Origin of the sequence: Aneurinibacillus danicus (assembly GCF_007991215.1) — a bacterium.
GTDB lineage: Bacteria > Bacillota > Bacilli > Aneurinibacillales > Aneurinibacillaceae > Aneurinibacillus > Aneurinibacillus danicus.
In genome coordinates this window covers 1-57,671 of record NZ_BJXX01000015.1, presented here as the reverse complement: position 1 = coordinate 57,671, position 57,671 = coordinate 1, and the positions used below count along the sequence as shown (strand labels likewise).

Sequence of the window (57,671 nt, the reverse complement as noted above, 5' to 3'; positions counted from 1 at the left end):
ATCATCTCACACGAAGAATTGGAAAAACGGATAGAAGAGGTTCAGCTCTTGCAAGAGAAAGAGCGGGAGCGTTACGCGCTAGTAAAAGATACATCAACGGGGGAGCACTATGTCCGCTATACGCAGCATCACCTTAATCTAATGGAAGGTGGTATTGAAGAGGTATTCGATCACCTCTTGCCGCTTGATACGGATGATGTATTGGCGGTTGTCTTCGGCGAACAGGATTATACGTACCCGGCGCAGTGGACAAAGACATATCTGCGCGGCAGCAATTCGGACCCGTATCTATGGTTTGATCCTTCCGATTTACCGGGGGACTTGGATGACGATGCGGCAGGACGGGAGATTTCCGAGATGTTGGATGCGTTTAAACAGGAGAAAAAATTTGACGACGAGTCCATTCAGAGGCTGTTTAAACAAATCGATGACATGCTTGGCGATAAGAAATGAGGAGAGGATTTCAATGATAAAAAAGGCGAACGCCTTTTTCTTCCCCAGGATCTCATTTCCACTTTCTCTCCTTCTTTCCTCACGATTTTCACAGAAAAAGAGGAAGATTCCCCCAGGGGAATCTTCCTCTTTTGATAATTATACGCTTGCTTTTGCTTCTGCAGCGATTTGACGAAGAACCGTCTGCAGGATACCGCCATTGCGGTAGTATTTAATATCAACTGCGCTGTCCAGACGGACGCAAACGTCAAATTCGAACTTCGTGCCATCCTGGCGAGTTGCTTGTACTTTGATCGTTTGACCCGGTTTAATATCGTCGTGCAGGTCAGGAATATCGAAAGTTTCGCTACCGGTGATGCCCAGGGTTTCTGCATTGGCACCATTTTCGAACTGCAGCGGCAGTACGCCCATGCCTACCAGGTTGCTGCGGTGGATACGCTCGAAACTTTCTGCGATAACCGCTTTGACACCCAGCAGGAATGTACCTTTAGCTGCCCAGTCACGGGAACTTCCTGTACCGTATTCTTTACCGGCGATGACAACCAGCGGAGTGCCGGTTTCTTGATATTTCATGGACGCATCGTAGATTGGCATTACCTCACCGGTCGGCAGGTAGGTTGTTACGCCGCCTTCCGTACCAGGAGCCATTTTGTTACGGATACGAATATTTGCGAACGTTCCGCGCATCATAACTTCGTGATTACCACGACGGGAACCGTAAGAGTTAAAGTCTTTACGCTCTACGCCACGCTCAGACAGATAAATTCCCGCAGGGCTGGTCGGTGTGATGCTTCCTGCCGGGGAGATGTGGTCTGTCGTTACAGAGTCACCAAGCACAGCCAGTGCTCTCGCGCCTTTGATGCCCTGGATGCTGCCTGCTTCGGCGCTGAGACCGGAGAAGAACGGCGGATGTGCGATGTATGTGGAGTTTTCATCCCACTCATACAGCTGTCCTTCCGGGAAGTCAATCGCATTCCAGCGCGGATTTGCTGTAAATACATTGCCGTATTCTTCTTCGTACATTTCAGGACGAACAGCATTAAGAACCGCTTGTTTGATTTCTTCATTCGTCGGCCAGATATCTTTCAAGTATACCGGCTTGCCATCTTTGCCTGTACCAAGCGGTTCCGTTGTCAGATCGATACCTACGTTTCCAGCGAGGGCATAAGCTACAACCAGCGGCGGAGAAGCAAGGTAGTTTGCTTTTACCTGCGGATGTACACGTCCTTCGAAGTTACGGTTACCGGACAGAACGGACGCTACTGTCAGGTCGTTTTCTGCGATCGCATTGCTTACTTCATCCGGCAGCGGACCGCTGTTACCGATACAAGTTGCACAGCCGTAACCTGCGATGTAGAAGCCTAATTGCTCAAGCGGTTTTAACAGGTCAGCTCTCTCGAGGTATTGCGTAACAACGCGGGAGCCTGGAGTTAAGCTGGATTTTACGTATTCCGGCTTCACAAGGCCTTTTTCAACGGCTTTCTTCGCCACAAGGCCGGCAGCCAGCATTACGCTCGGGTTGGACGTGTTCGTACAGCTTGTGATAGCCGCGATGACAACTGCGCCTGTACCCAGTTCAGACGTTTTGCCGTTTTTATGCGTAATTGCTACTTTCTTATCAATTTGTTCTTCGCTTAAACCGAAACCGCCTTTGTCGATCGGCGTGCGCAGCGCATCGTTGAAAGCGTCTTTCATTGCAGTCAGCTCGATGCGGTCCTGCGGGCGCTTCGGACCTGCCAGTGTCGGAACGACAGAGCCTAAGTCAAGCTCCAGCGTTTCGGAGAATTCCGGATCCGGAGTGTCATCCGTACGGAAGAGACCTTGCTCCTGGAAGTAGGCTTTAACAAGCGCCACTTGTTCTTCGCTGCGTCCTGTAGAACGGAGGAATGTCAGAGTCTCTTCGTCAACCGGGAAGAAGCCCATTGTCGCACCGTATTCAGGCGCCATGTTTGCGACCGTTGCGCGGTCTTGCAGATTGATGTTGCTGAGGCCCGGTCCGTAGAACTCTACGAACTTGCCGACTACGCCCTTCTTGCGCAGGATGTTTGTAACTGTAAGTGCCAGGTCGGTTGCTGTCGCGCCTTCCGGCAGCGTGCCTGTCAGCTTGAAGCCGACAACTTCAGGCGTTACGAAATACAGCGGTTGGCCAAGCATGCCCGCTTCCGCTTCGATACCGCCAACGCCCCAGCCTACAACGCCAAGACCGTTGATCATTGTAGTATGGGAGTCTGTACCTACGAGAGAATCCGGGAATACTTCAAGCTCGCCGTCAACTTCTTTTGTAGCCGCTACAGACGCCAGGTACTCCAGGTTTACCTGGTGAACGATACCGGTTGCCGGCGGAACAGCGCGGAAGTTATTGAACGCGGACTGTGCCCAGCGCAGGAAACGATAACGTTCGCCGTTGCGTTCGAACTCAAGCTTCATATTGTTTTCCAGTGCATCCGGGTTGCCGAAATCATCTACCATGACGGAGTGGTCGATAACGAGGTCAACCGGAACGAGCGGGTTGATACGCTCAGGGTTGCCGCCCATTTCTTTCATAGCCAGACGCATGGCAGCGAGGTCAACAACTGCCGGTACGCCTGTGAAGTCCTGCAGCACAATACGAGCCGGAGTGAACGGTATTTCTTGATTCGGATCGCGCTCTTCGGTCCAGGTTGCCAATTTTTTTACATGGTCTTCCGTAATCGCTACGCCATCAAACTGACGCACCGCTGCTTCGAGCAGAACTTTAATGGAAAAAGGAAGTTTAGAAATCGGACCGAGTCCTTTGTCTTCCAAAGCTTTAAGGGAATAGTAGGCATACGTCTTGTCACCTACTTGCAAAGATGAACGTACAGAGTAAGCATCTTTATTTGCCAAGTTGATAGCCTCCTTTGTGTTTCAATAACGGTTTCACCAAATGAAACTGTGTTTCTCTTTCCGATAACATTATACTGCTTTTTTCATGTAACGTACATAGATTTTTAAACTTTTTTTTGAAATTAGATGAGAGTTTACGAGTGAAACGACAATAAGGTATAATGTCAAATATTGCAACATGGTTTCGTTGAATGAAACTAATGGAAAGAGGAAGGTGAGTAAGCGGGATGGACGCTTCCGATAATAAGATGACCGTCCGCGCGGTAGATCGCGCCATGGACATTCTGCTGTGCTTTATTGATCAGAAAGAGCTGACTCTTACCGAGATTTCCCATAAAATAGGCCTGAATAAAAGTACCGTATACCGGCTGTTGGGTTCATTGGAGAACAAAGGGTTTCTAACACGCAATCCCGATACGGAGAAATACCAGCTTGGTTTCCGCATCTGGCAGCTATCCGCCAGCCTGCCGCAAGGCGATGATCCGGCGACCATTCTTCTTCCAGAAATGATTCGCTTGCGGGATCAGGTGGGCGAGACGATTAGTTTGTATGTGCGCAATGAAAATGAACGCATTCGCGTACAGGCGGTGGAAAGCAATGAGACGATTCGCAGAGTAGCCCCGATTGGCGCCCATCTTCCGCTGTCGGTAGGCGCTTCAAGCAAGGTGCTGGTTGCTTATGCGCCGCCGGATGTGCAGAAGCAGATTCTATCGGATCCGACCTGGCCTTCTTCTATTGATAAGCAGGTGTATATGAAGCAGTTAGAAGAAATTAAAAAGAACGGCTACGCGACCAGTTCCGAAGAACGGGAGCAGGGGGCGGCTGCAGTAGCCGTACCCCTGTTCAACCGAAGAGGGCAACTGGTGGCCGCACTGTCCGTATCCGGACCTTCCAATCGCCTGACGCTTGCGCAGATGAAAGAAAATCTGCCTTATGTCATGGCGGCGGCCAAGCGAATGGGAAGCATGTTAAAATAAAAAAGGAGAAAGAGAGAAAAGAGGAAATGGAGAATTTGAAGAAAAAGGCGGATGCCTTTTTCTTTCCTTAACTCTCTAAAACTCTCTAACCTCCCTGATTTCTGATATCGAAAGGAGGGTGGATATGGAACAGACGTATGCGTTAGCACTATCGCCGATGCAGATAGAGGTACTGCTGGATACAGTTCGGGGATTTGTCGACAATAAGAAGCTCCTGCATATACCGACAGTGAATGGAGAAGTGGTGGGCCTGCCATTAACGGAAGAAGCGCTGACATGGATGCTTGATACATGCGGGCAGGAGAACGAAAAGAAGGACATTGTCGTGCAATTAAGGTCTACAGCGGACGGGAAAACGGAAGTTGTCGTTACCTGTGCGCCGAACGGGGAGACATTTACGTACGAAGTGCAGTTAACAGAATTCGATGAGCAGTAAGTAAACAACTAAGAAGAGACTTTATAGTGAAGAAGGTAACTGAGTATGTGGCTGTTTGCGGCTTTAACCACGGCGGTGGGCTTTGGGGTCAATAATACGATCTTCAAGTGGAGCACCTCACGCGGGTTATCCAAGATGAATATCCAATTTTTCTTTTATTTTGTGGCATTCTTGATTATCTTAAGTTCCGGTGTAGCGTCAGGGTCTCTGCATCCGAACATGACATCCCTCCTGCTTGGAAGCATCATCGGTGTATTAAACGCGAATGGAAACATTCAAATGGCGCGTGCATTTGAGAAAGGACCGGCCAGTCTAACGTCTCCGCTGATTGCGGCGAACGCTATTTTTCCGGTGCTGGCAGCCGGCGCTATTTTCCATGAACAAATCCCGTTTTTGCACTGGCTGGGCGTTTTGTGTATGATGGGGTCTGCCGTGGTGATCCAATATACGCCGGGCGCCAAAGGTAGCACGGATTATTTGCCGTGGATCGGACGTGTCATGTTTGCGTTTGTTTCGTTCGGATTGCTTGGTATATTAATGAAGCAGTCTTCCTATCTACATATCAGTTCAATGGACATGCTGGTGGCAATGTATGGCGGCGGTAGTCTGTATCTGGCTGTTTGGTTAGGACGTGAGCGAATTCAGATTCGGGAAGCGAAAATCGGCGCGTTGCTGGGCATAGTAAGCGTCGTCAGTTTCAGTTGCTATTTTTATGCGCTTAAAACCGGCATCGCCAGCATTGTCTTTCCGGTCGTTAGTTTAAACTGTCTTGTGGTTATCTTGACCGGCTGTTATTTATTTAAAGAAAGATTAAAACCATATCAGGTGTGCGGAATTTTTACCGCGCTGCTGGGGTTAGTTCTTACAAAAATATGAAAAGTTACATGGATCGCCCTTGCAGGGAAGGGTGATTTTTATTTTTTTGTGAAAATCGTGAAGAAAGAAGATCCAGGGGAGAAAAAGGCGTTCGCCTTTTTCTCCATTGAAATCACCCTCTCGTTCTCTTCTCTCTTTTCCTTCGTACCATTCATGGCAGGGCTTGCAGCTAATCGGCCATGGTGGTTTCGTATACAAGGGTTTACCATAATAGTATACTGTAAATTAAAGACGGAAAATTCAGTTAATGAATATTGGTATGGGTACTACTATCTAAATTTAGTTTTCCTGTATGTTTTTTGTAATGAAACTAAATTCCTGTGTTAAAATTCGAAAAGAGTACCAAATGTCTATAGGAAAAGACCAAGAAAGTAGGGTTTACGCGTGAAAAAGGTACACATCAATTCTGTAAAGCCGGGAGATAAAATAGCGAAAACGATCCTTTCGGAAACGGGACACATCCTGCTCGGGGCAGGCCTGGAATTGAGCCAGCGGTATATTGACCGCTTGAAAAGTATGGGCATTGACATGGTATATATTGAAGATAAAAACACGGATGATATCATACCTGAAGATGTGATTAGCGATACAACGCGGCGCAAAGCGGTGGAAACGGTCTATAAGACTATGACCAGCCTGATGGATCAACCGAAAGTGAAAGGCAGGGCTTCAGTCCCTGATATAGGGAAAACATTTCGGGATGTATTTGGTACTATATTAGGGGATTTAAGCGGTCGAAAAGAAGTCCTTATCAATTTGGCTAACCTTCATTCACTTGACGGATATTTGTTCCACCATTCCGTAAATGTGGCGGTGCTTGCGGGAGTTATCGGGCTGGCCAAAGGATATAACCGCAACCAGCTAGCTGACTTAGGTGTAGGAGCGCTGCTGTTTGACATCGGGATGACCATGCTGCCTAAAGAGTTGTGGAACAAGAAGACGACGCTGAATCCGGAAGAGCGGGCGAGGGTGGAAAATCATACGGAAGACGGATTTAATATTTTGCGCTACCAGTATGATGTATCGCTTCTATCTGCCCACTGTGCTCTGCAGCATCATGAACGGTATAACGGTTCCGGCTATCCGCGCAAGCTTCAGAAAAACCAGATTCATGAATATGCCCAGATCGTCGGCATGGCCGATGTCTATGATGCTTTAACCTCGCACCGTTCTTATCGCCAGCATTACAGTCCGAACGAAGCGACAGAGTATTTATTCGCGGCGGGAAATTCATTGTTCGATCTGGAATTGGTTCGTTTATTCGTTAAGCATATTGCCGTTTATCCGGTAGCTTCTACAGTTGTTTTAAACACAGGACAAATCGGCGTCGTATCGCGCGTTGACCCGGCGGCTGTGCACAGACCAACCGTGCGTATCGTACAGGAGCGGGATGGCACGCCTCTAGCCTCACCGTATGAAATCGATTTACGCAATCACACCAGCATTGTGATTACCCGGACGCTTTGACACGGAGGAGGGCATATAAATTTTCTATTGACTCTTTTCTAACATTGTTTAATAATGAGAAAAATGAAAACTATAATTCGTTTCTTATCAAGAGCAGGCTGAGGGACTGGCCCAATGACGCCCGGCAACCGGTATGTAGAATACACGGTGCCAATTCCAGCAGGATTTATTTCCTGAAAGATAAGGGTACGTGTGCTTTGACGGACATCAGAGACCTTCCTTCTTTCGGGAGGTCTTTTTTATTTTACTTTGCACGGAAGAGAGGGCGATTGCCATGAGTGAAACAGCGGTGAAAAAGCTGTCGATAGAGCACCAATTGACAAACAAAATTTTGATTATTGACGGGGCGATGGGTACCATGCTCCAGCAGGCAAATCTCGGTCCGGAAGACTTCGGCGGTGAAGAGTATGAAGGTTGTAACGAAATGCTGAACCTTACCCGCCCGGATGTAATTCGCGGTATTCATGAGACGTATCTGGAGGCGGGAGCGGACATTGTCGAGACCAATACATTTGGTGCAACGTCCATTGTCCTGGCCGAATATAATCTACAGAACCGCGCGCGGGAGATTAATCTGGCTGCGGCACGACTGGCACGCGAAGCGGTAGAGAAATATTCGACTCCCGAATGGCCCAGATATGCCGCCGGCTCTATCGGCCCGACGACTAAAACGCTGTCCGTTACCGGTGGTGTTACATTTGAGGAATTGGTCGACGCCTATTACGAGCAGGCTTTGGCATTGATTGAAGGCGGGGTTGATGTACTGCTGCTGGAGACAGTACAGGATACGCTTAACGTAAAAGCGGGCGGCATCGGCATCCAGCGTGCCTTTGAAACCCTGGGTTATAAGATCCCGGTCATGATCTCGGGAACGATTGAGCCGATGGGAACGACCTTGGCCGGTCAGAATATTGAAGCATTTTACATCTCTCTTGAGCACCTGCAGCCGGTGTCTATTGGTTTAAACTGTGCGACGGGTCCGGAGTTTATGCGGGATCATATCCGAACGTTGTCCGGTATGGCAAACTGTGCGGTTAGCTGCTATCCGAACGCCGGACTGCCTGATGAAGACGGTCACTACCATGAGTCACCGCAGGCACTGGCGGCCAAACTGGCCGGGTTCGCCGAGCAGGGGTGGATTAATGTGGCGGGCGGCTGCTGCGGTACGACACCGGAGCATATCCGGGCTATCGCGGAAGCGCTCAAAGATTATCAGCCGCGTAAGCCGCAGGGACTCCATACACATGTGGTATCTGGCATTGAACCCGTCTACCTTGAACAGGACAACCGGCCTTTATTTGTAGGGGAGCGTACGAATGTTATCGGTTCAAAGAAATTCCGTGATCTCATCAAGGAGGGCAAGTACGAAGAGGCTTCAGAAATTGCGCGTGCTCAGGTGAAGCGGGGCGCTCATGTTATCGATATCTGTCTTGCCGATCCGGACCGGGATGAAGCGGCGGATATGGAGGCATTCCTAAAGTTTGTCGTACGTAAGGTAAAAGTGCCGCTTATGATTGACTCTACCGACCCGAACGTTATTGCGCTTGCGCTGAAGTACTCGCAGGGCAAGGCGATTATTAACTCAATCAATCTCGAAGACGGGGAAGAACGTTTTGCGGAAGTGGCTCCGCTCTTACGGAAGTTCGGTGGTGCGGTCGTTGTCGGCACAATTGACGAGAAGGGAATGGCTGTGACCCGCGGGCGCAAACTTGAGGTGGCTGAGCGATCCTATCGCCTGCTTGTGGGTAAGTACGGACTTTCGCCGCGGGATTTAATCTTCGATCCGCTCGTTTTCCCGGTAGGTACGGGGGACGAAGCATACATCGGTTCCGCGAAAGAGACGGTGGAAGGCATTCGGTTGATTAAAGAGAAATTTCCGGAATGTCAGACCATTCTTGGCGTCAGCAACGTATCATTCGGTTTGCCGCCTGCGGGCAGAGAAGTTCTGAATGCCGTGTACTTATACCACTGTACGAAAGCGGGACTTGATTACGCCATTGTCAACACGGAGAAGCTGCAGCGTTTCGCGTCTATTCCAGAAGAGGAACGTCAATTGGCGGAAGCGCTGCTGTTTGATACGACTGACGAGACGCTGGCAAGGTTTACAGCATTCTATCGCGAGAAAAAGGTGGAGAAGGTCGAAGAAATTACAAATCTAAGCTTAGAAGAGCGCCTGGCCCATTACGTGGTGGAAGGGACAAAAGAAGGGCTAATTCCGGATCTGGAAGAAGCGCTGAGCAAATATGCGCCGCTTGATATCATCAACGGACCGTTGATGAACGGTATGGACGAAGTGGGCCGCCTGTTTAATGATAACCAGCTGATTGTTGCGGAAGTGCTGCAAAGTGCGGAAGTAATGAAAGCCGCAGTCGCTTATCTGGAGCCGTTCATGGAGAAAACGCAGGCATCCACTAAAGGCACGGTCATGCTCGCCACTGTAAAAGGCGATGTGCATGACATCGGCAAAAACCTGGTGGAGATTATCTTTGGGAATAACGGCTACAAGATTGTTAATCTGGGGATTAAAGTGCCGCCGGAGCAGTTGATTGAAGCCTGCCGTAAAGAGATGCCGGATATAATCGGACTTTCAGGTCTGCTTGTCAAATCAGCACAGCAAATGGTGACAACAGTACAGGATTTGAGAGCGGCTGGTATCGACGTACCGATTCTCGTGGGCGGCGCAGCATTGACACGTAAGTTTACCGAGAATCGTATTGCTCCGGAATATAACGGACTCGTGCTATATTCCAAAGACGCCATGAGCGGACTGGACATCGCCAATAAGCTGGTGAATCCGAAAATGCGGGCCGAGCTGGAAGAGTCCGCGGCCCGGGCGAAGGAAGAAGCGCAGGTTACAGCAGCTTCCGAAGCGAAGGAAACAGAAGCGGCACCAGCCGTGCCGCAGCGTTCTTCGGTACGTATGGATGTTCCGGTATTCCTGCCACCGGATTTTGACCGTCACATTCTACGCGATTACCCGCTTACGCATCTGCACCCGTATCTGAATCTGCGTATGCTGCTGGGCAAGCACTTAGGCGTACGCGGCAATGTGGACGCACTGCTTTCGGAGGGTGACCCGAAGACGGTTGAACTGAAGGAAATCGTGGAGGAGTTGCTGGCGGAAGCGGAAGAAACCGGTCTGCTGACCGCGCATGGTATGTACCGTTTCTTCCCGGCGCAATCCAGGGGAAACGAAATTTATATCTATGATCCGAACGATCATAGCGTCATACTCAAAACATTCTCTTTCCCGCGGCAAAAAGAAGCGCCATATCTCTGCCTGGCCGATTTTGTAAAACCGGTGGAAAGCGGAGTTATGGATTATGTCGCATTCCTTGTAGTCACCGCAGGCAAGGGCGTGCGGGAGAAAGCGGAAGAATGGAAGGAGAAGGGCGACTATCTCCGTTCGCATGTGCTGCAGGCGCTGGCGCTTGAACTGGCCGAGGCGTTCGCCGAGCGGACGCACCATATTCTGCGCGATACATGGGGCTTCCCGGATCCGGCGGAGATGACGATGCAGCAGCGTTTCGGAGCTCGTTACCAGGGCATCCGCGTCTCGTTTGGCTATCCGGCTTGCCCGGATTTGGAGGATCAGAAACTGCTGTTTGATTTGCTGAAGCCGGAAGATATCGGTGTGCACCTAACCGATGGCTGCATGATGGAACCGGAGGCGTCCGTTTCGGCCATGGTATTCTCCCATCCTGAAGCGCGCTATTTCAATGCCGGTGAATAAAACGAGGAAGGGAGAGGAAGCCCATGCCAAAAGAAAATCTAAAAACATATCTGAATAACCACCTGTTGATTGGCGATGGCGCAATGGCCACCTGGCTCTATCAGCTGGGTGTTCCGATCGGCATCTGTTACGAAGAGTTAAGCCTATCGGACCCGGAGATTATCCGAACAGTTCACCGTTCCTATTACGAAGCGGGCGCACGCTTTATTCAGACCAATACGTACGGCGCTCATCGGGATGCCCTGGCCCGCCACGGTCTGCAGGATAAAGTGGAGCGGATGAATCGGGCCGCAGCCAAAGTCGCACGGGAAGCGGTCGGTGATGACGCATATGTGGTTGGCGGTATCGGGTCGATTATTGCTGGAAGGGTGCGGGATGCCCGGCAGATGGATACTTATGGAGAACAGTACGAGGAGCAGGCTTCCGCGCTGCTGGCGGGCGGAGTGGATGCCATTCTCCTGGAGACATTCCTTGACCTGGACGAATTGCTGCTGGCTCTCGATGTCATTCGTCCGTTGACGAAGCTGCCGATTATTGCCCAGCTTGCCACGATAGAGGTGGGCCGGACGCGGGACGGATATACGCTGACCCGCGCATTCTCTGAATTAAAGAAAGCGGGCGCAGATGTAGTTGGTCTGAACTGTCGAATGGGTCCGGCAGAAATTCTTCGCTCGATTGAGAATACGGTCGTACCGGAAGATACGCCTTTGTCTGTATTTCCCAATGCGGGACGGCTTGCGATGTCAGACGGCGAGTACTCCTACGCATCGGTTCCCCAGTACTTCGGGGAAAGCGCGCTGCGTTTCCGGGCTCAGGGAGCGAGACTTATCGGCGGCTGCTGCGGCACAACCCCCGAGCATATCCGCATGATGGCACAGGTGTTGGCAGAGCGTGATCCGCTGCCCCGGGTTAATCCGGTTATTACAGTGGAAGAAGGGGAAAGAACGCCAATTCGCATTGTCTCCCCGGAGCGCTCCAAAGGAATTGTAGATACGGTAAGACAGCGGCATACGGTCATTGTTGAGCTGGACCCACCGCGCGATTTGGATACGGAGAAGTTTCTGAAGGGAGCGGCAGCATTGAAGGAAGCGGGCGCCGATGCGATCACGCTGGCCGATAATTCACTGGCAACGACACGCATGAGCAACATGGCGCTCGGATCGATTATAAAGACGAAATTCGGTGCCGAACCGCTGTTGCACATCGCCTGTCGTGACCGCAACCTGATCGGCCAACAATCGCACCTGATGGGGCTGTATGCACTTGGCATCAACCAGGTGTTGGTCATTACAGGCGATCCGGCCCGTTTCGGAGATTTGCCCGGTGCAAGCTCTGTGTTCGATGTATCCTCATTTGACTTAATCCGCATGATTAAACAGCTGAATGAAGGATTTACCTTCTCGGGCAAGCCGCTCAAGCAGCGGGGGGATTTCGTAGTTGGCGCTGCGTTCAATCCGCATGTGCGCCAGTTCGATGCCGCACTGCGGCGCCTTGAGAAGAAGGTAGAAGCGGGAGCGGACTACATTATGACGCAGCCGGTATATGACCGGGAAATGATTGAGCGGATTTATGAAGGCACAAAACATCTGGACATCCCGATTTTTATCGGCATTATGCCGCTGACGAGCTCGCGCAACGCGGAGTTTCTTCACAACGAAGTACCCGGCATCAAGTTGTCGGACGAAGCGCGTGCCCGCATGCATGCACATGAGCCGGGCGAAGAAGCCCGCCGTGAAGGCGTGGCGATTGCCCGAGAGCTGGTGGATATGGCCATGGAATACTTTAACGGCATTTATTTGATTACTCCGTTTTTCTATTATGAGATGACGGCGGAATTGACCCGATATGTACATGACCGATCCGCTGCGGCGCTGCAGGTGCAGAAATAAACGGAAACGGAGGCACAGCAATAGGCTGGCCTCTGTTTTCTGTGAAAATCAGGAGGAAAGAAGGAGAGGGGAGAGGAAATGAGATCCAGGGAAGAAAAAGGCCTTCGCCTTTTTCCACATTGGAATCATTGTCTCGTTCTCTTCTCTTTTTTCCTTCATACCACAAAAATTGTATTTACTATAGTGTTTACAATTATAAATATATTATGTAAAAAAAGCAAAGTGCGCTCTTTAGGATGTCCTGGCCTTTTTTAGGGGGAAGTGAAAAACTGTAAGAGTCTAGTTAATAACATTTAATTTGCGTAAAAACCTCATGTATAAAGGAAAAATCACTACTTCGCTCCTAAGTAACGAAGTAGTGATTTATACTACGAGTAATTTTTACTGAAGTTTATTTGTAAAAATGAAGTTCCACGTATCCCCTGTACTAATCTCTTTTACCGTACATTTTGTATTAACACCAAAGAAACCACGTTTGGCTGTTCCAACCGGACTCCAGGATGACGGTGGAAGAATATCGAACGTATTACTTGTGGTATTATATGTGTAATACTGATTTTTAATAAAAGAATCAGGAGAGTAACCAACAGCCACCTAACTCTACCTGTCGATTAGAAATAGAAATATTAGAATCACTAATAACCCAGCTCCCACTAGCCCCTTGGTGTTTTATGCATGATATACCGTTTATCGTTACATTTGACCAATAAAAAGTAGAAGACGATTTAACACTTACACTTACATCAGAGCCGGAATCAGATCTATTGCCATCATAAGTTCTAGAAACAGATGCAATTACGGTCGTAGCATATTGTGTTTCTGTTTCACCATTTGCAAGTTTAATTTCTTTTAGTTTCTGTGTTGTCTTGTATAACCTGACATCCCTTTGCTTTCCTTCTTTATTTTTTAGAATTTGAGAAACTGCCCCATTGCCTTCCTTATCACTTTCAATATCACTAACTCCATTTTTTGCTCTTTCAAATAGCTTGTCTACGTTCTTTATTTCCTGGGATTGATAAAGCAGCTTGGATTCTTTTACCGACACATCAGATACGGTAAATGCTGGTACACTTGCAGCTACCATAAAACCCGACAACAGAAGACCCATGATTTTTCTCCTCTTACTCACTAGAATTCCCCCTCAATGTGGTATTGGAAAAATATTGGAAATCATATCAAAATAGTGATATAATTTGCAGTTAATATATGGGTATTTGGTACTTTTTTGGAATTATTTTCATTAATTTTACTAAATTTATCTCTTTTGGATCGATTTAAATAATAAAGAATAAAAAATATAAAGTGATAACAAGTAAGTGTCTCGAGGAAAAAATAGAGGGAAAAGGGGGAATTTTTCTGAAGGCTTTAGGGATTGGCTTATGTATTCTACTTATCGATTTCCTCATAGTTCTGATTCAAGGTAAAATCAATTTAATAACAATGTATTCAGGAGTAACTGGACTAATATTCTTGGTTTTAGCCGCGTTATTTTCTGGTGCTTTTATTGATCCGGATTCGAGGAGAGGTGATTCATTTACAGATGGAAAGGAATCATTAGCCAGACATATTAAATGGTCCACCACATTTTTTAATATTGAACTAAAAATCAATACCAAAATAAGTTTGTACTGATAAAGACAACCAAATCTCTTTTTGTGAACTGTGACCCGAATGATGAACTTTTTAAAAAGGCCCTGTTAAAGATTTCTGTTGATTTGGATTTTCCTTGTACATCAACATAGCTCTTTAACAGAGCCTTTTAATAAAAACTATAGGCAAACCCGTTACAATTCCGGCTGTCTTTACTTCATTTTGATACCGGCAAGCTCTTTCCAATACTCACAGATGGTAATGAGTCCTTTATCGAAATTCTCCAGATGGAAATGCTCGTTCGGCGCGTGGAAATTCTCGCCCGGCAGGCCGAAGCCCATCAGTACGACCGGGACATTCAGCAGGCGTCCGAACCCTTCTACAATCGGAATCGATCCGCCCATCCGGGTGAGTGCAGGTGTTGCTTCGTATGCTTTCTCGTATGCGCGCATCGCTGCCTGGATGACAGGATGGTCATATGGTGTCTCGAACGGCCGGCCGGTATCCATGCGGGTTACTTTCACCTGCACGCCCGGTGGTGTATGTGCGTAAACATGCTTTTCAATTAGTTCCTGAATCTCTTTTGGGTCCTGGTCGCCGACCAGACGGCAGGACAGCTTGGCATGCGCCTCGGACGGCAGTACCGTCTTGATGCCTTCGCCCTGGAAGCCACCGTATATGCCGTTAATCTCGAGCGTCGGACGCGCCCAGGTGCGCTCCAGGAAGCTGAACCCTTCTTCTCCGTACAGCTCGCTTACATTTAATTCTTTCTTCAACGCTTCCTCATCGTATCGTAAATCGCGGAACGCCTGCTGTTCTTCTTCGGTAAGCGGTCTGACCCTGTCATAGAACCCCTCGACAGCAACACGTCCTCTCTCATCATGCATGGATGCTAAAATGGCGGCGAGAGCATGCAGCGGATTGGCAACTCCGCCCCCGTAAATGCCTGAATGCAAATCGCTGTTTGCGCCGCGGATATCAATTTGCATGGCGCATAAACCGCGCAGACTATAGCAAATGGCAGGTTTGCCTTTTTCCAGCATCGGCGTATCGGAGATAACCAGCACGTCTGCCGCCAGCCTATCTTTGTTTTGCTCCACGAACGGCTCAAGCGCCGGACTTCCGATTTCTTCTTCGCCTTCAATACAGAATTTTACATTGACCGGCAGCTTGCCCTCCGTTTTCAATAGCGCCTCCACGGCTTTGATATGCATGAAAATCTGGCCTTTATCATCCGTTGCACCGCGCGCGTAAATCTTACCGTCACGAATATCGGGTTCGAAGGGCGGTGTTTGCCACAGTTCCAGCGGATCGACCGGCTGTACGTCATAATGGCCGTAAATTAACGCAGTAATGTCGCTATCGGCATGTAACCAATCGGCGTATACGATCGGGTTTCCATCGGTCGGCATAATTTTCACGTTTTCAAGTCCGGCCGCCTGTAGAGAATCGGCCAGCCATTCTGCGGCGCGCTTACTATCCGGTTTGTGGGCGGAAAGGGCACTTACGCTTGGGATGCTCAGCAAATCCTTCAGTTCTTTAAGATGGGTGTTGCGATGGGTTTCAAGGTGGGTGCGGTAGGCGCTGTTCATGGCCTGTTCATCCTTCCCTTCGTGAATTTGTCTATGGCGGATCATCCTGTATTTAGCTTAGTACATCAGAGTGGATTTTTCAAAGCATGCGAACATGCCATAATTGGAACCCTACTATTTATAGGGATTATGCGAAAAATGCACTTTCGTTTTTACTAATACTTTAAATCAACATATAATAAAAGTAAGATTTCTAACGATAAGTGGTCAGATTCGCTGCGAGGTGATGGGCAATGATCATAGGCAAAGTCATTATCGTGGAGGGAAAGACGGATAAGAAACGTCTGGAGAAAATCATCGCAGAGCCTGTGGAAATTATCTGCACGCACGGAACGTTAAGTATGCGAAAGCTGGAAGACATCTATCATCAGGCCGGTGATGCCGATGTGTACATTTTCGTGGATGAAGATGCATCCGGCAAGAAACTGCGTTCCCAGCTTAGAAGTGAATTTCCCAATGCGGTTCACTTGTATACCCGCAGAAGCTATACGGAAATCGCCCGAACACCATACGAATATTTGATGAAAATTTTGCGTGACGCCCATATTCAAGTAAATGAGGCTGTCATTCTGTAAAAGACAAAAGGAGTAGTGGAGACACGAATGATAGAACAAATTCAAAATCGGATAAGTCAGCGCTCTTTCAATTTATTTGGATTTGCTCCACTGATGCGGGCTGCGGTTCTAATTCCGCTGGTGGAGAAGGATGGAAAACTTCATGTGCTATTCGAAGTAAGAGCACAGACATTGAAAAGGCAGCCCGGGGAGATTTGCTTCCCGGGCGGAAAAATTGATGAAGGAGATGAGAGCGAGCAGGCCGCAGCGATTCGGGAAACATGTGAAGAATTAGGCCTTGAGGAAAGCGACATCCAGATCATCGAGAGTTTGGGTATTCTTATTCCGCCGTACTCCTCTTCTATTTATTCGTTTGTCGGTAAAATTCATGATTACCAAAAGATTGCCCCGAACCGTGCCGAAGTAGAAGAAGTTTTCTGTGTTCCTCTTGAGTTCTTTTTAGAAGAAGAACCGGATGTCCATTATGTTCATCTGGCGGTAAAACCGGAAGAAAACTTTCCGTTCGAGCTAATCCCGCAGGGGAAGAATTACAAATGGCGTAGTACGAAACTCCCTGAATTTTTCTATCAATATGACGGAAAAATTATCTGGGGATTAACGGCAAGAATTCTCTATGAATTTGCATCATTGGTAAAATAATAGTGACAAAAAGCAGACCAAAATGTGTCAAATAAATGACATTTGGGTAAGAGTAAAGGTAAAAACACACCTTTACTCTTTTCGCTTCTACCAAGGTTTTTCCCCCTTTGCCATACATAATTTTACCGAGTGGTGCATATGTTCAAAACACTATACAAATGAGATGAAAATTGATAACATTTATATGGTATTTACCATGTAGATATTATTTCTTATACCTAAATTTTCATTTGTTCTGCTGCTGTATAGAACAAATGATAGAAGAAAGGAGTGTATTGTGTGGATTTCAGTTGGTTATTTCCCCCGGCCATTAATGACATGGCAAAGCAGGTCGATTCCTTGTTTTGGTTTATCGCAGCTATCTCTCTTTTCATCTTTGTCCTGGTTGAAATGCTTCTCTTTATCTTCCTTGTTCGCTACAGAAGAAAACGACCGGACAAACAGGGAATTGCGTTGCACGGGAACACGAAAATGGAAATCATTTGGACAGTAATACCTGCTCTTATTCTGGTCGCCATTGGCGTGTTTGGTTCACAGATGACGTACGCAATTCAGACCCCACCAAAAGATGTGTACACGATTAATGTAACGGGTTACAAATGGAGATGGGACTTTGAGTATCCAGAAGGATTTAAGACGACAAATAAGCTCGTCATTCCGGAGGATAAAAACGTCCTATTTAAAATTACATCCGCCGACATTATTCACAGCTTTTGGATTCCAGCTATGCGAATTAAACAGGATGCAGTACCTGGACGCCAAACACAGATCTGGTCCGGCCCAACTAAACAGGGCGAATACCCTATAGTATGCGCCGAATATTGCGGGACAATGCACTCGATGATGCTAGCGAAACTCAACGTGGTAAATACAGACGAATTCAATAAATTTGTGCAGTCCGGCGGAAAAGCCGGCGGTGGCGCCGCAGGTGGTCCTGGCGGCGAAGGGCAAGCGCTTGCCGAACAGAAAGGCTGTTTAAGCTGTCATGCTACTGACCAAAACAAATTGGTCGGTCCGGGATGGGGTGGCATGTTTGGCAAAGACGTGAAGCTGTCCGACGGCAGCACCGCTAAATATGATGAGAAGTACATTGTAGAATCCATCATGGACCCTGCAGCGAAAATCCCTCAAGGTTATTCTTCACCAATGCCGCCGCAGCAGGTAACCGAGGAAGAAGCGAAGGCAATTGCTGAGTATATCGAAACCTTGAAATAGGGAGGAGTGAAGCGTATGGGAGCTACTGCCACTGCCGAAACGAAAAAGCCATCTTTTGTCAGAGACTGGTTGCTTACCGTCGATCATAAGAAAATCGGAATTATGTACGGCGTTGCGTGTTTGTTCTTCTTCTTTATCGGAGGAGCGGCGGCGCTCGTTATCCGTACTGAACTGCTGACACCGGGGATGCCGGATGTAGTGCCGCAGGCTGACATGTTCAACCAGATGTTCACTATGCACGGCTCCATTATGATTTTCCTGTTTATGATTCCGATGCTCACCGCAGCGTTCGGGAACTATCTTGTTCCGATTATGATCGGGGCACATGATATGGCGTTCCCGCGGATGAACAACTTGGCCTTCTGGTTGTTTGCGCTGGGCGGTGTGGTGTTCTTGAGCAGTTTTTATTTTGGAATGCCGGATATCGGTTGGACCGCGTATCCACCCTACAGTATCCAGTCGCAAGGTCTTGGCCTTGATATATGGGTTTTAGGGGTGCATATTTTAGGTATTTCTTCAATCCTTGGTGCTATAAACATTATTGTAACAGTATTTAATATGCGTGCTCCGGGAATGACATTCAACCGTCTTCCACTGTATGTATGGTCTTCATTAATTACAGCGTTTATCCAGCTGTTTGGTACGCCTGCACTGGCGGGCGCTATTACGACGTTGTTGTTCGACCGTCATTTCGGTACGCATTTCTACGATGCGTCCGCCGGCGGAGACCCGATGCTGTACCAGCACCTGTTCTGGTTCTATTCCCATCCGGCGGTATATATCATGGTGATTCCGGCGATGGGGATCGTATCGGAGATTATTCCGGTATTTGCACGGAAACCGATTTTTGGCTATCATGCGATTGCTTACTCGTCAATCGCCATCGGTTTCTTAGGTTTTCTGGTTTGGGCACACCATATGTTTGTGGCGGGCATGCCGCTCGCAACGGGGATTCCGTTCATGGTAACCTCGATGATTATTGCGGTGCCGTCCGCGATTAAGATTTTTAACTGGCTTGCCACGTTATGGCGAGGTTCCAACTGGTTTACCACGCCGATGCTGTTCGTTACCCTTGGATTCATAGGGATGTTTACCATCGGAGGACTTGGCGGCATCTTTCTTGCAGCGGTACCGGTTGATATGCATATGCATGACACGTATTTCGTTGTCGCCCACTTCCACTATGTATTGTTCGGGGGAAGTATGATGGCGGTACTGGCTGGTATCTTCTACTGGTTCCCGAAGATGACCGGCCGTATGTACAATGAGAAACTTGGCAAAATCGTATTCTGGATGTATTTCATTGGTACGAACCTGACGTTCTTCCCGATGCATTACATCGGTATGATGGGCATGCCGCGCCGCGTATTCCAGTACGACCCGGCTAATGGTATGCAGATTGCCAATCAGATTGCGACGTTTGGTTCGTATCTGGTTGGTGCAGCAGCAGTAATGATGGTGGTTACAATTGTAGTTTCTTTAAGAAGTGGTGCAAAGGCTCCCGCGAATCCGTGGGGCGCACAAACGCTCGAGTGGACGGTGTCTTCACCTCCGCCTGAACACAACTTTATCGAAATGCCGTATGTAACCGCTCCGCCGTACGAATTCGGCGAAGCAGAAGAAAATTATACGTCTCAAAAGTCATTTGGAGCGTAAAGAAGGGGTGTAACAATGGGATATCGCTTACCTTTCGTGACGACTATCGCCACCTTTCTGCTGCTGATTGCTGGAGCGCTCGTTGTAGGGTTTGACGCCGGATTGGCATGCTCCGACTGGCCGCTGTGCAACGGGCATATTATCCCGCCGTTAGAAGGGAAAATCATCATAGAATATACGCATCGCTTGTTATCTACCGGAATAGGGTTTCTTATGCTGGCCAATCTGTATTTCGCGTGGCGCAAACGAAAGGAAAGCCCCATTGTGCTGAAACTGGTTCTGCTCTCGTTTGTTCTGCTGCTGTTTGTGGCGGTGCTTGGCGGCATCAATGTACTGAAGAAGCTGCCGCCTGGCTTTACCGCAATGGATACAAGCTTTGCCATTCTTCTGTTCTCGACATTTGTCGTACTGACAGGAGTAACGCTTGCGAACTTCCGTAAGAAGCAGGGCGAATTCCGAGAGGACAGACAGGTTCGCGCCATGTTCAAACCGGCCCTGATCGCTGCGATTGCTATCTATATCGAATACGTGCTGGGTGCATTTATCAAACACAGCGACGCCGGTCAGGTGTGGGTAAACGGCAAAATGAATTTGCTGAATAATATCATTTCCACTCCGGCTATCGCGACAACGCTGATGTACGTGCATGTGTTTGCTACTTTGCTGATTGTATTCTCGTCACTGTGGCTGTACTTCTACGCGCGTCTGCGCAAAGTGATGAAGAACCAGGCAGTTACGCTGCTCATTCTGCTTGCGCTTCAGCCGATAACGGGATTCATCACGGTGGTGGCGCATCTTGCCGTTATTACGAATGTTATTCATATGACGATTGCCGCCCTGATGATGGCTCTTGCGGTGTTTATGGTCGTAGAAGCAAAATTGGGAGCAAACTTGCTCCTTACAGCCGACAAAGACAGCAAAGTCGTATCCGGCAGTAAACAATCAGCTGTAAATCTTGGCTAACGCTACTATATGCAGGGAGGTTTTGAAATGGGTACGCCTATTTCTGAAAAAAATATGTACGAAAATCCAGCCAGCCGTGTAATGGAGCCGGGTCCGCTTTCCGAAGCGAAACCGAAAGGCGACTGGCGCGATTATGTATCGGTAACGAAAGTTGGTATTGTAGTCTCTAACCTAATGACGCTGTTTGCAGGTATCTGGCTTGCCGCCGACGGTCCGCTTCCCGTGGATACGGTACTGATGGCGATGCTGGGCTCTGCGCTTGTAATTATGTCAGGCACTTGCCTAAACAACTATATTGATCGTGACCTTGACCAGCTTATGGCGCGTACGAAGACAAGAGCGCTGCCGGAAGGACGGTTAAATCCGCAAAATGTAATGATTATGGGCTTTGTTTTCGGAATTGCGGGTTCTGTCATTCTTCTTCTCATCAATACGCTGACGGCCGTACTTGGTCTTGTGGGTTTGTTCTTCTATGTTGTGGTGTATACGATGTGGACAAAGCGCACGACGACGCTGAATACGCTTGTAGGCGCTGTTTCCGGAGCGATGCCTCCGATGATGGGGTATGCGGCGATTTCCGGTACGGTTGACATGACGGCTTGGGTGCTGTTCAGCATCCTGTTCATCTGGCAATGCCCGCACTTCCTGGCACTGGCGATGCGCCGGGCGGAAGATTACCGTGCCGCAGGATTTCAGATGCTGCCGTCCGTTCGCGGATTTGCCGTAACGAAACGTCATATTCTCCGCTATACGGCCGCTCTTGTGCTTGTATCTATTATGCTGTACGCGCTCAGCGAGGTAGGTATGGTATATCTTATCGGCATGGCTGTACTCGGTATCGGATATGTCATCTTAAATATGACGGGTTTCTTTGCGAAGGATGATATCAAGTTTGCACGTAATTCATTCGTTTATTCGCTGGTCTACGTGATGATGTTTACGGTATTGATTTTGATTGACCGGGTATAATTTTCCGTCTTACGGCGGGATGGAGGAGGTATGAGCATGGCTGTGCATGCAGGGGAAGAACATGCGCCGAAGAAAGGCATCAAAGATAACGGCTTGCTGGGCGTATGGCTCGGATTGATTTCGTTTACGTTTACATTTGCCGTGTTTATCGTATCGAATGTGTACCTGCGCGGCTGGTCGCCGGACGTATTTAACGTTACGCTGCCGGCCGACGTACAGGATTTAGTCAATTATAATGTTCTTCTATTGGTGGCGCTGGGAGTGCTCACTCTGGCCGGCGGTATTAGCTACAAGAAGCGCAAAGACGGCCTTGCATTCGGTTTGCTTGCGCTGGCGATGATTGCCGCGATCGGCTATGTGGTGATTGACTGGTCCCTTATCCAGAGCTACCGGTCGCTTGGCCCGGCAGCCTGGACCGCCTATGTCATTGTGCAGGCGATTATGGAAATTCTCGTTCTTATTTGCATCGTGCTCTACCTCCGTGCGTTTTACTTCAAGATGCGGAACAATGAAAAAGCGCTTAATCGTTTCATCCCTGGAGCGACAGCTGTATGGATATATACAGTAATCATGGGGTTATTTGTTTTCATCCAATGCGATTTGATCGAAATCGGTCAGTTTGCCGAGTGGTGCGGGATTAAGCTCTCGCAGCTCGGTAAATTATAACGGGGAGGGAACGGCATGGGCATCATTTTTTATGCGCTTGGCTATATCGTATTTCCGTTCATTCTGTTTTTCATCTTTATGTACCTTTCCAGGCTGACAACGAGGGAATAGGACGACGGCAGAAGGAGTTGGGGGAGCCATGGCTTCGGTCTTGAAACGCTATTGGTTTGTCGTGGTAGCGGGCGTGCTTATCGCGGCGGTTCTCCTTACGATTGTCTATCAGTTATGGTGGGGGGCCAGCAAGCTTCCGACGCTTGATCGGGCCCCTTCCTTTACGATGTCGGACATGTACGGAAAACCCGTTGCATTGCGTGATTCCGATGGCAAGGTGCGCCTCGTTTCTTTCCATTATACACATTGCCCGGACGTATGCCAGGCAACGAATTTTAACTTGATCCGGGTACAGCAAAAGCTGAAAGAACAGGGCGTTCTCGGCAGTCAGGCGCTGTTAATGACAATCACGTTCGACCCGAAGCGGGATACCGGACAGGTGCTGCAGCAGTATACGGCAGCCCGGGGGATTAAGCCGGACGGCTGGATGTTTCTGCGCGGTACGCCTGAGGAAACCAAACAGGTTTTGGAAGGGTTTAAGGTGTTTGCAGAAGATCAGGGAAACGGCATCTTTATGCATTCGAACGAACTTTTTCTTGTAGACGGTAATCAAAACATCCGCGCCATTTATAAGATGGGCAGCGGTATGAACAATGAACAGATTGTCGATGATATTAACAATTTACTTGATGATTAGTGACGAAAACCTCTTATCGCAGGATAGGAGGTTTTTTATACTTAGGTTTGAAGAAAATACAGGAAGAGAAGAAAGGGGATACGAAAAGATGCAGTGGATTGAATACCAGCTTGTATTTCCGGCGGAGACGGATACGGAATCGGTCATGTATCTGCTCGGTGAAAAGGGATTTGCGAATAGCTGGGTAGACGCGCCCTTGGAAATTCTGCGCATTCCGGACGGCTACGATTATGCGGTGAAAGATACGGACGTTACCGTCATTACATATGAAGCGGTAGAAGAAGGCGCGGATATCGAAAAGGAGGCAGAACAATCACTCGCAACGCTGCACCGTGAACTGGCTCCGTTCGGCATGCGGGAGAGCAGATGGAAGGAACCTGAACTACAGCACGCAGACGATTGGAAGGCGCACTTTGATATTGAAGAAATATCCGATGAACTGGTATTAATACCTGTATGGAAAAAAGAAGAGGCAGCAGATAAATATTCGCAGCCATATCGGATAATATTTGAGCCCGGGGGCGCATTCGGCACGGGCAAGCACGGCACAACCCAGAGTTGCCTTCGTTTTATCGAGCAAATGAACCTGGAGAGAAAGAATGTGCTGGACATCGGTGCGGGATCGGGTATCTTGTCCATTTACTGTGAGATGCGCGGCGCGGCTTCTGTACTGGCAGTTGACATTAATCCATCTTCACCGTCAGAAATTGAATATATGGCTTCGTTAAATGGAGTGAGAGCTCCGGAGGTGTATGTGGGGGACGGCAACACTCTGCTTGGAGAATCGTTGTACGATCTTATCTTAATCAATATAGGAGGAGAAGAAGCGGTTCGTCAGGTGGACACCTGTCTTCGGCTTATTCGAGCGGATGGCATGCTTATCGTTTCCGGGCTTGTAGAATGGGCGGAAGCGGACGTACGGAAGGTGTATGAAGAGCGGGGATGCATTCTTAAGAAACGGCAGGTAGACGAAGAATGGATTACATTGCTATTTGAGGTAAAGAAATAAAGGGCCGTCATCTGTAATGATATATTGACATTTTTCGATAATCGCATTACTATCGTAGCAGAAAATTATTAATTCCGATTAAATAACTGGGGGATTAAACATGAAAAAAGTAGGCATACTTTTTATTTTTCTACTTATGTTTGCATTGACTCTAACTGCTTGCGGCGGAAACAATGCCGGACAGGAGCAGGGAGGCAAGCAAGAGCAAACAGGCGGCAGCCAGGAGCGGAAGGCGGACAATCTGCTGGCGCAAATTAAATCAGAAGGCAAAATTAAAATCGGAACAGAAGGTACGTATGCACCGTTCACGTTCCATGACAAATCCGGCAAGCTGACAGGCTTTGATGTGGAAATCGCCGAAGAAATTGCCAGGCGCCTCGGCGTAAAGCCGGAGTTTATTGAGACGAAGTGGGACGGCATGTTTGCCGGACTGGATGCAAAGCGTTTTGACATCGTAGTGAATGAAGTCGGAATCCGCGATGATCGAAAGAAGAAATATGACTTTTCCGACCCTTATATCGTATCCAAAGCCGTTCTTATCGTACACGAGAGCAATCATGATATTAAGTCGTTTGCCGATTTGAAAGGAAAGAAAGCCGGTCAATCGCTTACCAGCAATTTGACCGACATCGCGAGAGCAAACGGAGCGGAGATTGTACCGACGGACGGATTTAACCAGGCGATCGATTTGCTTGCGGCAAAACGAATTGACGCGACTGTAAATGATGGACTATCTTTCCTCGATTTGAAAAAGCAAAAACCGAAAGTGCCGGTTAAGAAAGTCGCTGAGCAGCCGAAAGGTTCACAGAGCGGTGTGCTGTTCCGCAAAAACAATCCAGAGCTGGTAGAAGCGGTAAATAAAGCGCTGGCCGATATGAAGAAAGATGGCACATACCTGAAGATTTCGAAAAAATGGTTTGGCGCCGACGTCTCAAAATAACAGGTGAAAGAGAATGGATGAACGAACCCAACAAATTATTACGATTCTCTTAGATTCTTTCTGGCCTATGCTGGTGGCGGGAATTAAAGTTACCATACCGCTTACTTTAATTTCTTTTACGCTTGGTTTAATTCTTGCTTTGCTTACGGCGCTTGCACGTATTTCGGGCATCAAACCGCTTGCGGCCATCGCACGCTTTTACGTATGGGTGATTCGTGGAACGCCGCTGCTTGTTCAACTGTTCATTATCTTTTATGGTCTGCCGAATCTCGGTATCACGCTTGATAGGTTTGTAGCGGCGGTTATCGGTTTCACGTTGAGCGTGGGCGCTTATAATTCGGAAATTATGCGGGCGGCAATCCTTTCGATTTCAAAAGGACAGTGGGAAGCAGCTTATTCTATCGGCATGACACGACGCCAGGCCCTAAAGAGAATTATTTTGCCGCAGGCGGCCCGTGTTACCGTGCCGCCGCTTGGCAATTCGTTTATCAGTCTGGTTAAGGATACATCGCTTGCCGCAACTATTACGGTAACGGAGATGTTTCAGACCTCCCAACAAGTGGTAGCAGCGACGTATGAGCCGCTCTGGATCTACATTGAGGTGGCCGTTATTTATCTACTGTTCAGCACCGTGCTTTCTGCCCTGCAGAACTCGCTTGAACATCGATTTGAACGGTATGTTCAGAAGTAAGATGGAGGCTGTGCGATGATTGAAGTTAAGAATCTGCATAAACGATTTGGAAACCTGGAGGTATTACAGGGAATCGATATGAAGGTGAAGAAGGGGGAAACCGTGGTAATTATCGGTCCCTCCGGCTCAGGCAAGACAACGCTGCTGCGCTGTTTGAACCTGCTTGAGATTCCTACTGCAGGCGAGATTACATTGGGCAATCGTCATCTCGTTTTTACAGAGAGCGTGAAGATTAAAGAACAGGACATAATTGCTTTACGGAAACAGACAGGCATGGTATTTCAAAACTATAATTTGTTTCCACATATGACGGCGGCAGAGAATATTATGGAGGGGCAGGTAACGGTGCTTGGCCGTTCCAGGGATGCCGCGCGTAAGAGGGCGCTGGAATTGTTGAGAAAGGTAGGGTTGGAGAACCGGGCGGAGATGTATCCGCATCAGCTCTCAGGCGGACAACAGCAGCGGGTAGGAATCGCACGTGCAATGGCGATGGATCCGGACGTCATTTTGTTTGATGAACCTACCTCGGCATTGGACCCTGAGCTTGTAGGGGAAGTGCTGAAGGTAATGAAAGAGCTGGCCGCTGAAGGAATGACGATGGTGGTTGTTACCCATGAGATGAACTTCGCCCGCGAAGCGGCGGACAAGGTGATTTTCATTGATGGGGGGCGCATTGTTGAAGAAGGGCCGCCTGAACAGATTTTCGAAAACACGCAGCATGAACGGACGATGCAGTTCTTAAGTAAGATAACGAATATATAAAAAACTGCTATGGTTTTGCAGCCGCAACCCCGGCGTGAAAATCATGGGAAGGGCGGCTGACTTTAGTGGTACGAAGGAAAAGAGAGGAGAGAACGAGACAATGATTTCAATGTGGAAAAAGGCGAATGCCTTTTTCTTCTCCGGCTCTTTTTTCTCTTCTTTCTTTTCGCATGATTTTCACAGAAAAAGAAGTCTCCTTTTTGTATCATTATGAAGATTTGCTGTTTGGGTTGAATTTTTCAAGCTCTTCATTTGTCGCAAACCGGCAGCCGCCGACGATAGGGGTACGGCGCAGGCGAATGGCTAGTAATTGCAGAAGCGGAATCAGTTCCGTGTATGTGCCCTCATCGAGTGTGAATTTGACACCGTATTCATAAATGCCCTGCTGATCACGCAGAATTTTACGTACAATATAGCCGGGAAGCTGTAAGGTCTTATTCATGATTTCTGTTTCGAATTCGAGAATAACCTGAGGGGTAGCAGGCAATCTCACATCAGAGACGAAGCGAAGCCCTCCCGGACTGATGTCCTCGATTAGTACCTGTGCTTTTCCGGTTTCAATGGCGTTTTCTTTAATGCGGATAATGGTGACATCGGAGCTAAGCGGATGGGGGAGCGGCAGACGAAAAAATTGGCGTCGATTCTGTTCTTCCAAAGCTGTTCACAGCCTCCTCAACTTTTTCTTGACTAGCAACGCTGTACCGTGATATATTCTTTTTGCATCGATTTTATATATTTTATGTAATAACTGCTTTTATTTTACCATCAAAATAGGTAAAATGTTGAATTTTTTTAGCGAATGTGGCAGAATCGGCAGACACGTTAGATCAGGATGTAGTGGTAGCAATGCCATGAAGTCGGATTCTCTATCTGCACCAGTATATTTCCATATATAGGGTACTTAAGTCGCTGTATAAGCGGCTTTTTTTCGTACGTATATAATTAAAAATGGACGAAGCGAGAGGTGAGAACGAGCGTGGAGGCGTTTGAAGAGTTTTCCGATTTGATGGAGCTGGCGGACATGATTACGGAGCGAGTGGGAAATCCGATTACCATTGAAGATATGAATCACCATGTGATCGCTTATAGTACGCATGGCGATGCAACAGATCCGGTGCGCGTTCAAACGATTATGAAACGTAAAGTTCCCGAAGAAGTGCTGATTCGCTTCTGGAAAGACGGGGTTATCCAGGCGCTCATGTACAGCGATGAGCCGGTGCGTGTACCCGCCGTCAAAGAAGTAGGACTCAACAATCGGGTAGCCGTGTCCATTCGCCGCGGCCAGGAAGTATTCGGTTACATCTGGGTACAGGAGGCGGTTCGACCTCTGGACGATAAAGATCTGGAAGTGTTGAAACGTGCGGCCCGCCTTGCATTGCCGCGCCTGTTGCACCGCAGGGATCGGCACGCCAAGCAGGAGGAGAAACGGAACCAGTTCTTCTGGCAGTTGCTCTCACGCAGTGCAGGAGAGTCCCTTGATATCGAGAAAACGGCAGCTCAGCTTCGTCTTCATCTGCCGCCTGTCATGGTGGTACTTATTCTGGAAACACGCTGCTCGGATGAACTGTGGAACAATATGCAAAAAGAACTCAGTTATCTGTTTAGCAATCTGGGTGAGTTTTTTCCATTCCGTTATCGTCCCTTGTGGACGTTTGACGACAGGCAAGTGATTGTTTTGGCTGGTTTGGAAGAAGGGGAGCGGGAGAGAGCGGAAGAGGCCAGTAAGACGTTTATTCACCAATTACGCAAGCGGCTTACGCGCCGGTTCGGCAGCGAGACAATGGCAGCTGCATATGGCGAGCCCGTCACCGATCCTTCAGAGGTGTGGCTCAGTTACCAGCAGGCTCTGGAAGTGATGCAGATTAAAAAAGCGCTGCCGGATGAACTGCAGACGGTGGAAGGGTATCAGGAACTGGGTATATACCGCCTGTTTCCAAGGCTTAAGCAGTGGAACCGACAGATGAAGTATCATAATCCCAAGCTTGAACGCATTCTGGCTTATGATACAGAAAATCAGGGGAATCTTCTTGAGACGCTGGAAATTTTTCTTGATAATACAGGAAAAATCAATCAAACGGCAAAGCAACTGCACATTCATCCCAACACGCTCGGCTATCGCCTGAAACGCATTTGTGAAGTGGGCGATATCGATTTGAACAATCCGAATGACCGTGTTATGCTGTTTTTGGATATTAAGCTGCGAAAATATAACAATTAAAGGAATCTCTTCAATCGAGGGATTCTTTTTTATTTCTGGGAAAACCTATAGATAAAGAATGAAGACGGTTTATGAAATACCCTGTTGTGGAAATCCACAAACAAGTAAAGGGAATTTTTAAGCTTTCATACAAAGAAAAATTCATTAAAAAGCCATAAAATATAAAATAAGTAGACATGCATGCAAACTGTATGGATAGACAGTGGGTTCCTGATGAATACAAGGAGGTTATAACGATGATTATTGGTGTACCGAAGGAGATAAAAAATAACGAAAACCGCGTAGCCATTACACCGGCAGGCGTAGCGACGCTTGTACAGGCCGGACACCAGGTGCTCGTGGAGACAGAAGCCGGACTTGGCAGCGGATTTACCAACGAAGAGTATATAAGCGAAGGCGCAAAAATTGTGGAAACAGCCGGGGAAGCATGGGCAGCCGATATGGTGATGAAAGTAAAAGAGCCGCTGGCAGAGGAGTTCCAGTATTTCCGCGAAGGATTGGTTCTGTTCACGTATCTTCACCTTGCTCCAGAAGCGGCACTTACCAAAGCGCTTGTAGAGAAGAAAGTAACGGCAATTGCATATGAAACCATTCAGCTTGACAACGGTGCACTGCCGTTGCTTATGCCGATGAGCGAAGTAGCTGGACGTATGTCCGTTCAGATTGGCGCGCAATTCCTTGAGAAATCTAAAGGGGGGAAAGGTGTACTGCTCGCCGGCGTACCTGGTGTAGATGCCGGTCGCGTAACGATCATCGGCGGCGGTATCGTGGGTATGAACGCGGCAAAAATCGCGCTGGGCATGGGCGCAAAAGTGACTCTGCTTGATATTAACCCGGATCGCCTGCGCCAACTGGATGACCAGTTCCAGGGCCGCATCCAAACATTAATGTCCAATCCGTACAACATCGCAAAAGCTGTAAAAGAAGCGGACCTGCTTATAGGTGCGGTTCTTATTCCGGGTGCGCGCGCACCTCGCCTTGTTACGGAAGAGATGGTAAAAGCGATGGAGGCGGGTTCTGTTATCGTGGACGTAGCTATTGACCAGGGCGGATCCATTGAGACGATTGACCGCGTAACGACACACAGTGAACCGACTTATGTGAAGCACGGCGTGGTTCACTATGCGGTAGCCAATATGCCGGGCGCCGTAGCCCGCACATCTACAATGGCGCTAACTAACGTAACGGTTCCGTATGCGCTGCAAATCGCAAACAAAGGCTATGCAAAAGCATCGCTTGAAAACCGTGCACTGGCTCGCGGTATCAACGTAGTGGACGGCAAAGTAACGTACAAAGCGGTAGCTGATGCATTGGGCTATACGTATGTAGACGTAAACGATATTTTAAATAACGGAACGGTAACTGTATAGTAACGGCCTTAAAAAACGATAGCACCGCACCTATGCGCCGGTGCTATCGTTTTTTAGCAAACCACCATGGCTTTTCAGCCGCAACCCCGATATGAAAGTGATGGGAAGAGCGGTTGATTTTTTGGATATGAAGGAAAAAGATTTAATGGAGAAAATGCTTGATTTTCAATTGGTTTTTTTATAAAATAGAACTTGTCGGTGATGAGCTCCCATAGTTAAACGGTATAACAGGCCACTCGTAATGGTCAATTCGTGGTTCGATTCCGCGTGGGAGCACTGCCATGAAACCCTTGATATCACTGGGGTTTGAAAAGAAAAAGGCTGTCCTTTTGGACAGTCTTTTTTTGTGCTTGTGTGCCAATAGTGTGCCAACTTGATTTTTTGTGTGCTATCTCTTCCACGAATTAATCATGTTTTGATTGATTAATTTTCGTGCATCCACCATGTCGAGAAGTTCGTCGTGAGGTAAGCATCCGTCTTTATCGGAGTAGAACAGTGTAATGTGCACACCTTCTGATTTAGCGATTTCAACTGCTGGCAAGAAGTCGCTGTCACCAGTAAGCAAGGCAGCGTGCGTAATTAACCGTTTTGTGCTATGCATAACTAAATCAGTAGCAAGATAAACGTCTACGCGTTTTTGTTCGTAGATGGCTCTTCCTTCATCATCAATTCCCCGGAAAGCAAGTTTTCCTTCCCGTACCGTGAAGCAGTCTAAACGATTTAATTTTCTAAAAAATTTTTGCGCATTTGAGAATTGAGATTTTTCCTCTTCGGTAGGTTTCGAAGATTGGAAAGGCAGACAGTGGTAATAGTATGCTCTGATAAGAGGATGATCGGCAGCCATAGTCTCTCCAAGTTTGCTGTAATCAATTTTAGCTCGTCCGAATTTCATCAAAACATTATCTAAATATCCTCCATCAATAAATAATGCAATCCGATTTGACAAACATCTCCCCCCTAATTTAAGCACGAAAAAGGAGGATGCCGAAACATCCTCCTTTTTCCGTTCTCTTGTCCTACCATCCTTTAAGAACAGTAGCGATTAATTCTGTTTATAGTATACACATTTTTGTTGACCGAGTAAACATATTTTTCTTCGTTTGGTTTTGTTTAGTATTGTTGAGTATTGTTGCATAGGGTTAACCGAAGAGCATGTTCTCCAATTTTTCGGCAGCCTTTTTCTGCATATCTGATAATACGTGAGAATACGTGTCAAGGGTAAGTGTGATGCTTTCGTGACCCAATCGCTCGAATACCATCTTCGGGTTTTCGCCAGCTGCTAAGAGAAGGGTAGCGCATGTATGCCGCAAGTCGTATAACCGGATATTTTTAAAGCCGGCATGCTTCAATAGAGGCTTAAAACTGTGATTGGTTAGGTTGCTCAAATTCATTGTCTCCCCGTTATCTACAGCGAATACAAAATCGTGATTGTGGTATGCTGCACCTAACTTGAGTCGTTGTTCTGTTTGACGAATCTTATGCTCTTTCAGTACGTCAATCGCTGTTTCCGGAAGGGGAATGGTACGCCGGGAGCGTGATGTTTTCGGTTCATCCAGGCGCCAGCCTTTGCCTTGCCGAACAACGTGCGCTGAATGTGAATTTTACCATCTTTGATGTCTCCCCATTTCAGTCCGAAAGCTTCGCCTGGGCGCATACCAGTCGTCAGCAGCAGCATATAAGTGCATGCCGGCGATCGTATACGGCTGCCTCAAGGAAGATGCGTGCTTCTTCTGGTGTAAGGACATTCATTTCTTTCCGTTCCTTGCGAGGTAAAACCACATGCTCACACGGATTCTTCGGGATCATGCCCCATTTTACTGCTTGAGACAATGCCGATGAAAAAATGACGTGCGGGCGTCGAATCGTGGCAGGAGCAATCATGCTCTTCTTGGTACGCTTTATACACAGATTGGATGGTAAGTGCATTCAGCTTGTTCAACTTGTATTCTCCTAATGTAAGGACGAATGTAGAGACGCAACTCCTTTTTTGTATCCTTCAAATGTCTGCGGACGAACCTTTCCCTTAGCTGACGTTTCCAGCCAGTGATCGAGGTGTTCGTTAACGGTCATCTTGGCCGGTTCCTCAAACGTCCCTAAGTCTTTTTCGCGCAATACAGCATGTGAACTACTCGCCACTTAGCTAACGCTTGAAGTGGGAGCTTCTCAACTCCTCGACGAAAGTACTCTTTCGTCTCCTTGAGCGTTACTTCGGACAGTTCCTGCCCTAGATGTCCGACGATTCGGGGTTCTTTCTTACCTTGGATATTTTACGCATGGAAGGATTAGCTTGGTTTTCGCATTTTTATTTCTCCATGCAACCCTATATATCCAGTTATCAAAGAACATCATAGGTTGATTTTATCAAAATGTCGGACAATTGAACAGGCAAAGCCTGTCCTTGTCCGAAGCCAATTCATCTCCCACTTTCACTGGTGCTGTCGCACCTTCACGTTTAGAAGCGGGAGACTTCTTGGCTGAAAAGTTAAATACAAGCATGATAAACGTGTACGTGAAAGGGGATAAAGTATAGCGTCCCTCTCCTCATTCTTCCCTCTCTTTTCCTTCGTACCACAAAAGTCAGCCTCTCTCCCATCATTCTCATGACGGGGTTGTGTCTGAGATGCCATGATGGTTTTCTGTTGACCATTGGCGACTTTTCATGTTCTGTTCCCCTGGTTATACCGAAAGGAATACCTTTACGCATTTTATCGTCAAGTTTTAGATTGGCGCGCTATAAAAACAATTTCATAGTATAGTATTACTATAGAAACGAAATAAAATTAATACTATTTTACTATTTACTGAACTTTTGTTAAAATGTTTATGACGTAGTCAACGTGGTAAAGAGAACAAATGGGTTAAAATTTTTTTGAAATAAATATAGAATATTACAGTAAAGTGATGGTTAATTTTACTTAAAATACAAATAAATAAGTTCGAGTTTTAGAAATATTACTTTTTTATCTTGTTATAAAGGGATGATAGAAAGTGCGGTATAGACGAAACGAAGGTTTCAGAATCGAATTTAACTCACCTGTAAATGCAACATTTCAAATCAAGCGTTCTGATAACCATGACCAGTCATTAGATGATGAAAAAGGTAAGATATTTATTCATGATATGAGCTTAAAAGGAGCCAAGCTGTCGACGTCTACACCAGCACAATTGAAAAATATTGGAGATAGAATTAAAATTCATTTTACGCTAAATGAGGAGACATTTTCTTTAGAGGGTATATTGTATGGAAAAGAGAAATAAATAAAAAATGGTTCTATGGTCTTTCTTTTAATGAGGAAAGTTATTCACAGCGTGAGTTATATGATGAATTGAAAACATTTGTTCATAACAATAAAGGCCATATAGGAAATTAACTATATAAACAATAGGAGAATTCAGAAGTAAATATGCTTTTATTTGGATGTAAAATTGCACAATCACATATTATCTTAAGATAAAGGAGCAAAGAAAAGTTACCTGTATTTGGGCGCTTGGGTAGCTTGGAGCTAGTAGCGCAACCGACCAGCTTATAAAAACTGGTCTTTTTTATTGAGGAAAAGGAGAAAAGAAATTATGCTCAGAGAATTTATTGCAAATGGTTCGCTCATTATATCAGGTTTATTTCTAACTGGGCATTTATTCAAGCATTATCCAATCCATTCTGCTGTATCGATAAAAGAAAAAACGCTGGTAGGTATGTGCCTGGGTATAGTAGGAGTTGGGCTTATGTTATTTTCCATTCATATTTCTCCTACTACTATTGCTGATTTACGTCATATTCCTGTTGTTATTGCAGCGCTATATGGAGGAGCGTTACCTTCTATTTCCTCCGCCCTTATCGTCATTGCGGGAAGGCTTTTTTTATTTCCCTTCAGTCAAGCTTCAATTGTAGCATCTCTGGGTATGCTTATCATCGGTGTCGTTTGTGGAGAATTTTATAAAATGAAACTTTCATCAAAAGTAAAATTTTGGATAATGAATATTTTTTCATTGTTTATTCTCAGTATCGCCTTATTTATAAATGTCGATGACAAGAGTATTTATTTAGAAATTATTTTGTATCATTGGACCATTTCTGTTGCCGCTGGCTTTGCTTCTTTATATGTTATTACCTATATAAATAACTATAACCAGATGGTTCAAACATTAAAAGAGCAAGCAACGACAGACTTTTTAACCGGATTACATAATGTACGTCAATTCGATCAATTATTTTATCATTATATTAATGATGCAAAAAAACATAATAAACATCTTTCTCTTTTGCTAATTGATATTGATTTCTTTAAAAACATTAATGATACATATGGACATCTGGAAGGGGATAGAATCTTAAAAGAAGTTGGGGAGATTCTTTGCCGTACTTCTCGTAGCATTGATATTGTTTCGAGAAACGGAGGAGAAGAGTTTTCTATTCTTCTTCCCAATTGTTCTTATTCGCATGCTTTAGAAGTTGCAGAGAGGATCCGTTCAGGTATTGAACAGTATACTTTTATACTCAGCAACGGAATGAAGATTCCTGTTACAGTATCGATAGGGGTCGCCACTTATCCAGACACAGACAGTGATGATTTATACTATCATGCTGATCAAAAGCTTTATCAAGCAAAAGAAAATGGAAGAAATAGGGTGTGCTAGAGTTGCTTAAAAAATGATCCAACACCAAAATAAAACTCCCTGCTCTTTAGCCCCCTAGAGAAGTTGGACACTAAGAGTGTGTTTTGATTGCACTTATGGTGACAGAGGTAAAAAACAAGTGGTGAAAGAAGCAAAAGAAATCGGAAATCTAGCAGCTGTTGCTCGCCGGTATGAGTTATCGGCTAACATCTTGATATTTCCCCAATGATGAACGAACAAATAAAAAGGCTAGAAGAACGGGCGAAATGGCGTCAAAAAAAGCCGCAATGCACAAGGGTACATTAACGGCTTAGCACTTATCAAATGTTCGCACAAACAGCATACCACACGTTCGCGTGTGATGGCAAGCTTAAGGAAGACCACATAAAAAACGGACAGATAAATTTTATATCATAATTGAAATTGACGTATCATGCCCGGGTGAACCTATAAATTTCCGGGTTTTGAACTTTTTGTGATGTCTTTTTTGAAGCAGCGCACGCCACAATTCAGGTTCAGTGTATGCGGTCTGACAACGCATTTTTTTGGCGAACCGTATTTCACTTATGAAAAGAATCAAATCGATTGCCTGGTTACATAGAAAGTGCGGTGGGCTAGCGGGGTTCAACTTTAGTTCTACGGATTCAAAAACAGGAAAATTCCATGACTCTAGACATCTTTATCCGATAAACGAATATAAAATACAAGCGGATAAAGCGGGGAGTTAATTAATGAGGGAATTAGATAAACTAGACAAAGAAATAATAATGCTGCTACAGGAAGATGCTCGTTATTCCAATACCTTTATCGCTCAAAAATTAGAGGTAAGCGAGGGGACTGTTAGATCAAGGGTTAATCGAATGTTGGAAGAGCAGGTATTTGAGTTTGTTATACATAGCAAGCCAGAGAAAATTGGACTAAGCGTATCAGCCATTATTTTTATTTGTACAGAGCTTGGTTATCAAGATAAAGCGGCCAATGAACTTAGCAGACAACCTGAGGTAAGGTTTGTAAGCGTTTTTTCAGGTCCGTATGATTTAATTATCCAGGCGTACTTTTCATCTAATGATAAGCTCGTGGAATTTATCAATCAAAAATTAAGTAATATAGAAGGAATTTCGTCCGTTAGTGTATCCATTGAGTTGAAAAAATATAAAGATAGCTTTAATTATGCGGAATTTTAGGATGAAGGGAAGCAGGAAGAATGAAAAAAAGATTGTGTATCACTCCCTGTGGTGCGGCCAAGATATGGGACAAGCACCCGGAATTGGGGGGCGTCCAGGCAAAAGATGCTTATATCAGTCCATTTGGTACGGCCTGTCATACATACGCTGATATATTCTTCGAACATTGGGTCATTCTTTCAGCGAAACACGGCTTTTTATTTCCGACCGACATTGTTCCAGGCAATTATGACCTTGCTTTTAATTCCGGCAGCCCGGACGTTATTACAGTAGAAGCTCTTAAGCAGCAGGCTGCAGAGAAGGGGCTTGATGTATTTGAGGAAATTGTCGTCGTGGCCGGGAAAAAGCACATCAAAGTTGTGCAGCAAGTATTCGGTGCTAACAGAGCGTACCGCTTTCCGCTTCAGGGCTGCAGGGGCATCGGGTACATGCTGCAGAAATTGAACGACGCTATCCAACAAAATAAGGAAATCGAGGGCGAATAAAAGAGCAGGTTATAATCTCCTATTGAATTGCAGGAGATTTTTTAGCTATAATTAAACAGATTAAGTTAATGCGAATAATAAACATTTTGGTTTATTTGCATATAATGAAGGAAAAATAGGAGGCGCTGTCATGGAAGAACGTGACGTGCAATTTAATCATGTGTTTGAACAATGGGCCGATGAATACGACCATACGGTATATTCCAGGGAAGGAGAATATGCCGAGGTTTTCGAGGGATATGAACAAATTCTGCAGCAGGTGGTAGACGAATTGAAGCTGCCCCCGGGCAGTCGTGTGCTTGAGATTGGGGTTGGAACCGGCAATCTGACCGAGCGGCTGCTGAAGCAGGAGTGGGAAGTGTACGGCATTGATCCGTCTCCGGATATGCGAAGCATTGCAGAACAGAAACTGCCGGATTTTACGGTTAGGGACGGACACTTTCTCTCGGTCCCTGAGGAGATCGGCCAGGTGGACGGTATCGTCAGCACATACGCGTTTCACCATCTTACGGATGAACAGAAAGCGCGTGCCATCCGGCAGTTAGCCGATAGGTTAAACGAAGAGGGTGTCATCGTGTTTGCAGATACGGCATATGCCGACGAAGAAGCCAAGCATGCCATCCATCAGCGGGTCAGAGAGCAGAAAGCGTTCGCATTGCTAGAAGATTTAAAGACGGAATACTACACACAGGTGCCGATTCTGCAGCGTATATTTGAGGCGGCGGGGCTTGTATTTTCCGCCCGTCCCTTGAATCGGTATGTCTGGTTATTTACTGGGAAAAAATCATGAGGAAAGAAGGAGAGAAAGAGGAAATGAGATCCAGGGAAGAAAAAGGCCCTTGCCTTTTTCTCCATTGAAATCATCCCCTCTCTCTCCTCTCTCTTTTCCTTCATGCCGCAAAAGTCAGCCGCCCTTCTATTGATTTTCATGCCGGGGTTACGGCTGAGAAGCCATGGTGGTTTTGTATGCCAAGTTTCAAATGGTATATTATGTGGAATTTTGTAGAAAAACTATAGTTGATTTAGCAAAAGCCTACATAAATAATCGTAAAGTCCCTCGTTCATTTAAAAAAATTAAGGTACATTGGATAAGGAATACAGACTGCAACAAGACGATATACACCGCGGAGATAATCACATTAATTACAGTGGACCTATATACATATCTATACCATTTTGGACTGCGGGAGAAAACGACATGGCAGCATACTGGAGTTATTTTGGGATCTTTATGCTTTCTCTTATCGGATTGGGGCTGTTTTATCGCAATACGGTAAAGAACAGAATGGTGTCTTTTTATTTTTTGTTTTTTGCGTTTACAACGTACAGCCTTCTTTGCAATCTATATTTTCACCTGCCGCAAAGTGGTTATTTTATAACCTTTTATATAGCTCAAAGTTGGTTCGTTTTCTCCTACCTATTAAAAAGCAAGAAACGTCGGGAGCCGGTACGTAAAAAGCAGCGGGCAAAGATACCGGTTTCATTCCCTCAAGAAGAAACAAAAAATTATGCTGCGCAATGAGCGTAAGACATTGTAAAGATGGAGCGGGATAACAGTGCCCGCTTTTTTTTCTGTGAAAATCATGAGAAAAGAAGGAGAGAGAGGAAATAAGCTCCAGGGAAGAAAAAGGCGTTCGCCTTTTTTCTCATTAAAATCCTCTCCTCATTCCTTTCTCTCTTTTCCCTCGTACCACAAAAGTCAGGCGCCTTTCCCACGATTTTCATGTCGGGGTTGCGGCTGAGATGCCATGGTGGTTTTGTTTATAGCGTACGACCGGTGCTTTCGATAGAGAGTACGCTCGAAGCTATCAGCTTTTTCTTCAGGAAATGAAGATAGAGCACGAAACCGAGCAGAACCAGACCGACCGTCACAATCGAGACGGGAGCGGTGACGCCTGCTCTGGTTGCGCCTGTATAGATGCCCATGCCGATCAGCATCATCGTATTGTTAATGAAATTCTGTACTGCGATTGCTTTCCCTGTCCCGCTTAATTTATGTCCTTCATCCTGCAGCACCGTATTCATCGGTACGATAAATGCGCCACCCATAAAGCCGATCGCCATCAGCACCGCAATTGTCAGATACAGATCGGACATGAAAACCGAAGCAACGACAAGGAGAGCCATCATGAGGCCATACAGGTATGAGCGATAATACTTGTGCGCCGGGATTAAATACGGGGTCGCAAGCGAGCCGATAATGATACCTACGCCCGTTACAGCGACAAGCATCGAAATTTTGTCCAGCGACGTGATGCCCAGCATGAGCGGAATCCAGGCGATAAATGCAAAGCGGAGCACCGTGGATGACATCCAGAATGAACTGGTACCTACCAGGGAGAACCGGCATTTTGGATTCGAGAAGAACAGCTTCACATCAGAAATAAAGTTCCTAAGCGCTCGGTTATAGCGAATGGATGAATTCCCTCCCGTCCTGGGGATTGCGAATGTTCCGGCGATGGAGACGAGGTATAGTCCGATACAGACGGCCATCGACCAGAACAGCGAGTATTCCGCAAGCATCCCTCCCGCTACTGACCCGGCGAGAATAGCAAAAATTGTATATCCTTCAATTTTGCCGTTTGCCTTGAGCAGAGCCTCTTTGCTGTTAGTCAGCTCGGGTAGAATACCGTATTTGGCCGGGCTGTATGTTACGGCACCGATACCGACCACCAGATAGCTAAGTACCGGTGAGAGTCCGGTCATCATCAGAAGAATGCCGGTAGCTTTGACGGTATTGCCCACAAGCAGAACCCAGGACTTGGCGTTACGGTCGGCGAATGGCCCGACGAATGGAGCGCATACGACATACGCCAGCAGAAACGCTGATTGGACCAGCCCGATATAGAAACCGGGATACCCCTCCTGGCGCATGATGGCAAGCACGATAAAGATAATCATGTTGTCCGCAAAAGCGGACAGAAACTGTGTAAAATACAGAGCTTGCAGCGGTGGGATTCGCATCATTCGTTTCCTTTCTCAGGACTCTGCCCATTGTTTTAATGTGGCGTGCTCAATTTTATTTTTTAGAAAATTATACCAACCGACGCGTTTTTCTACAATTCTTTTTCGTATATAAGTCGAAAGTTTGTAGGTTTTTGCCTATTTCTGTAGGTTAAATACACAAACAAAATGAACAAAATTATAACAAAATGAACAAAAATTGTTTTTTGTTTTTTTCAAAAATAAAATAATGTTCAGAAATGAAAGCGCTTCACAGTATAAAAAAGGAAAAAAGTTATACTTGAAGCAATATAAAAGAAATGGGTAAGAGGGGGAAAAAAGTTGAAAAAAGTAGTAGCAGTACTCATGACGATTGTGATGGCGGTCCTGCTTGCGGCCTGTGGCGGCGGAGAGAAAAAGGCGGCAGATGCTAAACCGGCGAGCGGCGGCGAAGAGAAGAAAGACGCCATCGTCATCAAATTCTCGCACGTTACTTCGGTTGACAGTGTAAAGGGAAAAGCGGCACAGAAGTTCGCTGATCTGGCGGCAGAAAAAACAGGTGGAAAAGTGAAAGTTGAAGTCTATCCGTCTTCGCAGCTATATGGTGACAAAGAAGAGCTGGATGCGCTCGTATCCGGAAACGTGCACATGATTGCGCCTTCCGTTACCAAAATGGTAAAGCTCGATCCGCGCTGGCAGTATGTGGACATGCCCTTCCTGTTCAAAGATCGTGAGCACGCTCTGAAATTCTTTGAGAGCGACCTGGCAAAACAACTGCTGAACAGCGAACAACTGGTAGGCAATGACATTATGGGTCTGGCTTTCTGGGAAAACGGATTCAAACAATTCACAAACAACAAAAAGCCGCTGAAAGCACCGGCCGATTTCAAAGGCATGAAATTCCGTGCACAAGCAGGTAAAGTGCTGGAAGGACAATTTAAAGCGCTGGGAGCAGGATCTGCGACAATTGCATTCGGTGAAACGTATGCGGCTCTGCAGCAGGGTACGGTAGACGGACAGGAAAATACATTCAATAACATTGACACGCAAAAATACGAAGAGGTACAGAAGTACCTGACAGTGAGTAATCATGGACGTCTTGACTATGCGATTTTCGTAAACAAGCCGTTCTGGGATAGCATGCCGGAAGAGGTTCGCACAAAAGTGGAAGAAGCGCTGAAAGAAGCGACCGAGTATGAATGGAAGCTGGCTAGTGAAGACAACGACAAGAGCTTCGAAAACCTGAAGAAATCCGGCAAAATGCAAATTACTGAGTTAAACGATGCTGAGCGCGCTGAGCTGGAAAAAGCGCTGCAGCCGGTATACGACGAGTTCAAATCCGTTATTACGCCTGAATTAATCGATGGAATTAAAAATCTGAAATAGAGTTAGAGAGAAAGGGCACTACGTCGTTAGTGCCTCTTCTTCTGTAAGAAAGGGGGAACAAAAATGAAGGGCTTGAAAAAAGCGTGGGACTTATTCGAAGATATTGCAGCTAGTTCATTTTTGTCCGTTGGTATCGTTCTTATCTTTTACGGTGTGCTAATGCGCTATATTTTTAACGAGCCGAAAGCCTGGGTGGAAGAGGTGGCCAACTATACAATCGTATGGGGCGCACTGCTGGGCGTTCCGGTAGCTCTACGCAATAATCACCACATTCAAGTGGATATGCTATACGATAAACTGCCGCGCGGAATGCAGCGTGTGGTAGATATTTTTGCAAATCTCATGGGAATTCTATTTTGTGTCTTTTTTACGTATTACGGTTATGTTTTGGTGGCGAAGCGGTATACGTCCGGCATGGTATCGATGGACGTCGGCATTCCGATGTGGATAGTCTATTTGATTCTTCCTATCTCCGGCATCATGTTTCTGCTTCGCTTTATAGAGAAACTTATTCAAGCGATTCGTGGAGAGAAAATCGTAAATACGGTTGACATGGTAGAGATTCCAAAGGAAAAGGAGGATGCACCGCATGGTCCTCACGCTGTTTAGTAGTTTTCTCATCCTTATGCTGCTGCGGGTACCGATCGCCATCAGTCTGGCTTTGGCTACTGTAGCCGTATTGATGCAATCTGATTTTAATATGAACATGGTGCCGCAGCGGATGTTTGCGGCGCTCGATTCGTTCCCGCTGATGGCGATTCCGGGTTTCGTGTTAGCCGGTGTTATTCTGGCACGCGGCGGGATTTCCAAGTATTTAATTGAGGCCTTGCGCAAATGGGTGGGGCATCTGCCGGGCGGGCTGTCTGTCGTCACGATTCTTGCCTGTATGGTATTTGCGGCCATTTCCGGTTCCAGTCCGGCGACGGCTGCCGCGATCGGATCGATCATGATTCCGGCGATGGTCAGCGCGGGCTATGATAAAAAGTATGCAATGGGTCTTGTGGCTGCATCAGGTACACTGGGTATTCTGATTCCACCAAGCATCCCGCTCATTATCTATGGCATTACAGCTGAGGAATCCATTGGGAAACTATTTATGGCTGGTGTTATTCCGGGTCTATTGTTAGGCGGTGTGCTGATTATATCTGCTATTTTTTATGCTCGCAAACACGGCTACGGAAGCGATGAAAAAGCTTCTATGGAAGTTCGGATGAAGACGTCATTGAAAGCGTTGTGGGGTGCGTTTCTGCCTATCTTAATTCTGGGCAGCATTTATACCGGTGTGGCAACGCCGACAGAATCGGCCGTTATCGCAGTTGTATATGGCTTGATCGTTTCGGTTGTGATTTACCGGGAAATGGGACTTAAGGACGTTCGCCCGATTCTGGTAGAAACGATCAATATTACGTCGATGATTTTCCTGATTATTGCCGCTGCCAGCCTGTTTGGTCTGTATCTGACCAACGAACAGGTACCGCAGCAAGTAGGGGCATGGATCGCGGAAAGCGATATGAACAAGTGGACGTTCTTCCTTATCGTCAACATTTTGTTCTTTATTATGGGAACCTTCCTGGAAGCGGTCTCGATTATTCTGATTACGCTGCCGATTTTGCTTCCCATTATTGATCATCTCGGCATCGATCCGATTCACTTCGCCATCGTCATGACTGTAAATATGGAGCTGGCGATGATTACGCCTCCGGTCGGTTTGAACCTGTTTGTCGTGGGCGGTATCGCAAAAGAGAAGCTTGAAGTCGTCGTGCGCGGGGTGATTCCTTTTATCATTTTATTTCTCTTCGTACTGGCGTTCTTCGTTATCTTCCCGCAGCTCTCTCTCTGGTTGCCGAACATGATGCAGTAGTATATTGCATGAAAAAAAGACGAGAGTTTATACATTCAACTCTCGTCTTTTTTTCATTCTAATTTAAAATAGAAAGAATGTAAGACGTAAACATAATCCAAATCAAATCCAGACAGGCCAGCACAATGGTTGTGATGGAAAGCTCCAGGAAAAATGAATTATGGGCCAGATATTTCCGGATAGGCGCGATGGTCGAAGCTGCCAATACAAGGCCGGTTAGCACTGTGCCCCATTCCAGAAAAACGAGCAACGTACCGTATGATGTAAATGAAGAGAAGAAAGACAGCAAGGAAAATAATAAGGAACAAAAGACCAAGAGAAGACTGATGAGAGTTCTGGCGGATACTTTTTTTTCTATAAGATCCACGCGAGCCATGTGACTCCTTCCCCCTTTTATAATATATAATTTTTCTCTATTACATTACCCCTTTATTTAGTAATATAAAACATATTATGGTAGTGTTTTTAAATAATAGGACATAGGTATAGAGGAGGGGGAAAGGTATGAGAGAAGTAGCAAAATCTCAATGGCTCTTCTTTCCTCACGATTTTCACAGAAAAGATATGCCGGTTAACCTGGCATGTCTCCTTCTTCTTTTTTTGAAGCAACACCGGCGGTCAGGCAGAAACGCATCGCTTCTTCAACCGGTGTATCGATAAATTCCACCCGTTCGCGCGGATAGAGACGCAGCTCACCGCTGACCTGCAGTGCATGTGGCACGTAGACTGCGATATAAGACGTATGCAGATGAAAAGCGGTAACGTCTTCCGTAGTGAGAAACCCAATCCGTTTTCCTCCGTCTTCGTGCGTAACAAGCACAACCTGGGAAAAGGCCCGCTTTTCTCCAATAAGAGAATGTATAGTATCTTTCACCATGCTATAAATTGTTTTTAAGCCGGGAAAACGCGCGATTAATCGCTCCGTCCATTCAAGCAGCTTGCGGCTCAGCCAGAGCTGGCTTATGAATCCGATGGCGATAAGAAGCGTAACCGTGACTATGACACCCAATCCCGTAATCGGAGGCAAATTCATGGACAGTAGAATTTGCTTGCCGAGACTGTCTACAAGCTTGAAGATATAGACCAGAATATAGAGGGTAATGCCGATAGGCGCCATTACGAGCAGGCCGTTTAAAAACCAGGTTACTAATCGTTTCATACAGGACATAGTCTCCTTCTCAGAAATATCGGCATAAGCATATCATTTTTTCTTGCCTTTCGCATCCTGAAAAGCAAAAGTATCTGGTAGTCACAGTATATTGTGACTGGATGACATACTATTCTGCGTTATAATAGTAATGAATATACAGTCCTTACAGAGTTTACAAGTCGAAGGAGAGAAAGAGACATGCGCCATGTTAGTTTAGATAGCCTGGAAGCGGGGCAGGTTTTGGCCAAAAGTATTTATGCAAGTGACGGACGAACGCTGCTGAGCCAGGGAGTGTTGCTGACGCCGGGAATGGTAAATAAGCTGCACCGCATCGGCGTCACCATGGTTTATATAGAGGACAGCCGATTTGAAGACATCAAAGTGGAAGAAGTAGTTTCAGAGGAAACGCGCCGTGAAGCGATTTCTCATGTCTCCAATATATTGGAATGCGTACAGGAAGGCAAAAACTTTGACACAACGGCCGTGTCCAAAACGATGACGAATATCATTGAAGAGATTCTGGCACAGAAAGATGTAATGCTCAATCTCGATGATATTCGCACAAAAGACAACTATCTTTTTATCCATTCATTGAATGTCTGTATCATGTCTACCGTTATCGGCATCAATCTGGGATACAGCGTCACCAAGCTTAAAGAGCTGGCTCTGGGCGCTCTGCTGCATGATATCGGAAAGGTTATCAAAAATACGGACGATCCGCTCAAACGGTATAGCCAGGAGGGAGATCACCACGCCTGGGTCGGCTTTAACGTACTGCGCAAACGCCATGAGTTGAGTCTATCAAGCGCGCATATCGCCCTGCAGCATCATGAGCATGTGGACGGGACAGGGGAGCCGCGCAACCTTAAGGGGCCAGAAATTCATGAATACGCAAAAATTGTGGCCGTTACGAATTTCTACGATAATTTGATTTCCCCTTTTGCGCCGGAGCCGACGCTGCTGCCGTATCAGGCGAACGAATATTTGATGGGGTTGGCCGGTAAGAAGTTCGACCATAACATTGTTATTCAGTTTTTGCGTTCGATTGCCATGTATCCGACCGGGAGTTCCGTTCAGCTCAGCACCGGAGAAATCGGGGTAGTAGTCGGTCAGCATAAAGGATTGCCGTCACGTCCCTTAGTCCGCGTATTTAAAGAAACCGGATCGTCTGAGCGGGATAAATTCGCCTATGATCACACTGAAGTGAAAGAGTATGATTTGGCCAAAGAGACGACAGTATTTATCCGCTCTATTTTAAAATCATAGTTTGCGGTTGCACCACCGTACTGTATGGTTCAGTGGTTTTTGTATTTACAAAACGATTGTATGATTCTATACTTTTCAGAAAATATGAAAATTAACGGGAGAAAAGGAGTCAGGAACATGGTAATTGACATCAAAAATGTAAGCTGGAAGCGTGGCAATACATATATATTGAAGGATGTGACATGGTCCGTACAATCGGGTGAGCACTGGGTCATTATGGGGTTGAACGGCTCAGGGAAAACATCGCTGCTTAATATTATTAACGGATATATGTGGCCGACAAAAGGCGAAGTGAGTGTATTGGGCAAGAAGTTTGGCGAATATGACTTGCGTAAACTGCGCCAGTCCATTGGCTGGGTCAGCTCTTCCATGCAGGAGAAACTGTATAAAAACGAAACGGTGGAAAATATCGTGCTAAGCGGCAAGGTGGCTTCCATGGGATTGCTCTACGAAGAGCCGGAAGCGGCCGATTATGAGAAAGCATACCAACTGCTTGAGCAGATGGGATGCCTGGGGATGGAAAAACGCATATATGAAAGCCTTTCGCAGGGAGAGAAACAGCGTGTGCTCATTGCAAGAGCATTAATGGCCTCGCCTAAGCTGCTCATTCTGGACGAGCCGGCTACGGGACTTGATATTTTTGCGCGCGAGCAACTGCTGGAGCGGATTCAAGATATGGGAAGCCAGCCGGAAGGGCCGACGATGATCTACGTATCTCACCATATTGAAGAGATTGTGCCTGTTTTCCGCCATGTACTGCTTTTGAAGGAAGGGCAGGTATACGGCGCGGGTCTTACACAGGAGTTGATGAATGCAGAGAACTTATCCAGCTTCTTTGGTACCGAAGTGGATGTAGCATGGCGCAACAAGCGGGCCTGGATGCAGATGGCATAACGGAGAGGGAGAAGAAAAAGAAATGGGATCAGACGTCAAAAGAACGAATGATATTGCGGGAGAGCTAAGAAAGATGATTGATGCTGACCGTGTCACGATCAATCCAAACGTATTGGAGCAGCATGGAAAAGATGAATCATACCATACACCGCGCCTTCCGGATGTGGTGGTATTTCCGAAAACGACAGAAGAAGTAAGTCGAATCGCCGAGTGGGCTAATGCACATCGTGTTCCTATTGTTCCATTCGGCGTCGGCTCCGGGATGGAAGGGCAGGTTATTCCGCAGCAGGGCGGTATTTCACTCGATTTTGGGCTGATGAACCGGGTGCTTGAAGTGCGGCCACAGGACTTTCTTGTGCGTGTGCAGCCGGGGGTAACCCGTATGCAGTTGAATAAAGAATTGAAGAAATACGGTCTCTTCTTTTCGGTAGATCCGGGAGCCGATGCGACGATTGGCGGGATGGCCGCAACGAATGCAAGCGGGACGACGTCGGTACGCTACGGCGTTATGCGTGACCAGGTGCGGGATATGGAAGTAGTACTGGCGGATGGCAGGGTGATTCGTACCGGCAGTATGGCTGCAAAATCATCATCGGGCTATCATCTAAACGGATTATTCATCGGATCGGAGGGAACGCTTGGCATATTTACCGAGCTCACGCTGCGTCTGTATGGCATTCCGGAAGCGTCTGTTACGGCACGGGCCAGTTTTCCGACCGTAGCGAACGCAGTGGAAGCAGCCTGCGCGATTATGGGAGCCGCCATTCCGGTTGCACGCATGGAGCTTATCGATGGTCGTTCTATTCGGCAGGTAAATGCGTATAAAGGAACGGATTATCCGGAGTTTCCTACCTTATTTTTTGAGTTTCACGGGAACGAAGCAGGTCTTGCCTGTGACATTGCATTTGCGAGAGAAATTGTAGAGGATCACGGTTGTGGCGACTTCCTATTTGAAACCGATTCACTGAAACAAACGGCATTGTGGGAAGCACGTCATCACTTGGCCTATGCGTTTCTGCATGGATATCCGGGCAGGAAAGCAATGACGACCGACGTTTGTTTGCCCCTCTCTGAGCTTGCAGGCGCCATTGACCATGCACGGGAGCTTATCGAGCGAACGGGCATGGTCGGAGGTATCGTCGGACATGTCGGAGACGGGAATTTTCATTCGCTGTTGATGGTACATCCGAACAATCCCGCCGATTTGGAACAGGCGGAGGCGGTGAATACGGAGATTGTAGGCTATGCGCTGAGTCGGGGCGGCACATGTACGGGAGAGCACGGTGTCGGTCTGGGCAAGGCGAAATATCAGCGACAAGAGCACGGTGACGCGCTGGATGTTATGTATGCAATGAAGCAAACGCTTGATCCGCATAACATTTTAAACCCGGGCAAGATTTTCATCTTTTAAAGCAATACAGAGTTAGTGTATAATAAATTATCAGAAAAAAACAACAAGTTAAAAAGGGGAGTTATTCATGAAACAGAGATCGCGCACACTGGGTGTATGGTTTCTTTTGTTGTGCCTGCTATTGGCGGCCTGCGGCGCTAAGACGACATCCGATCAGCAGCAAGATTCAAGCGGCGGGCAAAAAGCAGGACAGGCCAAGGAAAAAGTACAAGTCGGCATTACGCAGTTCATTGAGCATCCGGCTCTCGATGCCGCCCGTGAAGGCTTTATCAAAGCGCTGAAAGATAACGGCTACGAAGACGCCGAAATTGATTATCAATCTGCACAAGGAGACCCGAGCACAGTCGCTTCTATCGCGCAGAAATTTGCGGCTGATAAGAAAGACGCTATTCTGGCCATTTCTACGCCGAGTGCGCAGGCAATGGTAAAGGCAACACAGAATACCGACATCCCGGTTTTCTTTACGGCAATTACCGATCCGCTGAGCGCCAAGCTGGTGGACAATTTGGAGAAGCCGGGTAAAAATGTTACCGGTTACTCCGACACCCATCCGGAGACCATCCAAAAGCTTGTGAAGCTGATTAAAGAGCTGAAGCCGGATACGAAGAATGTAGGCATTATCTACAATTCCGGTGAAGCGAATTCTGTGGTGAATGTAGAGAACGCCAGGAAAGCGCTCCAAGCAAACGGAATGAAAGCGGTAGAGGTAAACGCTAGCAACACCACGGAAGTTAAGCAGGCGGCCGACTCGCTGGTAGGTAAAGCGGATGTTATCTATGTGCCGAAGGATAACACGGCGGTTGCGGCGCTGAAAACGATTGTGCAGGTAGCGGAAAAAAATAAAATTCCGATGTTTGTAGGCGAAATGGATTCGGTACGTAATGGAGGATTCGCCGGTTTCGGGGCGGATTACCATGATCTTGGCTATCAAACAGGTCTGATGGCGGTGAAAGTGTTGAAAGGCGAAGCAAAATCAGGTGATATCCCGGTTGGCTTCCCGAAAGAGCTGAATCTTGGAGTTAATAAAGAAGCTGCCGCTAATGAAGGTATCGATCTTGAAAAGATCAAGCCAATTATCGAAAAGTATAACCCGGTCTACTACGAAAAAACCGAGAAAAAATAAAGAGCAGAAAGAGCCGCTGGCGCAGGATGGCGGCTCTTTCTTTGTTTTTAAAAATGAATTTTGAATTTGAGAAATCCGGCTTTGCGCAGAGATTCGAAAATGATCACAAGTGCGGGACCGAGAATTAATCCAATAAAGCCGAGCAGTTGAAAGCCGATATACAGGCTGATCAGCGCGGCCAGCGCACTGATGCCGAGGCTTGATCCGAGCACCTTCGGCTCAATTGTACGCCGGATAACCGTAATGACGATAAACAAGATGATAAGCCCAATCGCAAGGCGCGAATCGCCAGTGGCGAAGCTGTATAGCGCCCATGGTACAAGAAATGATCCGGTACCAAGAATCGGGAGAATATCAACAATCACAATAATCAAGGAAAGCAGAAGCGCGTACTTCACTCCCAGAATGAGCAGACCGATTAATGCCAGCACATATGTAAGCAGGCTGAGAATGACCTGTGCACGAAGAAATCCGACGGTTGCGCGAAACAACTGGGTCATGACCAGCTCTACCTTCTCCCGCGCCGAATCGGTGAACAGATTCAGGAAGTTTTGGTGCAGGCGAGGCAGGTCAAGGCTGATTAAGAACAGCGCTACCAAATAAATAATAGACACGATAAGAAAGCCCGGAATCGTGGCGACACCGCCAAGCAGCACTTTGGTTATCGTAGTGGCAGCGTTGGTGGCCGAGTTTTTCAATGCTGCCACTACATCTTGAACAGTTGTCGCAGTATCAAAAGGGAGTGAACCCGCGAACGTCTCCCATTTCCACATAGATTGCTCAAAAAATTCCATCACTTTCGTGGAGAATGCGGGAAGTCTCTCCGACAATTCTACGCTTTGTACCACAAGGATGGAACCGATCCGGTATCCGCCCAGGCCGAACACAGCAAAGAACATCAGGAACGTCAGCGTTACAGCCACGAGGCGGCTCACATTCAGGGTGCGCATCAGCGCTTTGACAATCGGTTCAAGAAAAATTGCGGTTAAGAGCGCCAGAACAAACGGAATAGCATACGGGATAATGAATACTGCAAGGGCCAGAATGATGAGCCACAAAAGCGTTTTGCGAACAGTCGCCATGTCTTCTACTCCACTTCATCTAGTTTCTTTGGTTTCCAGTCTCTGACACCGTTATCTTCTATGATGCCCAGCGTGACATCGGTGATGCCCGGCTTCTTCAGCAGCATATTGACGATTTTTTCTTCGACAATACGGGGGCTGCCACGTCGATTAAGCCAAGCATATTATCGTAGCCAAAACGGAATGCCACGCCAATTATTAGGAAACCACTAATAATTGTAGCAATTCCATCCAATTCTTTAAAGGTGGTAAATTGACTTACCATGACAGCATGCCCAGGGTTCCTTATGCCGGCTATCTACCACATCCTTTTTCTACAAGAAAGTTACCCGTTTTGGTTACATTAAAAACAGCAGGAGGCAAAACGGCGGAATGCTGTTATAATTGACATAAGCGGTTTAATTTTATATGAGGTGCAAAATAACATGAAGTCACAAGCAAATTCGAGCATGCAGGAATTTCTCGCGCGGGCGGAGCGTATGGGCATTAAAGTCCAAATTCGCTCGAATAATCTCGATACGTTGTTTAGCGAGCCGGGGCGAAGCAAGGCGCGCGAGACAAGACCTCATGCCGTAAAGCTGTTTACGCATAACGACACGGACGGCGTCAGCTGTGGTATTCTAGGGAAGCTGGCGTTTGGAGATGATATCCAGATCGATTACTGTAGTTACGATGATATCAATGATAAAGTCGGCAAGTTTCTTACACTGCATCTGGATAAATATGACAAAGTTTTTATCACCGATATTTCGGTAAACGAAGAAATTGCAGCCCGGATTGAAGGGATGGGGGCACGTTATAAAAGTAAATTCCTTCTGCTTGACCACCACCAGACTGCGGATTGGCTCAACCGGTACGAATGGGCGCAGGTAACGGTAGAGAAAGACGGCGTGAGAGAAAGCGGCACGACGCTTTTTCATACATACTTGACGGAAGCGGGATTTCTTGCGAACAGTGAAGAGTTGATGAGATACGTTGAACTGGTAAGGCAGTATGATACATGGGACTGGAAAGAGAACGGAAACCAGCATGCGAAGCAGTTGAATGACTTATTTTACATTCTCGGACGGGAACGATTTTTCCGGCGTTTTACAGCGGATTGCTCTCCGAATTTCACGGATACGGAAGCGATGCTTCTGGAAATTGAACAGGAAAAAATCGAAAAATACATAAAAGGAAAAGCGAAAGATATCTATGTGCAGACTATCCATGGCTATAGAGCGGGCATTGTATTTGCCGAACAATATATTTCCGAGCTGGGTAACGCATTGGCGGAACTGAACCCGGAGCTTGACTTCATTGCTATTGTGAACCTGTCGCGTGTCATCAGCTACCGTACGATTAAAGAAGAGATAAATCTGGGAGAGGTTGCCGCCATCTTTGGCGGCGGCGGACATGCGAAAGCGGCCGGCAGTCCGGTCCCGAAAGAAGTAAGGCAGGCTGTTACCGATTTGCTGTTTGCCTTTCCTGTTGCATAAAACGTGAAAAACTGCCGTCTGCTTCTGTGTAGAGAAGCGGCGGCAGTTTTTTTCTTCCAGATAATTCCTGTACCTGGAAAGTTTTATTTGGGTACGCTGATTACTTTTACCTGTACATCTCGTCTTCCCCAGTTCAGAGCCTCTTTCGTGGTGGAGAAAGCAAGGTCAATTGCGTTGCCTTTGATGGCCCCGCCCGTGTCTTCCGCACGGCATTCTCCATATCCCTCCACCCAGAGAACGGTTCCGAGCGGGATATAATCGGGATCAACAGCCACGATTCCGGGGCGCACTTTTGTGCCGGACTTGGTTGTGCCGGGACCGGTATAACCGGAAGCGTTTGCTGTAAATACCATGCCTTCCTGTACTTTCTTCATTGTGGTACTGCGGGCCGGTTTCTTTTTCCGAACGAGCGCACGGTTGGTTTGGCGCTTCTGTACAGTGGTGACCTCCATGCCCCTGGTTGTCTCCGCCGGCGCCAGGCCGAGCGGCACTAATTCTTTTGCTGAGACTTCTCCGCTATGGTATGAGAAGGTATGGTATGTAAGCGCGGCAGATGACAATAGCACACGCTCGCTTTTCTCTGGGTGTTGAGGAGTTTCAGCAAGAGAATTAATCACATAGATAAAAAGAAACAGCCCGATAATCGGACTTCCCAGCATAAATGACCATTTGTATTCCCTGAAAGTCTTTACAGAACGGAATAAAGAAGTGTGCGGATTCTTTCGCATGAAGACCTCCTTTGGCAAAAGTATGGAAGATGGAGCTGGTTTGCTTGATTGTACCATATGATAGGATAAAAGTCACTATTTATCTGAAAATTTAATCAGGTTATGGTTTTATGAAGAAGGCCAGTCTTCAGGGCTGGGTGATTTTAAAGACCTATGTACATGTTATGTAGAAGGATAATTCATGTGTATAAAAGAGAAAAAAGAATAAGGTGAGGGGGATAAGAACATGATAAAAGTTATAGTTATTGATCCCGGACATGGTGGTCACGACCCGGGGGCTGTAGGCAACGATTTACGGGAAAAAGACCTAACATTAGCTATCGCACAGCGGGCAGCCAATTATCTGCGGGTGAGGGGGGCAGACGTACGTCTTACACGAAACGACGACAGAGTGTTTCACTCTAACAAAGCAGCGGATTTGAATGCACGCGCCGATTTTGCCAATAACCTGCATGCGGATTATTTTGTTTCTATCCACATTAATGCGGGGAGGGGAACCGGTTTCGAGAGCTATATCGTTCCCTGCGCGGTCAACCGGGAAGCCGGCCGGCGCCAGGGCATTCTTCATAGTGAAGTGGCAAGAGTTTTTCATAGCGCGGGACTGCCTGACAGGGGAAAGAAGACGGCAAATTTTGCAGTGTTGCGCCGTACCCGTATGCCGGCCATTCTTCTGGAATGCGGGTTTATTGACCGGACAGAAGACGCGCTGCGGTTAAAAAATCTTGCTTTTTTGGATAATGTAGCACAAGCAATTGCCAGAGGAGCGGCACTGGCGTCCGGCTTGTCGGAAGCAAATCCTGCTTTGTAATTCCTTTTCGTTTGTTTGTAAAGCTGAATATTTGTTAGTATAATAAAAGCTGAAGCAAATTCTTTGCTATTCAATTAATAAACAAGGAAGTTGGTATAGATGGATAAAGCACCTGAAAATACACGAGTGGTCGTGGGAATGTCCGGAGGTGTGGACTCTTCTGTCGCCGCTCTGCTCCTCAAACAACAAGGATACGATGTTATCGGGATTTTTATGAAGAATTGGGATGATACAGATGAATTCGGCCACTGTACGGCCGAAGAGGATTACGAAGATGTGCGTCGGGTTTGCGCCCAGATCGGCATTCCTTATTATACGGTGAACTTTGAGAAGGAATACTGGGACCGGGTATTCACGTATTTTCTTGACGAGTATAAGAAAGGACGTACACCGAATCCGGACGTAATGTGCAACAAAGAAATCAAGTTTAGGGCCTTTTTGGATCGGGCACTGGATCTGGGAGCGGACTATGTGGCGACCGGGCATTATGCGCAGGTGGATTTCCATGACGGCGAGTACCGTCTGCTGCGTGGCCTCGATCCGAAAAAAGATCAGAGCTATTTCTTGAATCAACTTGATCAGGATCAACTGTCAAGAACGATGTTCCCGCTCGGTCATCTGCATAAAACCGAGGTGCGGGAGATTGCGCTAAAAGCCGGTCTGGCGACGGCGAAGAAGAAAGACAGCACCGGAATTTGCTTTATCGGGGAGCGCAACTTTAAGGAGTTCTTGAGTTCCTACCTGCCGGCCAATCCAGGCGAAATCCGTTCTGTAGACGGTGAACTGAAGGGGCGTCACGACGGGCTGATGTACTATACGCTCGGTCAGCGTCAGGGATTGGGCATTGGCGGTGGCTCCGGTACGGGAGAGCCATGGTTCGTAGTAGATAAAGATATAGAAAATAATATTCTTTATGTGGCACAAGGAACGGACCATGAGCGATTGTACAGCGACTATTTGGAAGCGACGGACGTACACTGGGTGAGTGGCCGCGAAATGCCGAAGACGTTCCGTTGTACCGCTAAGTTCCGGTACCGTCAGCCGGATCAGGGAGTGACGGTTCATATGGAACCGGGTAACCGCTGCAGAGTTGTGTTTGATGAGCCGCAGCGTGCCATCACGCCGGGACAAGCGGTTGTATTCTACCAGGGGGAAGTCTGTCTGGGTGGCGCAACGATTGACAAAGCGATGAAAAACAGTGAGTTGAGGGCAATTGTATAAATGACATATACGCAAGAGGGTGTCCCAAAGTGGTGGGGCACCCTTCTTTATTGCCATATATACGCATGGAAAACGGTGAGTAATCTATATACTGTATTTCATTTGAGTTCCAACAACCTTTTGAGACAGCCTCTTGTTTTTATGAGGAAAGCGACGGTTGTTTATCGGTGATGAGCTTGCGAAGCACCAGCTGCAGAATTCCGCCATTCTTGTAATAATCAATTTCTACATCCGTATCAAGGCGTACGGTACATTTAAATGTGAAAGTTGAGCCGTCCGGACGCATAGCGTGCACTTCAATCTTCTGACGGGGTTGAACCCTGTCGGTTAATTCCGGAATATCAAACGTCTCTTCGCCGGTAATCCCCAGCGTGTCCGCACCCATTTCTTCCTCGAACTGCAGCGGGAGAACTCCCATGCACACCAGATTGGTACGGTGAATCCGTTCATAGCTCTCTGCGATAACGGCCTTAACGCCCAGCAGCAGCGTACCCTTGGCTGCCCAGTCACGCGAGCTTCCTGTGCCATACTCTTTGCCGCCGATGATCATAAGCGGAATGCCTTCCTCTTTGTATTTCATCGCCGCATCGTAAATGGACATGACTTCGCCTGTCGGAAGGTATGTTGTAACACCACCCTCGGTACCGGGTGCCAGACGGTTACGGATACGGATATTGGCGAAGGTACCCCGCATCATGACTTCATGATTGCCGCGGCGGGAGCCGTACGAGTTGAAATCGCGTACTTTCACACCTTTCTCCTGCAAGAACTTCCCGGCGGGACTGTCCGGTTTAATGGCACCGGCCGGCGAGATATGGTCTGTAGTGACGGAATCTCCCAGCAATGCCAGCAGGCGTGCACCTTTAATCGGATGGATGCCCGGCACTTCCTGTGAGAAGTCTGCAAAAAACGGAGGTGATTGAATATAGGTGGAATCTTTGTCCCAGTTATAAATCTGGTCTTCCGCTATCTGAATCTCGTTCCATCTTTCATTAAATGCAAGCACGTTGTCGTATTTCTCACGGTACATCTCCGGTGTGATAATCGAGTCAATTATTTGTTGCACTTCTTCTTCACTTGGCCAGATATCGCGCAGATAGACTGGCTCTCCCTGCCCGTTGTGACCGATCGGATCATTGTACATATCAATATCAAACGTGCCGGCCAGTGCATAGGCGACGACAAGAGGTGGCGAAGCCAGATAATTGGCTCTGACGAGCGGATGAATTCTGCCTTCAAAGTTACGGTTTCCGCTGAGTACGGATGTGACGGTCATGTCGTTTTCTGCGACCGCTTTGGCTACTTCCGGGATAAGCGGACCGCTGTTGCCGATGCATGTGGTACAGCCGTAACCTACCGTGTTAAAACCAAGCCTGTCCAAATACGGTGTCAGACCCGCATCGTCCAGGTATTGCGTGACAACGCGTGAGCCGGGCGCAAGGCTTGCCTTGACATTTGGATTACGGCGCAAGCCTTTTTCAACCGCCTTCTTTGCCACAAGGCCGGCTCCGATCATAACGGACGGATTCGAAGTGTTCGTACAGCTGGTAATTGCGGCGATGACAACGGAACCGGTACGGAGCGTCGACCTGGTATTATCCGGATAGGTGATGGTCACTTCCTGCTTAATTTTCTCATCGGATAATCCGAATCCGCCTTCTTTAATTGGTGCGCGCAGTATCTTTTCAAATTCTTCTTTCATCTCGGTTAAATCGATGCGATCTTGCGGACGTTTTGGTCCTGCTAATGTTGGAACGACGCTGCCTAAATCGAGCGTAATCACTTCCGAGTAGGCCGGAGCTGGCATATCTTCCGTACGGAATAACCCCTGCGCTCTGGTATACGCTTCTACGAGGGCAATGTGTTCTTCCGAACGTCCCGTTGTGCGAAGATAGCGGAGCGTTTGCTTATCAATTGGAAAATAGCCAGCGGTAGCACCATATTCCGGAGCCATGTTAGCGATAGTGGCCCGGTCTTCAAGCGCCATTGAATCAAGGCCGCTGCCGAAAAACTCGACGAATTTGCCTACAACCCCTTTTTTGCGCAGGATGTTGGTGACGGTGAGCGCCAAATCGGTGGCAGTAGATCCTTCCGGAAGCTCTCCGGTCAGCTCGAAGCCGACGACATGCGGAAGCAGGAAATACATCGGCTGTCCAAGCATGGCCGCTTCTGCTTCAATGCCTCCCACTCCCCAGCCGAGGACGCCGAGACCGTTAATCATCGTCGTATGCGAATCTGTGCCCACGAGCGAGTCAGGCAGCACTTCGGTACCGTTTTCCGTTTCCCGCTTTGTTACAACAGAGGCGAGATATTCAAGGTTAACCTGATGGACGATGCCGACGGAAGGTGGCACGGCACGGAAATTGGTAAACGCCTGGGTAGCCCATCGCAAAAATTTGTAGCGCTCCTGGTTACGCTCAAATTCTTTTTCCATATTGAAACTCAGCGCCGTGTCAGAGCCTGCCCGGTCGACCTGAACGGAGTGGTCGATGACGAGATCGACGGGAATGAGCGGGTTAATTTTCTCCGCTTCCAGACCGAGACGGGAGACGGCGTCCCGCATGGCAGCGAGATCGACTACGGCCGGAACCCCGGTGAAGTCCTGCAGAATTACGCGGGAAGGAATAAACGGGATTTCGAACATTTCTTCCGGTCTGGCATTCGGATTCCAGTTGGCAATCCGCTTTACGTGTTCTTCCGTAATGGCGCGATTATCCATTGTGCGCAGAGCGGCCTCAAGCAGAATTTTAATGGAAAAAGGCAATTTGGAGACGGTACCGATGCCTTTTTCTTCGAGCGTTTGCAGACGGTAATAATAGGATCCATCATCGAGTCGGGTCCGACATAGTTCCCGCAGCATCTGATTACTGTTCATAACAAGTGTCCTCCGTTTTTCCAAAATTTCGAGCCGTTTTTAGTATGCGCGATTCAAAGGCAGATATGAGGGGAAAGGTAACGTATAAAGTAAACCGCTTTTATTATCCTAAAGACTGTAGGCCAAATTCTTTGATAAGGAGGAATGACGGATACATGGATCCGCGTAACAGGCAGGAAATGTCGTTCTTGGAGGATGTGGCGGAAGGTATGGATCGCATGATGGATGAAGGCGGCGGCGTTGTGGATGAGGTATGGGCGTACCACGATCCGGTACAGCGCAATGAGTTGGTCGATGTAGATCAGCACGAACAGTAGGAGTGGACAAAGTGAGTAGGAACCACGGCCGGACAGCCGTGGTTCTTTTTACTGAATGGTGCAGAATATCTCACCAATGGAGAGAAGGAGTTGTATTTTTTTCTTCCTGATAATGTATAATAAAATAAGGCAGACCTTGTACATGCGGCGCAGGACAGTAGACGGACGAAAGAGAAAACGAATGGCGTAATGAAGGAACTTCAAACTGCTTTAAAATATCGTAACAAATCGTAACCTTCAGGTTTATTACGATGTAGTTTGGTGTTCTCTCGCCCCAGTGAGTGTAGTTTTTTGAAAGGAAAACAGCATGATGAACTAGATTGGGAGAAGATGGTAAAATCACACCCTCGGATGTACCTTCAGTCCGTTGCCCTGTGAGTGTTGAGGAAGAAAGTTCGCCTAGGTTATGGAAACTGAACGCCAAAAACACATGTCCACTCTCCTGATTTGGGCAAGAAGGAAAATTCTCCAAAAGGATGGTTAGTCAGAAATGACTAAAGAATTTGCTTTTGTATTGGATGAGAAAGGAAAGCAACTTTCGCCTAC

Annotated in this window: 53 protein-coding genes, 1 tRNA gene and 2 riboswitches (1 of these 56 running past the window's edge); of the genes, 39 read left to right on the top strand and 15 right to left on the bottom strand. The window is 47.0% G+C overall.

All coding sequences use genetic code 11. The features are described 5' to 3' along the window. Nucleotides 1–453 carry the 3' portion of a hypothetical protein gene (locus ADA01nite_RS01860; RefSeq protein WP_146808197.1) on the top strand. It extends 27 nt beyond the left edge of the window, so only the last 453 of its 480 coding nucleotides appear in the window; its start codon lies off the left edge, out of view; its stop codon occupies nucleotides 451–453. 138 nt (nucleotides 454–591) lie between these two features. Here ADA01nite_RS01860 and acnA (ADA01nite_RS01855) read toward each other — a convergent pair whose 3' ends face one another. Continuing rightward, nucleotides 592–3,318, bottom strand: coding sequence for an aconitate hydratase AcnA (gene acnA / locus ADA01nite_RS01855; RefSeq protein ID WP_146808196.1), 2,727 nt, complete (start codon nucleotides 3,316–3,318; stop codon nucleotides 592–594). Between the two features lie 227 nt (nucleotides 3,319–3,545). On the opposite strand from acnA (ADA01nite_RS01855), the gene ADA01nite_RS01850 reads away from it, so the two are divergent. The 6 genes from ADA01nite_RS01850 (at nucleotide 3,546) to ADA01nite_RS01825 (ending at nucleotide 12,696) form a co-directional block, all read left to right on the top strand. Next, nucleotides 3,546–4,295 carry an IclR family transcriptional regulator gene (locus tag ADA01nite_RS01850; protein WP_146808195.1) on the top strand — a complete coding sequence of 250 codons (750 nt, stop codon included), beginning with the start codon at nucleotides 3,546–3,548 and terminating at the stop codon, nucleotides 4,293–4,295. A gap of 124 nt (nucleotides 4,296–4,419) precedes the next feature. Further along, nucleotides 4,420–4,731: a hypothetical protein gene (locus ADA01nite_RS01845; RefSeq protein ID WP_146808194.1), complete on the top strand. Its 312-nt coding sequence runs from the start codon at nucleotides 4,420–4,422 to the stop codon at nucleotides 4,729–4,731. Between the two features lie 45 nt (nucleotides 4,732–4,776). Further along, nucleotides 4,777–5,607 (top strand): EamA family transporter, encoded by an 831-nt coding sequence (locus ADA01nite_RS01840; RefSeq protein WP_146808193.1) that lies wholly within the window; start codon nucleotides 4,777–4,779, stop codon nucleotides 5,605–5,607. Between the two features lie 384 nt (nucleotides 5,608–5,991). Further along, entirely contained in the window at nucleotides 5,992–7,074 is a 1,083-nt protein-coding gene (locus tag ADA01nite_RS01835; RefSeq protein WP_146808192.1) for a cyclic di-GMP phosphodiesterase, read from the top strand. An 81-nt stretch (nucleotides 7,075–7,155) separates the two neighbouring features. Further along, a riboswitch (SAM riboswitch) is annotated at nucleotides 7,156–7,261 on the top strand. An 87-nt stretch (nucleotides 7,262–7,348) separates the two neighbouring features. Next, a complete protein-coding gene (gene metH, locus ADA01nite_RS01830) occupies nucleotides 7,349–10,807 on the top strand; it encodes a methionine synthase (RefSeq protein ID WP_146808191.1) in 3,459 nt (1,152 codons plus the stop codon). 23 nt (nucleotides 10,808–10,830) lie between these two features. Continuing rightward, nucleotides 10,831–12,696 carry a bifunctional homocysteine S-methyltransferase/methylenetetrahydrofolate reductase gene (locus ADA01nite_RS01825; protein WP_146808190.1) on the top strand — a complete coding sequence of 622 codons (1,866 nt, stop codon included), beginning with the start codon at nucleotides 10,831–10,833 and terminating at the stop codon, nucleotides 12,694–12,696. A 571-nt stretch (nucleotides 12,697–13,267) separates the two neighbouring features. Here ADA01nite_RS01825 and ADA01nite_RS01820 read toward each other — a convergent pair. Continuing rightward, nucleotides 13,268–13,825 carry a hypothetical protein gene (locus tag ADA01nite_RS01820; protein ID WP_146808189.1) on the bottom strand — a complete coding sequence of 186 codons (558 nt, stop codon included), beginning with the start codon at nucleotides 13,823–13,825 and terminating at the stop codon, nucleotides 13,268–13,270. Between the two features lie 173 nt (nucleotides 13,826–13,998). On the opposite strand from ADA01nite_RS01820, the gene ADA01nite_RS22990 reads away from it, so the two are divergent. After that, nucleotides 13,999–14,328: a DUF5316 family protein gene (locus tag ADA01nite_RS22990; protein ID WP_170230077.1), complete on the top strand. Its 330-nt coding sequence runs from the start codon at nucleotides 13,999–14,001 to the stop codon at nucleotides 14,326–14,328. Between the two features lie 170 nt (nucleotides 14,329–14,498). Here the strand turns inward: ADA01nite_RS22990 and ADA01nite_RS01815 are convergent, their stop codons facing one another. After that, a complete protein-coding gene (locus ADA01nite_RS01815) occupies nucleotides 14,499–15,878 on the bottom strand; it encodes a dipeptidase (RefSeq protein WP_146808188.1) in 1,380 nt (459 codons plus the stop codon). A gap of 233 nt (nucleotides 15,879–16,111) precedes the next feature. Here ADA01nite_RS01815 and ADA01nite_RS01810 point away from each other — a divergent pair, with 233 nt between their 5' ends. The 12 genes from ADA01nite_RS01810 to ADA01nite_RS01755 all read left to right on the top strand — a co-directional run bounded on the left by ADA01nite_RS01810 (nucleotide 16,112) and on the right by ADA01nite_RS01755 (nucleotide 26,711). Next, nucleotides 16,112–16,453, top strand: coding sequence for a toprim domain-containing protein (locus tag ADA01nite_RS01810; RefSeq protein ID WP_218029522.1), 342 nt, complete (start codon nucleotides 16,112–16,114; stop codon nucleotides 16,451–16,453). Nucleotides 16,454–16,480: 27 nt separating this feature from the next. Next, nucleotides 16,481–17,092: an NUDIX hydrolase gene (locus tag ADA01nite_RS01805; RefSeq protein ID WP_146808187.1), complete on the top strand. Its 612-nt coding sequence runs from the start codon at nucleotides 16,481–16,483 to the stop codon at nucleotides 17,090–17,092. 279 nt (nucleotides 17,093–17,371) lie between these two features. Further along, a complete protein-coding gene (gene coxB / locus ADA01nite_RS01800; RefSeq protein ID WP_146808186.1) occupies nucleotides 17,372–18,307 on the top strand; it encodes a cytochrome c oxidase subunit II in 936 nt (311 codons plus the stop codon). 15 nt (nucleotides 18,308–18,322) lie between these two features. Beyond that, nucleotides 18,323–19,963 carry a cytochrome c oxidase subunit I gene (gene ctaD / locus ADA01nite_RS01795; protein ID WP_146808185.1) on the top strand — a complete coding sequence of 547 codons (1,641 nt, stop codon included), beginning with the start codon at nucleotides 18,323–18,325 and terminating at the stop codon, nucleotides 19,961–19,963. A gap of 15 nt (nucleotides 19,964–19,978) precedes the next feature. Next, nucleotides 19,979–20,926: a COX15/CtaA family protein gene (locus ADA01nite_RS01790; protein WP_146808184.1), complete on the top strand. Its 948-nt coding sequence runs from the start codon at nucleotides 19,979–19,981 to the stop codon at nucleotides 20,924–20,926. A gap of 27 nt (nucleotides 20,927–20,953) precedes the next feature. Continuing rightward, nucleotides 20,954–21,895: a heme o synthase gene (cyoE, locus tag ADA01nite_RS01785; protein WP_146808183.1), complete on the top strand. Its 942-nt coding sequence runs from the start codon at nucleotides 20,954–20,956 to the stop codon at nucleotides 21,893–21,895. Between the two features lie 36 nt (nucleotides 21,896–21,931). Continuing rightward, a complete protein-coding gene (locus tag ADA01nite_RS01780; protein WP_146808182.1) occupies nucleotides 21,932–22,561 on the top strand; it encodes a hypothetical protein in 630 nt (209 codons plus the stop codon). Nucleotides 22,562–22,700: 139 nt separating this feature from the next. Next, a complete protein-coding gene (locus ADA01nite_RS01775; protein ID WP_146808181.1) occupies nucleotides 22,701–23,309 on the top strand; it encodes an SCO family protein in 609 nt (202 codons plus the stop codon). Nucleotides 23,310–23,397: 88 nt separating this feature from the next. Further along, nucleotides 23,398–24,318 carry a 50S ribosomal protein L11 methyltransferase gene (locus ADA01nite_RS01770; RefSeq protein ID WP_170230076.1) on the top strand — a complete coding sequence of 307 codons (921 nt, stop codon included), beginning with the start codon at nucleotides 23,398–23,400 and terminating at the stop codon, nucleotides 24,316–24,318. A gap of 100 nt (nucleotides 24,319–24,418) precedes the next feature. Beyond that, nucleotides 24,419–25,258, top strand: coding sequence for an amino acid ABC transporter substrate-binding protein (locus ADA01nite_RS01765; RefSeq protein ID WP_146808179.1), 840 nt, complete (start codon nucleotides 24,419–24,421; stop codon nucleotides 25,256–25,258). Between the two features lie 13 nt (nucleotides 25,259–25,271). Further along, nucleotides 25,272–25,949, top strand: coding sequence for an amino acid ABC transporter permease (locus ADA01nite_RS01760; protein ID WP_146808178.1), 678 nt, complete (start codon nucleotides 25,272–25,274; stop codon nucleotides 25,947–25,949). 15 nt (nucleotides 25,950–25,964) lie between these two features. Beyond that, on the top strand, nucleotides 25,965–26,711 hold the full coding sequence (locus tag ADA01nite_RS01755) for an amino acid ABC transporter ATP-binding protein (RefSeq protein ID WP_146808177.1): 747 nt from the start codon (nucleotides 25,965–25,967) through the stop codon (nucleotides 26,709–26,711). 208 nt (nucleotides 26,712–26,919) lie between these two features. On the opposite strand, the gene ADA01nite_RS01750 is transcribed toward ADA01nite_RS01755, so the two are convergent. Next, a complete protein-coding gene (locus tag ADA01nite_RS01750) occupies nucleotides 26,920–27,366 on the bottom strand; it encodes a PilZ domain-containing protein (RefSeq protein WP_146808176.1) in 447 nt (148 codons plus the stop codon). Between the two features lie 321 nt (nucleotides 27,367–27,687). Between ADA01nite_RS01750 and ADA01nite_RS01745 the strand changes: the two genes are divergently transcribed. The 3 genes from ADA01nite_RS01745 (at nucleotide 27,688) to ADA01nite_RS01735 (ending at nucleotide 30,575) form a co-directional block, all read left to right on the top strand. Continuing rightward, nucleotides 27,688–28,929: a PucR family transcriptional regulator gene (locus ADA01nite_RS01745; protein ID WP_146808175.1), complete on the top strand. Its 1,242-nt coding sequence runs from the start codon at nucleotides 27,688–27,690 to the stop codon at nucleotides 28,927–28,929. Nucleotides 28,930–29,165: 236 nt separating this feature from the next. Continuing rightward, nucleotides 29,166–30,299, top strand: coding sequence for an alanine dehydrogenase (gene ald, locus ADA01nite_RS01740; protein WP_146808174.1), 1,134 nt, complete (start codon nucleotides 29,166–29,168; stop codon nucleotides 30,297–30,299). Nucleotides 30,300–30,504: 205 nt separating this feature from the next. Continuing rightward, a tRNA-Thr gene (locus ADA01nite_RS01735) sits at nucleotides 30,505–30,575 on the top strand. Between the two features lie 112 nt (nucleotides 30,576–30,687). Here the strand turns inward: ADA01nite_RS01735 and ADA01nite_RS01730 are convergent. From ADA01nite_RS01730 to ADA01nite_RS01715, 4 genes are all read right to left on the bottom strand, one after another. Continuing rightward, on the bottom strand, nucleotides 30,688–31,245 hold the full coding sequence (locus ADA01nite_RS01730) for an NYN domain-containing protein (RefSeq protein WP_146808173.1): 558 nt from the start codon (nucleotides 31,243–31,245) through the stop codon (nucleotides 30,688–30,690). 193 nt (nucleotides 31,246–31,438) lie between these two features. After that, nucleotides 31,439–31,855 (bottom strand): site-specific integrase, encoded by a 417-nt coding sequence (locus tag ADA01nite_RS01725; protein ID WP_146808172.1) that lies wholly within the window; start codon nucleotides 31,853–31,855, stop codon nucleotides 31,439–31,441. 227 nt (nucleotides 31,856–32,082) lie between these two features. Then, nucleotides 32,083–32,238 (bottom strand): hypothetical protein, encoded by a 156-nt coding sequence (locus ADA01nite_RS21865; RefSeq protein WP_170230075.1) that lies wholly within the window; start codon nucleotides 32,236–32,238, stop codon nucleotides 32,083–32,085. A gap of 11 nt (nucleotides 32,239–32,249) precedes the next feature. Next, a complete protein-coding gene (locus tag ADA01nite_RS01715) occupies nucleotides 32,250–32,435 on the bottom strand; it encodes a hypothetical protein (RefSeq protein ID WP_146808170.1) in 186 nt (61 codons plus the stop codon). A gap of 852 nt (nucleotides 32,436–33,287) precedes the next feature. Between ADA01nite_RS01715 and ADA01nite_RS01710 the strand changes: the two genes are divergently transcribed. The 5 genes from ADA01nite_RS01710 to ADA01nite_RS01690 all read left to right on the top strand — a co-directional run bounded on the left by ADA01nite_RS01710 (nucleotide 33,288) and on the right by ADA01nite_RS01690 (nucleotide 37,372). Then, nucleotides 33,288–33,557: a PilZ domain-containing protein gene (locus tag ADA01nite_RS01710; RefSeq protein WP_146808169.1), complete on the top strand. Its 270-nt coding sequence runs from the start codon at nucleotides 33,288–33,290 to the stop codon at nucleotides 33,555–33,557. A 188-nt stretch (nucleotides 33,558–33,745) separates the two neighbouring features. After that, nucleotides 33,746–33,829, top strand: a riboswitch (cyclic di-GMP riboswitch). A 40-nt stretch (nucleotides 33,830–33,869) separates the two neighbouring features. Beyond that, complete coding sequence (locus ADA01nite_RS01705) at nucleotides 33,870–34,934, top strand: diguanylate cyclase (protein WP_146808168.1); 1,065 nt, start codon at nucleotides 33,870–33,872, stop codon at nucleotides 34,932–34,934. Nucleotides 34,935–35,644: 710 nt separating this feature from the next. Beyond that, nucleotides 35,645–36,097: an Lrp/AsnC family transcriptional regulator gene (locus ADA01nite_RS01700; protein ID WP_146808167.1), complete on the top strand. Its 453-nt coding sequence runs from the start codon at nucleotides 35,645–35,647 to the stop codon at nucleotides 36,095–36,097. A 20-nt stretch (nucleotides 36,098–36,117) separates the two neighbouring features. Next, nucleotides 36,118–36,582 (top strand): DUF6884 domain-containing protein, encoded by a 465-nt coding sequence (locus tag ADA01nite_RS01695; protein WP_146808166.1) that lies wholly within the window; start codon nucleotides 36,118–36,120, stop codon nucleotides 36,580–36,582. A 130-nt stretch (nucleotides 36,583–36,712) separates the two neighbouring features. After that, nucleotides 36,713–37,372: a class I SAM-dependent methyltransferase gene (locus tag ADA01nite_RS01690; protein WP_146808165.1), complete on the top strand. Its 660-nt coding sequence runs from the start codon at nucleotides 36,713–36,715 to the stop codon at nucleotides 37,370–37,372. 971 nt (nucleotides 37,373–38,343) lie between these two features. Here ADA01nite_RS01690 and lplT read toward each other — a convergent pair. After that, nucleotides 38,344–39,549: a lysophospholipid transporter LplT gene (lplT, locus tag ADA01nite_RS01685; protein ID WP_218029521.1), complete on the bottom strand. Its 1,206-nt coding sequence runs from the start codon at nucleotides 39,547–39,549 to the stop codon at nucleotides 38,344–38,346. A gap of 318 nt (nucleotides 39,550–39,867) precedes the next feature. On the opposite strand from lplT, the gene ADA01nite_RS01680 reads away from it, so the two are divergent. The 3 genes from ADA01nite_RS01680 (at nucleotide 39,868) to ADA01nite_RS01670 (ending at nucleotide 42,772) form a co-directional block, all read left to right on the top strand. Next, nucleotides 39,868–40,911 carry a DctP family TRAP transporter solute-binding subunit gene (locus ADA01nite_RS01680; protein WP_246147186.1) on the top strand — a complete coding sequence of 348 codons (1,044 nt, stop codon included), beginning with the start codon at nucleotides 39,868–39,870 and terminating at the stop codon, nucleotides 40,909–40,911. A 63-nt stretch (nucleotides 40,912–40,974) separates the two neighbouring features. Next, nucleotides 40,975–41,520, top strand: a complete 546-nt coding sequence (locus ADA01nite_RS01675) for a TRAP transporter small permease (protein ID WP_146808164.1) — start codon at nucleotides 40,975–40,977, stop codon at nucleotides 41,518–41,520. Beyond that, nucleotides 41,501–42,772, top strand: coding sequence for a TRAP transporter large permease (locus ADA01nite_RS01670; protein ID WP_146808163.1), 1,272 nt, complete (start codon nucleotides 41,501–41,503; stop codon nucleotides 42,770–42,772). The genes ADA01nite_RS01675 and ADA01nite_RS01670 overlap by 20 nt, the downstream gene beginning before the upstream one ends. A gap of 58 nt (nucleotides 42,773–42,830) precedes the next feature. Here ADA01nite_RS01670 and ADA01nite_RS01665 read toward each other — a convergent pair whose 3' ends face one another. Both ADA01nite_RS01665 and ADA01nite_RS01660 read right to left on the bottom strand, forming a co-directional pair. Further along, nucleotides 42,831–43,148 (bottom strand): hypothetical protein, encoded by a 318-nt coding sequence (locus ADA01nite_RS01665; protein WP_146808162.1) that lies wholly within the window; start codon nucleotides 43,146–43,148, stop codon nucleotides 42,831–42,833. Nucleotides 43,149–43,343: 195 nt separating this feature from the next. Beyond that, nucleotides 43,344–43,931: a DUF502 domain-containing protein gene (locus tag ADA01nite_RS01660; RefSeq protein WP_170230073.1), complete on the bottom strand. Its 588-nt coding sequence runs from the start codon at nucleotides 43,929–43,931 to the stop codon at nucleotides 43,344–43,346. Between the two features lie 189 nt (nucleotides 43,932–44,120). Here ADA01nite_RS01660 and ADA01nite_RS01655 point away from each other — a divergent pair, with 189 nt between their 5' ends. From ADA01nite_RS01655 to ADA01nite_RS01640, 4 genes are all read left to right on the top strand, one after another. After that, entirely contained in the window at nucleotides 44,121–45,188 is a 1,068-nt protein-coding gene (locus ADA01nite_RS01655) for an HD-GYP domain-containing protein (protein WP_146808160.1), read from the top strand. Between the two features lie 117 nt (nucleotides 45,189–45,305). Continuing rightward, nucleotides 45,306–46,082, top strand: a complete 777-nt coding sequence (locus ADA01nite_RS01650; RefSeq protein ID WP_146808159.1) for an ABC transporter ATP-binding protein — start codon at nucleotides 45,306–45,308, stop codon at nucleotides 46,080–46,082. 22 nt (nucleotides 46,083–46,104) lie between these two features. After that, nucleotides 46,105–47,493: an FAD-binding oxidoreductase gene (locus ADA01nite_RS01645; protein ID WP_146808158.1), complete on the top strand. Its 1,389-nt coding sequence runs from the start codon at nucleotides 46,105–46,107 to the stop codon at nucleotides 47,491–47,493. A gap of 67 nt (nucleotides 47,494–47,560) precedes the next feature. Further along, a complete protein-coding gene (locus ADA01nite_RS01640; protein ID WP_146808157.1) occupies nucleotides 47,561–48,616 on the top strand; it encodes an ABC transporter substrate-binding protein in 1,056 nt (351 codons plus the stop codon). A gap of 47 nt (nucleotides 48,617–48,663) precedes the next feature. Here ADA01nite_RS01640 and ytvI read toward each other — a convergent pair whose 3' ends face one another. Further along, the gene (gene ytvI / locus ADA01nite_RS01635; RefSeq protein WP_146808156.1) at nucleotides 48,664–49,698 is read right to left on the bottom strand and encodes a sporulation integral membrane protein YtvI; all 1,035 of its coding nucleotides are present in this window, start codon (nucleotides 49,696–49,698) and stop codon (nucleotides 48,664–48,666) included. A gap of 425 nt (nucleotides 49,699–50,123) precedes the next feature. On the opposite strand from ytvI, the gene ADA01nite_RS01630 reads away from it, so the two are divergent. After that, the gene (locus ADA01nite_RS01630) at nucleotides 50,124–51,176 is read left to right on the top strand and encodes a DHH family phosphoesterase (protein WP_146808155.1); all 1,053 of its coding nucleotides are present in this window, start codon (nucleotides 50,124–50,126) and stop codon (nucleotides 51,174–51,176) included. An 83-nt stretch (nucleotides 51,177–51,259) separates the two neighbouring features. Here the strand turns inward: ADA01nite_RS01630 and ADA01nite_RS01625 are convergent, their stop codons facing one another. Then, a complete protein-coding gene (locus ADA01nite_RS01625; RefSeq protein ID WP_146808154.1) occupies nucleotides 51,260–51,904 on the bottom strand; it encodes a 3D domain-containing protein in 645 nt (214 codons plus the stop codon). Nucleotides 51,905–52,130: 226 nt separating this feature from the next. On the opposite strand from ADA01nite_RS01625, the gene ADA01nite_RS01620 reads away from it, so the two are divergent. Together ADA01nite_RS01620 and mnmA are read left to right on the top strand one after the other, a co-directional pair. Then, a complete protein-coding gene (locus ADA01nite_RS01620; RefSeq protein WP_246147185.1) occupies nucleotides 52,131–52,712 on the top strand; it encodes an N-acetylmuramoyl-L-alanine amidase family protein in 582 nt (193 codons plus the stop codon). Between the two features lie 99 nt (nucleotides 52,713–52,811). Further along, nucleotides 52,812–53,933 (top strand): tRNA 2-thiouridine(34) synthase MnmA, encoded by a 1,122-nt coding sequence (gene mnmA, locus ADA01nite_RS01615; protein WP_146808153.1) that lies wholly within the window; start codon nucleotides 52,812–52,814, stop codon nucleotides 53,931–53,933. Nucleotides 53,934–54,072: 139 nt separating this feature from the next. Here the strand turns inward: mnmA and acnA (ADA01nite_RS01610) are convergent, their stop codons facing one another. Continuing rightward, nucleotides 54,073–56,808: an aconitate hydratase AcnA gene (gene acnA, locus ADA01nite_RS01610; RefSeq protein WP_146808152.1), complete on the bottom strand. Its 2,736-nt coding sequence runs from the start codon at nucleotides 56,806–56,808 to the stop codon at nucleotides 54,073–54,075. A 155-nt stretch (nucleotides 56,809–56,963) separates the two neighbouring features. Here acnA (ADA01nite_RS01610) and ADA01nite_RS21860 point away from each other — a divergent pair, with 155 nt between their 5' ends. Further along, on the top strand, nucleotides 56,964–57,125 hold the full coding sequence (locus tag ADA01nite_RS21860; protein ID WP_170230072.1) for a hypothetical protein: 162 nt from the start codon (nucleotides 56,964–56,966) through the stop codon (nucleotides 57,123–57,125). A gap of 70 nt (nucleotides 57,126–57,195) precedes the next feature. Here the strand turns inward: ADA01nite_RS21860 and ADA01nite_RS01605 are convergent, their stop codons facing one another. After that, nucleotides 57,196–57,555 (bottom strand): hypothetical protein, encoded by a 360-nt coding sequence (locus ADA01nite_RS01605; protein ID WP_146808151.1) that lies wholly within the window; start codon nucleotides 57,553–57,555, stop codon nucleotides 57,196–57,198. Between the last annotated feature and the right edge of the window lie 116 nt (nucleotides 57,556–57,671).

Excerpts from the sequence above, each read along its gene's own strand:
- ADA01nite_RS01850 (WP_146808195.1), top strand. The coding sequence starts at position 3,546 with ATGGACGCTTCCGATAATAAGATGACCGTCCGCGCGGTAGATCGCGCC.
- metH (WP_146808191.1), top strand. The coding sequence starts at position 7,349 with ATGAGTGAAACAGCGGTGAAAAAGCTGTCGATAGAGCACCAATTGACA.
- ADA01nite_RS01620 (WP_246147185.1), top strand. The coding sequence starts at position 52,131 with ATGATAAAAGTTATAGTTATTGATCCCGGACATGGTGGTCACGACCCG.
- ADA01nite_RS01650 (WP_146808159.1), top strand. The coding sequence starts at position 45,306 with ATGGTAATTGACATCAAAAATGTAAGCTGGAAGCGTGGCAATACATAT.
- ADA01nite_RS01665 (WP_146808162.1), bottom strand. The coding sequence starts at position 43,148 with ATGGCTCGCGTGGATCTTATAGAAAAAAAAGTATCCGCCAGAACTCTC.
- ADA01nite_RS01695 (WP_146808166.1), top strand. The coding sequence starts at position 36,118 with ATGAAAAAAAGATTGTGTATCACTCCCTGTGGTGCGGCCAAGATATGG.
- ADA01nite_RS01660 (WP_170230073.1), bottom strand. The coding sequence starts at position 43,931 with ATGAAACGATTAGTAACCTGGTTTTTAAACGGCCTGCTCGTAATGGCG.
- ytvI (WP_146808156.1), bottom strand. The coding sequence starts at position 49,698 with ATGGCGACTGTTCGCAAAACGCTTTTGTGGCTCATCATTCTGGCCCTT.
- ADA01nite_RS01765 (WP_146808179.1), top strand. The coding sequence starts at position 24,419 with ATGAAAAAAGTAGGCATACTTTTTATTTTTCTACTTATGTTTGCATTG.
- ADA01nite_RS01780 (WP_146808182.1), top strand. The coding sequence starts at position 21,932 with ATGGCTGTGCATGCAGGGGAAGAACATGCGCCGAAGAAAGGCATCAAA.
- ADA01nite_RS01700 (WP_146808167.1), top strand. The coding sequence starts at position 35,645 with ATGAGGGAATTAGATAAACTAGACAAAGAAATAATAATGCTGCTACAG.
- ADA01nite_RS01655 (WP_146808160.1), top strand. The coding sequence starts at position 44,121 with ATGCGCCATGTTAGTTTAGATAGCCTGGAAGCGGGGCAGGTTTTGGCC.
- ADA01nite_RS01825 (WP_146808190.1), top strand. The coding sequence starts at position 10,831 with ATGCCAAAAGAAAATCTAAAAACATATCTGAATAACCACCTGTTGATT.
- ADA01nite_RS01840 (WP_146808193.1), top strand. The coding sequence starts at position 4,777 with ATGTGGCTGTTTGCGGCTTTAACCACGGCGGTGGGCTTTGGGGTCAAT.
- ADA01nite_RS01755 (WP_146808177.1), top strand. The coding sequence starts at position 25,965 with ATGATTGAAGTTAAGAATCTGCATAAACGATTTGGAAACCTGGAGGTA.
- acnA (WP_146808152.1), bottom strand. The coding sequence starts at position 56,808 with ATGAACAGTAATCAGATGCTGCGGGAACTATGTCGGACCCGACTCGAT.
- ADA01nite_RS01690 (WP_146808165.1), top strand. The coding sequence starts at position 36,713 with ATGGAAGAACGTGACGTGCAATTTAATCATGTGTTTGAACAATGGGCC.
- ADA01nite_RS01625 (WP_146808154.1), bottom strand. The coding sequence starts at position 51,904 with ATGCGAAAGAATCCGCACACTTCTTTATTCCGTTCTGTAAAGACTTTC.
- ADA01nite_RS01640 (WP_146808157.1), top strand. The coding sequence starts at position 47,561 with ATGAAACAGAGATCGCGCACACTGGGTGTATGGTTTCTTTTGTTGTGC.
- ADA01nite_RS01630 (WP_146808155.1), top strand. The coding sequence starts at position 50,124 with ATGAAGTCACAAGCAAATTCGAGCATGCAGGAATTTCTCGCGCGGGCG.
- lplT (WP_218029521.1), bottom strand. The coding sequence starts at position 39,549 with ATGATGCGAATCCCACCGCTGCAAGCTCTGTATTTTACACAGTTTCTG.
- ADA01nite_RS01815 (WP_146808188.1), bottom strand. The coding sequence starts at position 15,878 with ATGAACAGCGCCTACCGCACCCACCTTGAAACCCATCGCAACACCCAT.
- ADA01nite_RS01775 (WP_146808181.1), top strand. The coding sequence starts at position 22,701 with ATGGCTTCGGTCTTGAAACGCTATTGGTTTGTCGTGGTAGCGGGCGTG.
- ADA01nite_RS01670 (WP_146808163.1), top strand. The coding sequence starts at position 41,501 with ATGGTCCTCACGCTGTTTAGTAGTTTTCTCATCCTTATGCTGCTGCGG.
- ADA01nite_RS01645 (WP_146808158.1), top strand. The coding sequence starts at position 46,105 with ATGGGATCAGACGTCAAAAGAACGAATGATATTGCGGGAGAGCTAAGA.
- mnmA (WP_146808153.1), top strand. The coding sequence starts at position 52,812 with ATGGATAAAGCACCTGAAAATACACGAGTGGTCGTGGGAATGTCCGGA.
- ADA01nite_RS01810 (WP_218029522.1), top strand. The coding sequence starts at position 16,112 with ATGATCATAGGCAAAGTCATTATCGTGGAGGGAAAGACGGATAAGAAA.
- ADA01nite_RS01805 (WP_146808187.1), top strand. The coding sequence starts at position 16,481 with ATGATAGAACAAATTCAAAATCGGATAAGTCAGCGCTCTTTCAATTTA.
- ctaD (WP_146808185.1), top strand. The coding sequence starts at position 18,323 with ATGGGAGCTACTGCCACTGCCGAAACGAAAAAGCCATCTTTTGTCAGA.
- ADA01nite_RS21860 (WP_170230072.1), top strand. The coding sequence starts at position 56,964 with ATGGATCCGCGTAACAGGCAGGAAATGTCGTTCTTGGAGGATGTGGCG.
- cyoE (WP_146808183.1), top strand. The coding sequence starts at position 20,954 with ATGGGTACGCCTATTTCTGAAAAAAATATGTACGAAAATCCAGCCAGC.
- ADA01nite_RS01845 (WP_146808194.1), top strand. The coding sequence starts at position 4,420 with ATGGAACAGACGTATGCGTTAGCACTATCGCCGATGCAGATAGAGGTA.
- ADA01nite_RS01790 (WP_146808184.1), top strand. The coding sequence starts at position 19,979 with ATGGGATATCGCTTACCTTTCGTGACGACTATCGCCACCTTTCTGCTG.
- ADA01nite_RS01760 (WP_146808178.1), top strand. The coding sequence starts at position 25,272 with ATGGATGAACGAACCCAACAAATTATTACGATTCTCTTAGATTCTTTC.
- ADA01nite_RS01705 (WP_146808168.1), top strand. The coding sequence starts at position 33,870 with ATGCTCAGAGAATTTATTGCAAATGGTTCGCTCATTATATCAGGTTTA.
- ADA01nite_RS01770 (WP_170230076.1), top strand. The coding sequence starts at position 23,398 with ATGCAGTGGATTGAATACCAGCTTGTATTTCCGGCGGAGACGGATACG.
- ADA01nite_RS01675 (WP_146808164.1), top strand. The coding sequence starts at position 40,975 with ATGAAGGGCTTGAAAAAAGCGTGGGACTTATTCGAAGATATTGCAGCT.
- ald (WP_146808174.1), top strand. The coding sequence starts at position 29,166 with ATGATTATTGGTGTACCGAAGGAGATAAAAAATAACGAAAACCGCGTA.